The following is a 57,505-nucleotide window of genomic DNA, read 5'->3' on the forward strand; positions in this document are numbered from 1 at the left end:
GTCTAGGTTAAGCTACAAAGAGCACACGGAGGATGCCTAGGCGCCAGGAGCCGACGAAGGACGTGGCGAACAACGATAAGGCCTCGGGGAGCTGTAAGCAAGCTTTGATCCGGGGATGTCCGAATGGGGAAACCCGGCTGTCTTCATCGACAGTCACTTTCTGCTGAATACATAGGCAGAATAGAGGCAGACCAGGGGAACTGAAACATCTAAGTACCCTGAGGAAGAGAAAACAATAGTGATTCCGTCAGTAGCGGCGAGCGAACGCGGATTAGCCCAAACCAAGGAGCTTGCTCCTTGGGGTTGTGGGACGTCTCACATGGAGTTACAAAGGAACCGGTTAGATGAAGAGGTCTGGAAAGGCCCGCCAGAGAAGGTAAAAGCCCTGTAGTTCAAAACTTGTTCCCTCCGAGACGGATCCCGAGTAGTGCGGGGCACGTGAAACCCCGTATGAATCCGGCAGGACCATCTGCCAAGGCTAAATACTCCCTGGCGACCGATAGTGAAGCAGTACCGTGAGGGAAAGGTGAAAAGCACCCCGGAAGGGGAGTGAAATAGATCCTGAAACCGTGTGCTTACAAGAAGTCAGAGCCCGATCTAGGGGTGATGGCGTGCCTTTTGTAGAATGAACCGGCGAGTTACGTTCCCGTGCAAGGTTAAGGTGAAGAGCTGAAGCCGCAGCGAAAGCGAGTCTGAATAGGGCGAATGAGTACGTGGACGTAGACCCGAAACCGGGTGATCTACCCCTGTCCAGGGTGAAGGTGCGGTAACACGCACTGGAGGCCCGAACCCACGCATGTTGAAAAATGCGGGGATGAGGTGGGGGTAGCGGAGAAATTCCAATCGAACCCGGAGATAGCTGGTTCTCCCCGAAATAGCTTTAGGGCTAGCCTCGGAAAGAAGAATCGTGGAGGTAGAGCACTGATTGGGTGCGGGGCCCGCAAGGGTTACCAAGCTCAGTCAAACTCCGAATGCCATAGATTTAGTTCCGGGAGTCAGACAGTGAGTGCTAAGATCCATTGTCGAAAGGGAAACAGCCCAGACCATCAGCTAAGGTCCCCAAGTGTGTGTTAAGTGGGAAAGGATGTGGAGTTGCACAGACAACCAGGATGTTGGCTTAGAAGCAGCCACCATTGAAAGAGTGCGTAATAGCTCACTGGTCGAGTGACTCTGCGCCGAAAATGTAACGGGGCTAAACACACCACCGAAGCTATGGCTTGATGCATTGCATCAGGGGTAGGGGAGCGTTGAATGCGGGTTGAAGGTGTACCGTAAGGAGCGCTGGACTGCATTCAAGTGAGAATGCCGGTATGAGTAACGAAAAGATCTGTGAGAATCAGATCCGCCGAAAGCCTAAGGGTTCCTGAGGAAGGTTCGTCCGCTCAGGGTAAGTCGGGACCTAAGGCGAGGCCGATAGGCGTAGTCGAAGGACAACAGGTCGAAATTCCTGTACCACCGTAATCCGTTATGAGCGATGGGGTGACGCAGTAGGGTAGTGACGCGGACGGATGGATGTCCGTCTAAGCAGTGAGGCTGATGTGTAGGCAAATCCGCACATCGTTAAGGCTGGGCTGTGATGGGGAGCGAAAATTATAGTAGCGAAGGTCATGATCTCAGACTGCCAAGAAAAGCCTCTAGCCAGGAGAAGGTGCCCGTACCGCAAACCGACACAGGTAGGCGAGAAGAGAATTCTAAGGCGCGCGGAAGAACTCTCGTTAAGGAACTCGGCAAAATGACCCCGTAACTTCGGGAGAAGGGGTGCCTCGGTAGGGTGAATAGCCCGAGGGGGCCGCAGTGAAAAGGCCCAAGCGACTGTTTAGCAAAAACACAGGTCTGTGCGAAGCCGCAAGGCGAAGTATACGGGCTGACGCCTGCCCGGTGCTGGAAGGTTAAGGGGAGTGGTAAGCCTTCGGGCGAAGCTATGAACCGAAGCCCCAGTAAACGGCGGCCGTAACTATAACGGTCCTAAGGTAGCGAAATTCCTTGTCAGGTAAATTCTGACCCGCACGAATGGCGTAACGACTTGGGCGCTGTCTCAACGAGAGATCCGGTGAAATTTTAATACCTGTGAAGATGCAGGTTACCCGCGACAAGACGGAAAGACCCCATGGAGCTTTACTGCAGCTTGATATTGAATTTGGGTACGATCTGTACAGGATAGGTGGGAGCCGTAGAACTTTGAGCGCCAGCTTGAAGGGAGGCATCCTTGGGATACCACCCTGATCGTATCTAGGTTCTAACTTGGTACCGTAATCCGGTGCGAGGACAGTGTCAGGTGGGCAGTTTGACTGGGGCGGTCGCCTCCTAAAGAGTAACGGAGGCGCCCCAAGGTTCCCTCAGAATGGTTGGAAATCATTCGAAGAGTGCAAAGGCAGAAGGGAGCTTGACTGCGAGACCTACAAGTCGAGCAGGGACGAAAGTCGGGCTTAGTGATCCGGTGGTACCGCATGGAAGGGCCATCGCTCAACGGATAAAAGCTACCCTGGGGATAACAGGCTTATCTCCCCCAAGAGTCCACATCGACGGGGAGGTTTGGCACCTCGATGTCGGCTCATCGCATCCTGGGGCTGAAGTAGGTCCCAAGGGTTGGGCTGTTCGCCCATTAAAGCGGTACGCGAGCTGGGTTCAGAACGTCGTGAGACAGTTCGGTCCCTATCTGTCGTGGGCGTAGGAAATTTGAGAGGAGCTGTCCTTAGTACGAGAGGACCGGGATGGACGTACCGCTGGTGTACCAGTTGTTCCGCCAGGAGCACCGCTGGGTAGCTATGTACGGAAGGGATAAGCGCTGAAAGCATCTAAGCGTGAAGCCCCCCTCAAGATGAGATTTCCCAATTAGTAAGACCCCTTGAAGACGACGAGGTAGATAGGTTGGGGGTGGAAGTGCAGTAATGCATGGAGCTGACCAATACTAATCGGTCGAGGGCTTATCCTAAAAATAAAACGCAATTGAGTTTCGGATCCAGTTTTCAGGGTGTAACACCTTGAAGGTATGTACAAGTGACATACAACAAGCGCGTGGCTATTCATTCACACGATAAGTGATGAACCGAATAACCTTACGATAGAATTTGCATAGCAAATTCATGTTTGGTGGCGATAGCGGAGGGGTTCCACACGTACCCATCCCGAACACGACCGTTAAGCCCTCCAGCGCCGATGGTACTTGGACCGCAGGGTCCTGGGAGAGTAGGACGTCGCCAAGCAAAAGAGACTATGATCTTCATAAGATCATAGTCTCTTTTTTGCGTTATAAGGCAGAGAGATTTTATTTAAAGTGAGTTTGTTATAAGTTTAACTGGATAAGTGGATATTAACTAGTAATAAGAAGACGGTTTTAAAATTATTTAGTACCAGGTATTAGTATCTGGTGTTATAATGTGAATAAGGATTACAAAGGAGAGTGATCAGATTGTTGAATTCAAAAGCTAAGCTTACGGCCTTTGGCACTTATGTACCTGAACGGATTTTGACGAACGCTGACTTGGAGAAGCTTGTGGATACTAGTGACGAGTGGATTGTACAAAGAACGGGCATGCGTGAAAGACGCATTGCGGCTGAAGATCAATATGTATCTGATTTATGCATACAAGCTATTACACGTATGATTAACCTGTATAACGTAAATATAAACGATGTTGAGATGATCATTGTAGCGACGAGTACACCTGATTACTACTTCCCGAGCACGGCTTCACGTATTCAGGCTCATTTTGATATCCCGAATACAGGGTCAATGGATATTAGTGCAGCATGTGCAGGTTTTTCCTATGGACTTCATTTGGCAAATGCTCTTATTACGGGTGGTCTGCATCGTAAGGTGCTAGTAGTGGGAGCCGAAACGTTGTCCAAAATTACAGATTATACGGATCGTACGACGTGTATACTTTTTGGAGATGGTGCAGGGGTTGCGCTTGTTGAATATGACGAGGATGAAGGATCATTTTTAACTTCAGATATAGGCACTTATGGACATGGGGGAGCACATCTTTACCGAGTGGGATTATCGGATCATTTGGATGGAGAGAAGCTGCAAGACCATGGTTTTATTGCGCAGAATGGACGTGAGGTTTATAAATGGGCTGTTCGCTCTGTTCCAACGGGAATCGAACGATTATTGGATAAAGCAAAAATGAAGAAGGAGGATCTTGACTGGTTTGTACCTCATAGTGCTAATTTGCGAATGATCGAGTCCATATGTGAAAGAAGTACAGTACCTTTGGAAAAAACGCTGACAAGCGTAGAATTGTATGGTAATACATCGGCGGCATCCATCCCGTTGGCTTTGCAGTGTGGTTTGGATGATGGACGTTTACGGTATGGACAACATGTGTTGTTATATGGATTTGGGGGAGGCCTCACCTATGCGGGTCTGCTATTAAAATGGAGTGTGCCTGATTTGTAAGTTATCTTAACCCATGTAAAAGTAATAGCAATAGTATGTACGATCATGTTCATAAGAGCCGTTGGCATTAGAATTTATCGTAAGATGGCAGGATGGTATAATTAACACTATGAGAGAAAGGAGCGTAACATGAAGGTATTGGTATTGGCAGAAAAACCGTCCGTGGCCAGAGAGATTGCACGTGTGATGGGTAGCCGCGAGAAGCATAAAAGTTATATAGAAGGACCCCAGTACGTGGTGACGTGGGCGCTGGGACATTTGGTCGGCTTAGCAGAGCCGGAGGATTACGATTCTAAGTTTGCGACCTGGAATTTAGAGGACCTGCCTATTCTTCCGAAGAGTTCAAAGTTAAAGGTGCTGCGCGAAAGTAATCATCAGTTCAAAGCTGTGCAGCAGCTCATGAAGCGGCAGGACATTGGAGAGCTTATCGTGGCAACAGATGCTGCTCGTGAAGGAGAATTGTTGGCACGCTGGATCATCCAAATGGCAAACTGGAAAAAGCCCTTCCGGCGGTTATGGATCTCCTCGCAGACGGACAAGGCGATTAAGGCAGGTTTCGCAAAGCTATTGCCTGGTCAGCAGTTTGATCGTTTATATGAATCGGCTCGCTGTAGGGCTGAAGCAGACTGGATGATTGGTCTCAATGTAACTCGCGCCTTGACTTGTCGTTATAACGCCCAACTTTCGGCTGGAAGAGTGCAGACACCAACGCTGGGGATGATTATGGAGCGTGAGAAAGAAATTACCGAATTCCGTTCTCAGGAATATGATACTTTGACGGCGGATTTCGGGGATTTTCAGGCAACTTGGCGGGCAGAAAACGGGGATTCACGCATGTTTGACCGTACTCAAGCAGAGGCTTTGCGCCGTAGGCTTGAGGGGGTCAAAGGCACAGTTGCGAGTGTTAAAAAGAGCGAAAAGAACGAGCCTCACCCGCTAGCGTATGATTTAACGGAGCTGCAAAGAGATGCTAACCAACGTTACGGCTTTTCGGCCAAACAGACGTCCAATCTGCTTCAGCGTCTGTATGAGCAGCATAAGCTGGTGACCTATCCACGTACGGACAGCCGTTATCTGACATCCGATATGGTGGATACCCTTAAGGAAAGGCTCAGTAGTGTAGCAGTAGGTCCGTATGCTTCCTTGGCACGTCCGCTATTGCGTAATAACCTTCCCATCACAAAGCGAATTGTGGATGACAGTAAAGTCACGGATCATCATGCGATTATTCCTACTGAGCAGACATTATTGCTTAATCAGTTGAGCACGGAGGAACGTAAGCTGTATGATCTGATTGCACGACGTTTTATTAGTCTATTCTATCCACCTGCACGTTATGATGCTGTAGCTGTATCAGTAACGGTGGAGCAGGAGACGTTTCAGGTAAAAGGCACAACGGTAAAAGATAGCGGATGGCGTGCTGTATATGACGCAAACCATTATGATATGGATGATGAGGAAGCAGAGGATCTGGAAAACAATGGACGAGGCGTTATTTTACCGGAGCTGAAAAAAGGAGACTCTGTCCGATTGCAGCGTTGTCTTGTACGAGCTGGGCGAACGATGCCGCCGAAGCGGTATACGGAAGCAGCCCTGCTCGCTCAGATGGAAAAGCATGGACTGGGTACTCCTGCTACTCGTGCCGATCTGATTGAAAAGCTTGTCAGTTCGGATACGATTGAGCGTCAGGGGAACGTGATGCATCCAACCGGGAAAGGTAAGCAACTGATTGAACTGGCAGCTCCACAGCTTCGAACGCCTGAGCTGACGGCACGTTGGGAAGCGGAGTTGGAACGGATTGCTCGTGGTCAAGGACAACCGGAACCGTTTTTGAATTCTATTCGTGCTATGGCTAAAGAACTGGTTTCCACTGTGAAAAATAGCAGTGCGGAGTACAAGCCTCATAATGTGACGAATAGTCATTGTCCAGATTGTGGTACAAAGCTATTGGAGAAGAAGGGCAAGAAAGGTAAGTTCCTTGTATGTCCAAGTGCAGATTGCGGTTACCGTCGTTCAGGGGAAAAACGTTTGTCCAATCGACGTTGTCCGCAGTGTCATAAGAAAATGGAAATGAAAGAAGGCAAAGCAGGATTGTATGTAAGATGCCTGCCCTGCGGCATTACCGAGACGTTGGATAACGACAGGCAACGGGTAAACAAACGAGAACAGCAAAAGCTAGTAAGACAATTTGAAAAGCAGGAATCTTTTGGCTCCAGTTTGGGTGATTTGCTAAAAGCAGCGATGGAACAAAAGCAGGGCAAATAACGGATGACCAAAAGTGCTGCAGTCAACATAATCAGCAGGTATACGTCGGTATAAAAACGATCACTCCTTGGCATGGTAAGCCGAGGAGGTGAGTATTTATGCCCAAACATAAACCGCTTAAAATCAATAATCAGCAAAATAAATCGAGCATACTGGAGGAGGAAATTGCTGCTCATCCAGAGAAGCAAGCGAAATATCCCCCAAGCTTGAATGGGATTCCCAAACAGCAGTCTTGATGCTGTGTGGGAGGGACGACGAATTACTGTATAGAACCAAGACGATTGGATATTAGATGAAGTAGTTATTAATGCTAGACTTGTCTTGCAAAAAAAGAAGCAGCAGTTACGGTGGTCAACCGTAATCGCTGTTTCTTTTTCATAATAAGGATGTTGTATTTATTTGATTTGGGATAAATGTTCTTAGTATTCATTAAAGAAGGATTGAATTTGGTTAACATCCTGTGTTTGGGTCAAAGCAAGCATGAGCAAAATCCGTGCTTTTTGCGGATTGAGTGAATCGGTCGATACAAAGTTCGATGCCGCGTCTTTTGTTGACGGTGATACCACTCCACTTCCCACGCGGCTGGAGCGGGCAATGATTATTCCTTTTTTACCTGCGGCCTCTGCGCCTTCTGAGGAGGTCTTGGACAAGGAACCATTACCGGAACCAGCTACGACAATACCCTTGGCACCAGCTGCTATGGCTGCATCATACAGATAGCGACCATTGTTTTGATACTCGTATAAAATATCTACTTGCGGCAGTTGAGTCAGGTTAGTGATGTCGAATACAGAAGAAGTCGTATGCTTGTGTATGGATTTGTTGTAGTAGTACACTTGATCACCCACAACAGCTCCAAGGTATCCCTGCTCTACAGACTTGAATGTATCGACTGCTGTTGTGTTTGTTTTGGTAATGTATCTTGCTGCACCGATACGGTCGTTCAACAGGACGAGTACACCCTGACCTTTAGAAGCCGAAGTCCCGGCGACTTTCACTGCATTATAGAGGTTGAAGGGACCATCGGCACTGATCGCAGTAGCTGGACGCATGGAGCCAACGACAACTACTGGCTTATCGCTTTTGATAACAAGATTGAGGAAATAAGCTGTTTCTTCTAATGTATCTGTACCATGTGTAATGACAATCCCGTCTACATCGTCTCTGGCAAGCAGTTCATTGGTGCGTTTGGCAAGTTTTAAGAGGATCTCATTATTAACATCAGGGCTACCTACATTAACAACTTGCTCACCACTGACATTTGCAATACTTTTCATTTCAGGAACGGCATTGATCAAGGTTTCCACACCCAACGCGCCTGCTTTGTAGCCGGTTGTATCCGTATTGACGGCAGATGATCCTGCAATGGTCCCTCCCGTGGCAAGTATTTTAATATTGGGCAAATGATTGGTTTGTGGATTTTCGGATTTGCCCGAAGTTGTAGTGGTAGAAGTAGATGTAGATGTAGTTGTGCTGGTTGTAGCTGCTGCCGCAGCGTTGGCGGTAAATCCACCACTCCATAAGGTACCTCCGAGAATAAAGCTGGCCAACAGGGGAATCATCGTCATTTTTTTCATGTTAGTCATATAAAGCTCCTCTCCAATCTTAAACCTCAAATATGATGATAGATTAACTGACAAATATTTTGTCGGATTAAGTTAATATCACGAATTATAGAGTGTAAAAATGTTTTTAGTCAATATCTATGTTAGAAAATATAACTTTAAAACCAATCCATTATCAATGTAACCGCCTTATTATTGTATGGTGGGTGTATGTAGTAAGATGAACAGTCGGTTGTTTAAGGTAAAGACCACGGCTGAATAAAAAATGTTTGCAAAAACAAAACAACAAGCAGAAATCTCATAAGGAGTCTGCTTGTTGTTTTTGTTGAAAGGTGAACAACTGAGTTTACCTTTAACTTCATTCAATGAGAACGACAAGGTAAAGTTGATATTTTACGTTAATAACATGGTTCTACAGCTGAATACAGATCCCATGATCAGGGGTTTTTGCTATGCTGTTTTGTCGGCAAGCTGGCGCTGGGAGTTCCTTTTCCTCGTTTGCGGTTGCGTTCTGCCTTTTTAGCATTTTCTCGCAGCTTTTCAACGTATTCATGGGTGCTTTCCATTGCAGTTCCTCCTTTAAGACGAAATAGATGCACTCGGGGATCGCCCTTATGCTACCTTACTATTTCCGCAAAAACGCTATCCAAGTCAAGGGAGGCGTTGTTTCTGTAAAAGGGGTGGGGTTATAATGAGGGGAGAACGATATATAAGGCCTAATACCTGAACTTGGTACGGTGTGCAAAAGGGGGAGAGACATTGCAGACAGGCTTGTTGGTATGGCTGCTGTTTATCAATGCAGTAGGCTATCTGGTAATGTCGGAAGATAAAAAGAGAGCACGTAAACATCGTGATCGTGTACCTGAACGGACGTTGTTTTTCCTGGCCCTGATCGGGGGAGCCTTAGGCGTGCTAATAGCCATGTACCGTAAACGCCATAAAACACGGCATATGAGTTTCAGATTAGGTATTCCTGCGTTGCTATTCATGAACGCATTGTTGTATGGTTATTTTTTAAGGTAAGGCGAGGAGTTTAGCTTCTCATAGGGAAGTTTAATGATGAGTGAGAAGACTATTCCAGCCATCCAGTGATGTCATGGAATGAACAACAACAGGAGTACATATTTCAGGCTTTGAATCAACAAACCGAATGAGGAAGAGGTGCGTATTATGCTATTTTCAAAAGTATTGCTTGCTTATGACGGTTCGGATGCATCCAACAAGGCTTTGCTGAAGGCAGCTGAATTAGTCAAGACATCATCGTCCTCGCAGCTTGAGGTGGTAACCGCATTTGATTTTCCACGGATTTTTATGGGCGAAGGTTTGGCACCAATTCCGGCTTCGATAAATAAAGAATATTACGATTTGGCCGAACAAACTACCGATGAAGTTAAAAAGCGGCTTGCTGAACAAGGTGTAGATGCCAAGGTGGAGCTCATTCAAGGTTCACCAGCCGAAGTCATTTTGGATTATGCCAATGAGAATGGCTTCGATGTGATTGTGATCGGTAGCCGCGGTTTAGGTGGTATCCGTGAATTTGTATTGGGTAGCGTAAGCCACAATGTGGTGCAGCATGCGCGTATTCCTGTGCTGGTCGTAAAATAACTGAATAAGAAAGTAAAAGTCGGTTTACTGCCTGTATAGGGAGTGCCGACTTTTATTTTTGTCAGTGGAATGCGGTATGCTCGCTGTTATCAGGATAGGTAATAGATAGCTAAACGTAATATAATAGTTCAGACCTGTGGGTATATAAGGGTGTTGATTTTGTTAAACACGAACATTCTATTGCATGATTATTGTAATGTTCGTTTTCAAGTTGACATAAGGTGTAGGGAATTGTTAAACTAGGAAGTGTATTGTCGATAAAAAATGAACTTTAGGTACAATTTAATAAGGTACACATGTTTGAGCCGAAACAGACCGCGATCATACTTGTAAAGAATATCGTCGGGTATGGAATAGGCACAATGCTAACTCGTATAATGCCGGGGATATGGCCCGGAAGTTTCTACCTGGAAACCTTAAATTTCCGGACTACGGGAGACATACGGCTGAAGCCGCATTGGATGCGGTGGAAGAGGCTTGCTTTTGGCTTGCCTTTAAGAGGCTCTGTCGTTTGTTTTTTCGTAGTCCGGTGTCTTGAAAATAACGTTATTTTCGAGTGCCGGATTTTTGGCGCTTATTGATAAACAGGGAGTGAAGGACATGTCAGTGCAGGTCGCTGTCATTATGGGCAGCACATCAGACTGGGACACCATGCAGCATGCATGTGCTGTGCTGGACGAGCTTGAAATCGGATATGAGAAAAAGGTAGTTTCAGCCCATCGTACACCGGATTTAATGTTTCGTTTTGCAGAAGAGGCCGTCGGGCGTGGATTAAAGGTCATTATTGCTGGAGCGGGTGGGGCAGCGCATTTGCCAGGGATGGTGGCTGCGAAGACATCCTTGCCAGTCATTGGTGTGCCTGTCCAGTCGAAGGCTCTGAATGGTCTAGACTCCTTGCTCTCCATTGTGCAGATGCCGGGTGGTATTCCGGTTGCCACTGTGGCAATCGGTAAGGCAGGCGCTACGAATGCAGGGCTGCTGGCCGCGCAAATATTAGGCGCTTTTGACGAAAAGATAAGTCAGCGGGTTGTGGCAAGACGCGACCGTATCCGTGATGAGGTGCTGGAAGGCAGTGACTCACTATGAATGAGGCATGTGAATCTGCAGGTCGCATCCGTCCTCCAGGTACAACGATTGGACTTCTAGGAGGCGGACAGCTGGGCAGAATGCTTGTGCTAGCAGGGACAAACCTAGGATATCGTTTTGTGACGCTGGACCCTGCACCTGATAGTCCGTGTGGACAGGTGTCAGAACAAATCCGTGCTGCCTATGATGATGAGCTTGCGGCCAGAGAGTTGGCTGGTCGGTGCGATGTGATCACGTATGAGTTTGAAAATGTGGACGCAGGTGTGGCTGCGCTTTTAGAACAGGAATCCTGTGTGCCGCAAGGCAGCAGTCTTTTGTACACAACACAGCATCGTCTTCGTGAAAAGCGTTCTATTGAAGCTGCTGGTGTCCCTGTCGCTCCGTATCGTGAAATTAGTAGTCCTGCGGATATGGCCCAAGCGGTAGCTGAACTGGGTGTACCGTGTGTGCTCAAGACAGCAGTCGGTGGTTATGATGGCAAGGGACAAGTGGTCATTCGCCAACCGGAGGAAGCCTTAGCTGCCTACGAACAATTGGCAGGAGACGGTGCGGAACTGGTATTGGAACAGTTCATTCGTTTTCGCTGCGAAATCTCGGTGATTGTAGCTCGCAGCACGAACGGTGAAGCTAAAGCCTTTCCACCTGCGGAAAACATTCACGTGAACAACATTTTGCACACGTCGATTGTACCTGCGCGCGTGCCAGAACCTGTTCAGGAGGAAGCGCGAAAGTTAGCGCTGGCTGTGGCAGAGTCGCTGGGTGCGGTGGGACTGCTCGCTGTGGAGATGTTTGTCACCGAAGACGGACAATTGTACGTTAATGAGTTGGCACCACGACCGCATAACTCCGGTCATTACACGATGGAGGCATGCGTCACGTCGCAATTCGAGCAGCACATACGTGCGATTTGCGGTTTACCCTTGGGCAGCACGAAGCTGCTGACTTCCGTCGTGATGGTCAATGTGCTAGGTGAGCATTTGGAGGATGTGGTTCGGCGGTTTGTGCAATCGGATGTTGAAGCTGAAAGGTTGGATGTTGTACCCAAGCTGCATTTGTATGGAAAAAGTGAAGCCAAGCCAGGCCGAAAGATGGGACATATTAATCTACTGTGCCAGGATGCGGAACAAGCGCTGGAATGGATTGAACAAACCAATATTTGGGGGGATAAATAGTCATGATCGAACGCTATAGCAGACCGGAAATGAGAGCGATTTGGACGGAAGAAAATAAATTTAAAGCGTGGCTGGAAGTAGAGCTGTGTGCCTGTGAAGCTTGGGCGGAATTAGGGGTTATTCCAAAAGAGGATACTGTGGCTCTGCGTAAGAATGCAAGTTTTGATATTGAACGGATCTATGAAATTGAGCAGGAGACAAGACATGATGTCATTGCTTTTACTCGCACGGTGTCTGAAAGTCTTGGAGATGAGCGCAAATGGGTACATTACGGTCTAACCTCTACAGACGTAGTTGATACGGCACTGGGCTACCTGTTAAAGCAGGCGAATGAAATCCTGGAACGCGATATCTTGAATTTTATTGAAATTTTGAAGGAAAAGGCATTGGCTTACAAGCATACACCAATGATGGGACGTACACATGGAGTGCATGCCGAGCCGACCACATTCGGACTGAAGATGGGATTGTGGTACGAGGAAATGAAGCGCAATCTGGAACGCTTTCGTTTTGCCGCTGACCAAGTACAATACGGTAAAATGTCCGGTGCAGTTGGGACATACGCCAACATTGACCCGGCTGTAGAAGAATTTGTATGCCGCAAGCTGGGCACCAAGCCTGCACCGATTTCTACACAGACGCTACAGCGCGACCGTCATGCCGAATACATGGCAACGTTAGCGTTGATCGCCACATCGTTGGACAAATTCGCTACAGAAGTCCGTGCTCTGCAAAAGAGTGAATTCCGTGAGGTGGAGGAAGCCTTTGCCAAGGGTCAAAAAGGATCTTCCGCGATGCCGCATAAACGCAATCCGATCGGAAGTGAGAACATCTCCGGTCTGGCACGTGTGATTCGCGGGCATATGGTATCGGCGTATGAGAACGTAACCCTATGGCATGAACGCGACATTTCGCATTCTTCCGTAGAACGCATTATTCTGCCGGATGCCACGATGCTGTTGAACTACATGCTGAACCGCTTTGGCAATATCGTAAAAAATCTGACGGTCTTCCCTGAAAATATGAAGCGCAATATGGCGCGTACGTACGGCGTACCGTTCTCCGGTCGTATTATGACGAAGCTGATCGATAAAGGCTTTAGTCGTGAAAAAGCCTACGATACCGTGCAGCCGCGTGCTATGCAGGCGTGGGAAGAGCAACGCCAGTTCCGCGATATCGTCGAGGCGACCCCGGAAATTACTGCCGTGCTCAGCGCAGACGAAATCGAGGATGCTTTTAACCCAGCCTGGCATCTGAAGAACGTGGATACGATCTTCAAAAAGCTGGGATTAGGGGAGTAGGAGGGAAGGTTGCTGCGTGGTGAGGCCGCTCCGCGAACGGATCATTCTTCCGATTGCTGTTGCCCCTGGATTCCTGAATTGGAAAACCTGCAAAGGTTGGAATCCAGAGGCAAAGGCAAGCGCTAACGCTTCTCCAGAACGATTCCGTCCGCTCCGCTGCTTCCAGCACCAACCTTCGTGAGGGAGCAGAACTTGGGAAGGTGCGGCACATAAGATGCCGCACCTCCCCAAGGACGATGGAAAAGCGTGTTCCACTGCTTTTCTATCGCAGGCCACGTTCTCGTGAGGGCTGCCCTCCCGAGAACGCGCAGGCTCAAGAAGTGAAGCCTTGAGCCACCGTATCCGTGCGCAGCGTAACACATGCGCACAACTGGGCGAAGCCCAATGCTCGCTGCACGGCATGCCGTGCTACGGCCACGGGCCGAATGGTATTGCGGCGGCATACGCGTAAAAACGTTATTTTGTACCGATGTAAAAGCGTTGCTGGATGAAAGCTTGTGCCAACAAGCCTTCATCCGGCGAAACGCGCTCATACCACTCGAGTCACATAATAAACGCCCTCACCCGGCTCACCAGCCAACCTTGCGGGAGTCCCGAGGGCAGCAGCCCTGGGGGTTCTCCCTGAGGGGAGGATTTAGGAGGGGCAACTTCTATGAAAGAGGTGTAATGAAATGTCATTGTCTACTGCCGAAGGTCTGATCCATGCGCCGCTCTTGTACAAAGGCAAGGTGCGTGAACTGTATGATCTCGGAGAGCATTTTCTGATTGTGGTGACAGACCGAATTTCGGCTTTTGATTATGTGTTAGAGCCACCCGTGCCCGAAAAGGGGAATGTGCTGAATAAGCTCAGCGCTTTCTGGTTTGAGCAGACGAAAGACTTATTGGAAAACCATGTCGTGCATACCGATGTGAACAAGCTCGGGCATGTGATCGACGAACAGAATAAAGCGTTGCTGAAAGACCGGATCATGGTCACGCTGAAGGCTGAACGCATCGACATTGAGTGTGTGGTGCGCGGATATATTACCGGAGGCGGCTGGCGTCAGTATGAGCAGAACGGTGAGGTGAACGGCATTCCATTGCCAGAGGGGCTGCGTAAAAATGAGCGCTTTCCCAAGCCTTTATTTACACCGGCTGCAAAAAATGATGTTGGACACGACGAGGACATTTCCCTTCACCAAATGAAAGAACTGGTCGGGGTTGAACTAACAGGTGAGCTTGAGGAAAAGAGCTTGGCGTTGTACGAATTTGCACGTGCTTTCTGCGAGAAGCGGGGGATTATTTTAGCCGATTGCAAGTTTGAGTTTGGTCTTGTTAACGGGAAGGTTATTTTGATTGACGAAATTTTCACTCCGGACTCATCCCGATTCTGGGCACAGGAAAAGTATGAGCTGGATGTGGAAATTGACAGCATGGACAAGGAGCCGGTACGAAGTTATTTGGCATCATCCGGTTGGGACAAGAACAGCAAGCCCGATCCGTTGCCGGCTGAGGTCGTAAAAGAAACAACTGCAAGATATACGGATATTTGGCGGCGTCTGACGGCACAGTAAATAGTAATCATAATTCAACCAATAGGATTCACTCATTCGGAGGAGGAACTGAAGGAACATGATGAAAGCAACAGTTTATGTCACGATTAAGCAAAGCGTTTTGGACCCGCAGGGGGTTGCGGTGCAAGGCGCACTGCATTCTATGGGTTTCGGAGAAGTGGACAGCGTCAGAATTGGCAAGTATATGGAACTGAATCTGGATACAACAGACCGCGAGAGTGCTGAAAAGCGCGTCATCGAGATGTGTGAAAAGCTGTTGGCCAACACGGTCATTGAAGACTACCGCTACGAACTGGAGGGCTAATTCCATGAAATTTGCAGTTCTGGTTTTTCCGGGCTCCAACTGTGATATTGACTGCTATAAGGCGATAGAGGACACGGTCGGTGAACCTGTCGATTATGTATGGCATACTGCGACGGATCTGTCGTCTTATGATTGTATTCTTGTTCCTGGCGGCTTCTCCTACGGGGATTATCTGCGTTGCGGTGCGATTTCCCGGTTTGCACCAGTGATGAAGGAAGTAGCCAAAGCGGCTGCCGAGGGCAAATATATTTTGGGTATTTGCAACGGTTTTCAAATTCTGACCGAAGCCGGTCTGTTGCCAGGGGCTTTACGCCGTAATCTGTCGATGAAATTCCTATGCCGGGATACGGTGTTGCAGGTTGCGAATAACCAAACACCTTTTACTAAAGATTACGCCGCTGGTGAAAAGATCGTCATTCCGATCGCACACGGCGAAGGCAACTATTACTGTGATGATGAGACGCTGGCTCGCTTGCAGGCGAATAACCAGATCGTATTTACGTATAAAGATAATCCAAACGGTTCCATGACGGATATCGCAGGGATTTGTAATGAACAGGGAAACGTGCTGGGCATGATGCCTCACCCTGAACGCGCGGTGGACGCATTGCTTGGCACGGATGACGGCAAACGTATGTTTACATCTATTTTGAACGCATGGAGGGATCGACATGGCGCAGCAAGTGTCCGCTAAGGAACCAACGGCAGAGCAGGTTGCCGAGCATAAACTGTACCAGCAGATGGGTGTGTCGGATAGCGAATATGCGTTGATCTGTGAATTCATGGGACGTCAGCCGAATTATACGGAGATTGGTGTATTCAGTGTCATGTGGTCAGAGCATTGTGCTTACAAAAACTCCAAGCCGTTATTGCGTCGTTTTCCAACGAGCGGTCCACGAGTGCTGATGGGACCCGGTGAGGGCGCAGGCATTGTAGATATCGGTGATAACCAAGCGGTTGTATTTAAAATCGAAAGCCATAACCATCCGTCGGCTGTGGAGCCTTTTCAAGGGGCAGCGACTGGGGTAGGCGGTATCATCCGTGATATTTTCTCCATGGGTGCAAGACCCGTTGCGGTGTTGAACTCTCTGCGTTTTGGCAAGCTGGAGAGCGACCGTGTGAAATATTTGTTCGAGCATGTGGTATCTGGTATTGCGGGCTACGGGAACTGTATCGGTATTCCGACTGTAGGTGGCGAGGTTGTATTTGATGAAAGCTACGAAGGCAACCCGCTCGTTAATGCAATGTGTGTCGGACTGATTGACCATGATAAAATCCAGCGTGGTGTTGCTAAAGGGGTCGGTAACCCGGTGTTCTATGTGGGCCCACCGACAGGTCGTGATGGGATTCACGGAGCGACATTCGCATCGGTTGAGCTGACAGAAGAATCTGAAGCGAACCGGACTGCGGTTCAAGTAGGCGATCCTTTTATGGAGAAGCTGGTTATGGAATCATGTCTGGAACTGATCGACAGTGGCATTGTGCTGGGTATTCAGGATATGGGTGCCGCAGGACTCACCTGCTCCAGCGCGGAGATGGCGAGTAAGGCTGGCAACGGCCTGGAGCTGTATCTGGATCAGGTACCGCAGCGTGAAGAGGGTATGACACCTTATGAAATGATGCTGTCCGAATCACAAGAACGGATGCTGTTCGTAGTAGAGCCTAAGGATGAAGCACAGGCACTGGAAATTTTCGAGCGCTGGGGCGTTATTTGTGCCAAGGTCGGTAAAGTGACGGATGACGGTCGTTTGCGTTTGTTCCATCACAATGAAGTGGTCGGAGATATGCCAGTGACGGCACTGGTTGATGAATGCCCGATTTATGACAAGCCTTCCGAAATCCCCGCTTATTATGAGCAAAATGCTACGATTGACACACTTCGTTATGCAGAAGTGACGGATTTGAACGGTGCGCTGAAAAAGGTGCTGTCTTCACCAAGTGTAGCTAGTAAGAAATGGGTATACGAGCAGTATGACTACATGGTTCGCACGAGTACAGCCGTTCGTCCGGGATCGGATGCAGCTGTAGTAACCGTGCGTGGAACTCGTAAGGGGCTCGCCATGACGACAGATTGTAACGGACGTTATGTATACCTGGATCCAGAGGTAGGCGGACGGATTGCAGTCAGCGAAGCAGCACGTAACATTGTATGTTCTGGCGGCGAGCCTTTGGCGATTACAGATAACCTGAACTTCGGTAACCCTGAAAAGCCGGATATTTTCTGGCAAATGGAAAAAGCCGTAGATGGTATGGCTGAAGCTTGCCGTGTACTGGATACACCTGTTATCGGGGGTAATGTCAGCTTGTACAACGAAAATACCAAAGGCTCCATCTATCCGACGCCTGTTGTTGGTATGGTAGGTCTGGTACATGATACAGATCATATTACGACACAAGGCTTCAAAGCCGAGGGTGATGTGATTTTCTTGGTGGGGGAAACGAAAGCCGAGCTGGGTGGCAGTGAGTTCCAAGCTGTCGTACACGGTGTATCCGAGGGACGCCCTCCTGAGCTGGATTTGAACGTAGAGAAAAAACTGCTGACTGCGGTACTGGGAGCGATTCAGGGCGGATTGGTACAATCTGCGCATGATCTGGCAGAGGGCGGATTGGCTGTAGCGCTTGCGGAATCCGGGATTAGCGGCGGATTGGGAGCACAGGTCAACGTAGAAACGACTTTGCGTCCTGACCATGCTTTGTTTAGCGAAAGCCAATCCCGTATTTTGTTATCTGCATCGCCGGATAAAGCGTCTGCGCTGGAAGCACATCTACGTGGTTTGGAAGTGCCAGTTACCGTATTAGGAAAAGTTGAAGGATCACAATTGACAGTTGAGGTGAACGGACAACCCGCTTTGAACGAGGCAGTCGCCAGTTTGAAGCAAATCTGGGAGGATGTCATTCCATGTCTGATGAAATAACAGCACGGACGTTGTGGACTGGAGATTATTATAATGAAGGCTCTGGTAAAGAGGGGCTGTTTGATAAATTAAAAGAGGAATGCGGCGTATTCGGTGTGTATAGACACTCCGATGCCGCTTCCCTAGCATATTACGGATTGCATGCGCTCCAGCATCGTGGGGAGGAAAGTGCAGGCATCTGTGTGAGCAGTGGTGACGAGTTCCATTATCATCGTGGTATGGGTCTTGTAAAAGAAGTATTCAATAAAGATTTGATGGCTTCGCTGACAGGCGATATTGCCATAGGACATGTGCGCTACTCGACAAGTGGAGACAGTAAGCTGACGAATGCACAGCCTTTGGTGTTCAAGTATCGTGATGGCGATTTGGCAGTAGCGACGAACGGGAATATCGTGAATGCTTTGCAAATCCGGCATGAGCTGGAGCAGGGCGGGTCTATTTTTCAAACGACCAGCGATACAGAAGTAGTAGCACATTTGATCGCACGATCGTCCAAGGATTTGGTGGAGGCCGCTAAGGATGCATTGAAGCGTATTGTCGGCGGGTTTGCTTTCCTTATTATGACCAACGACAAGCTGCTCGTGGCTTCCGACCCCAATGGTCTGCGTCCAATCACGATGGGCAGACTGGGAGATGCTTATCTGTTCGCATCCGAGTCCTGTGCTTTGGAAACGATTGGGGCAGAGTTGCTGCGCGATATCGAACCGGGTGAGCTGTTGGTGTTGGACAAAAATGGACTGCATGAAGATCGTTACACGGAAGAAAAGCACCGTAAAGCGCTATGTGCGATGGAATATATTTATTTTGCCCGGCCTGACAGTGACTTGAATGGTTCTAATCTTCATGCTGCACGCAAAAGAATGGGCAGCCAGATGGCGCTGGAAGCTTTTGTTGATGCAGATTTGGTGACAGGGGTACCAGATTCCAGTATTTCGGCTGCGATTGGTTATGCAGAGCAGACAGGTATTCCTTATGAGCTGGGCATGATTAAAAATAAATACACTGGACGTACTTTCATTCAGCCGAGTCAGGAGCTACGCGAGCAGGGTGTGAAAATGAAGCTGAGCGCTGTACGCCGTGTTGTTGAAGGTAAACGAGTCATTATGATCGACGATTCTATCGTCCGGGGCACTACATCCCGTCGAATTGTGAATATGCTGCGGGATGCGGGAGCGTTGGAAGTACATGTACGTATTACCTCGCCGCCTTTCAAAAACCCGTGCTTCTACGGTATTGACACGCCGGATCGCCGGGAACTGATTGCTTCATCTAAAACCGTCGAGGAAATTCGTGAGGAAATTAACGCCGATTCGCTTTACTTTATGAGCGCCGAGGGTTTGATTGCCGCTGTAGGTGGATATAACGAACAGGATTACAAAGGCGGCTTGTGCCTAGCTTGTTTCGATAATGACTACCCGACTCAGGTAGATTTCAAAGGCGAAGAGAAGTTCGGATGTAGTTGTTAGTATAGGGAACAAAAGAGGTACTAGCGCCATATAATGCGGTTCTGAGGGGGCCACTCCGCGTGTGGAAGGTTCTTACGATCGCTGTTGCCACTGGATTCCTGGATTGAAATAACCCCTTACAGGGTTAGAATCCAGCGGCAAAGGCGAACGCTTTCGCTTCTCCAGAATCCTTCCACCCGCTGCGTTTCTCAGGTATGCAGCATTATTGAAGCAGTGCCTGTACCTCTTTGGTTCCCACCAAGAAGAGGATAGGTAAGGACGTTAAAAACTCATGGCATAACTATTTCATGCCATGAGTTTTTAGCGGAGCGGTGACTCGCAAAAAGTCACCCTGCTCTTGTAAGGCTGAGCCGCGAAGCGAAGCTCAATAGCAGGCAGAGCGAAGCTGCCTGCCTCAAAGAGCAAAGAAGTAAGCCGCCCGTTGGCGCTGCTCACTTCTTTGCCCGGCACGTCCCCGCCTTTGCGAAGCAAACAGCCCGGGACGCGCCAGCCGCCGTGAAGGCGGCAACGCACTAAAGCGTGTCCTTGTGAATTGCGGGAATGACCCGCAATTCACAAAGGATAGCACGCGACTCACAGCACGAACCATACACCAAGCAGCACCCAACCCTACGCATCTGACCGACTCTTGAGGGGTCCAGGGGGAGCAGCCCCATGGAATCCTCCCTGTTAGGGAGGACTTAGGAGGGTCAATCATTTGAAGGAGTGTTCATGAATGTCCGAAGCATACAAAAACGCAGGGGTAGATATCGCTGCCGGTAATGAAGCAGTAGAACGGATGAAAAAGCACGTTAAACGTACCTTCCGTCCCGAAGTGCTGACGGACTTGGGCGGATTCGGTGCGTTGTTCGGCCTGAATAAGGATAAGTACGAGGAGCCTGTACTCGTTTCCGGTACCGATGGTGTCGGCACGAAGCTGAAGCTTGCTTTCGCAATGGATCGTCATGACACCATTGGTATTGACGCGGTTGCGATGTGTGTAAACGACATTGTCGTCGGGGGCGCGGAGCCACTCTTTTTTCTGGATTACCTCGCTTGTGACAAGGTTGTGCCCGAGAAAATTGAAGCTATAGTCGCTGGAATCGCAGAGGGATGCCATCAATCGGGCTGTGCGCTGGTCGGCGGTGAAACCGCAGAAATGCCAGGGATGTATAGCGAGGGTGAATATGATATTGCCGGATTCACGGTAGGGATTGTAGATAAAAGTAAAATCATCAACGGCAGCTCCATTGCCCCTGGAGATACCGTTATTGGGCTTGCCTCCAGTGGAGTTCACAGTAATGGCTTCTCACTGGTTCGCAAGCTGTTATTGGAACAGCAGGGCTATGATTTGCATGATGAAATCGAAGGCTTAAACGGCAAACTGGGCGATGTACTGCTGGAGCCGACGAAAATTTACGTGAAATCCGTTTTGGCATTGCTGGACAAGGTAAAAGTAAAAGGTATGGCGCATATCACAGGTGGTGGTTTTATTGAAAATATCCCAAGAGTGTTACCGGATCACGTCAATGTGGATATTGAATACGGCACTTGGCCGATTTTGCCAATCTTCCAGCTCATGCAGGAAAAAGGTGCAATCTCCAACAGAGACATGTTCACAACCTTTAATATGGGGATTGGCATGGTAATCGTTGTAGGCGAAGAGCATGCACAGACTGCACTGGAAGTTCTGAAGGAACAGGGCGAAGCTGCCTATGTGATCGGAAAAGTAACGGAAGGCAGTTCTATCGTGACCTTTACGGGAGCCGAGGTGTAATGAACGAGTACCGGATTGCTGTTTTTGCATCAGGCGAAGGGACGAATTTTCAGTCATTGGTGGATGCCGCTGCGCGAGGAGAACTGGGCGGCGCCTCGGTAGAATTGCTCATCTGTGACAAGCCTGCGGCTCCTGCCGTAGCTAGAGCACAGAAAGCTGGAATTGCGTGCCATACCTTTCGACCCAAGGAATATCCTTCTCGAGAAGACTATGAGCGTGAACTGGTGGCTTTACTGGAGCAGAAATCAATTGATCTCATCGTGTTAGCTGGCTACATGCGTTTGCTATCCAGCGTCATAGTCGATGCCTACGCAGGAAAAATCATTAATATTCATCCGTCACTACTTCCGGCATTTCCAGGGAAAGATGCTGTTGGACAGGCATTGACCTATGGTGTCAAGGTAAGTGGCGTCACCGTTCATTTTGTGGACGGGGGCATGGATACGGGAGCTATTATTGCCCAGCGTGTCGTGGAGGTTAGCGACCATGATACTGCGGAATCCTTATCCGCAGCCATTCAATCCGTAGAACGTCAGCTATATCCAGAAGTAGTTGGCAAATTAGCCCAAGGCAAAATCCAATTAAATGGTCGCAAAGTGATTTCACTTCTCTAAGAATGATTGTAATTTGTCATATCATTGTTATATCAAGGATGCTGTACAGGCATTTTCCGATATTTCTCGGGAAATAAAATGATAAAAGAGAATTTTGCAAAATTCTGAAAGAGCTAAAGGAGGAGACAGGGTGAGTATTAAAAGAGCGCTCGTCAGCGTATCGGATAAGCGGGGGATCGTGGAATTTTGCCGCGAGTTGTCCAAATTGGGTGTGGAGATCGTTTCGACAGGGGGAACGAGCAGCTTGTTGTCGAAGGAGGGCATTCCCGTCATCGGCATTTCAGAGGTAACGGGTTTTCCTGAAATTATGGATGGACGTGTTAAAACACTCCACCCTGCGGTACACAGCGGCTTGCTGGCTGTTCGGGATAATGAAGAGCATCAGCGTCAGATGAAAGAACTTGGATTGGGTTATATTGATCTGGTTGTTGTGAATCTGTATCCTTTTGCGGAAACGATTGCCAAACCCGGTGTAACTTATGAGGACGCGATTGAAAATATTGATATCGGCGGTCCAACGATGCTTCGTTCTGCGGCGAAAAATCATGCTTTTGTCAGTGTGGTAGTCGATGCTGATGATTATAACACAGTGCTGGAGGAAATCCGTAAGGATGGCGATACGGAGCTGAATACCCGTAAGCGTTTGGCTGCAAAAGTGTTCCGCCATACGGCGTCATACGACGCTTTGATATCCGATTATTTGTCGAATGTGACAGGTGAGCCGTTGCCTGAACGTTACACTGTAACCTATGAAAAAATTCAGGATTTGCGTTATGGCGAAAATCCGCATCAGCAGGCGGCATTTTACCGTGAGCCATTGGCGGCAAAGGGTACACTGACAACAGCGAAACAACTTCACGGCAAAGAGCTGTCTTACAATAACATCAATGATGCTAATGCCGCTTTGCAAATTGTCAAAGAATTCAGCGAACCTACCGTAGTAGCAGTTAAGCATATGAATCCTTGTGGTGTGGGAATTGGCGGCAGTATTTATGAAGCGTACAGCAAGGCGTATGCAGCTGATCCAACCTCGATTTTTGGCGGCATCGTAGCGGCTAACCGGATTATTGACGGTGATACAGCAAATAAGCTCAGTGAAATCTTTTTGGAAATTGTACTGGCACCGGGCTTTACGAAAGAAGCTTTGGAGATTTTAACGAAAAAGAAAAATATTCGTTTGCTTGATTTGGGTGAGCTTTCCCGGTCTGAACAGGCAGAAAGCCGTTTCGTCGTGACTTCCATTGAAGGTGGCATGGTCGTTCAGCAAAATGACATTCACGCTGTAGACTCGGATGCACTTACAGTTGTAACGGAGCGGGCACCATCCGAGGAAGAACTGAAACAGCTTTTGTTTAGCTGGAAAGTGGTTAAGCATGTAAAATCCAACGCCATCGTACTGGCGGCAGATAATATGACCATTGGCGTAGGCGCTGGACAAATGAACCGTGTCGGTGCGGCCAAGATTGCTATCGAGCAGGCCGGTGACAAAGCAAAAGGTGCCGTACTGGCATCCGATGCATTTTTCCCGATGGGCGATACGTTGGAGTTGGCAGCTAAAGCAGGCATCACAGCAGTTATTCAGCCCGGCGGCTCCATCAAAGACGAAGAGTCCATCAAGGTTGCTAACGAATACGGCATTGCCATGGTCTTTACAGGCGTACGCCATTTCAAGCACTAACTTGTATGAGTTGAGGATGCAGCAGCATTTTCACCTGAACAATCTTAATGGGAGCGGGAGGAATCACCTGAATGGATATTTTGGTTATCGGAGGGGGCGGCCGCGAACATGCAATTGTGTGGGCGCTAAAAAAAAGCCCCAAGGCCGGACAAATCTATTGCGCACCAGGCAATGCTGGTATCGGGCAGTTAGCGGAGTGTGTGCCGATTCCGGTGAGTGACTTTGACGCGCTGACAGAACTGGCGGAATCCAAAAAAGTCGGACTGGTCGTGGTAGGCCCCGATGATCCGCTGGCAGATGGCATTGTGGATGCTTTTGAAGCGAAAGGCATTCCAGTATTCGGACCGCGTAAAAATGCAGCGGAAATTGAAGGTAGCAAAATCTTCATGAAGGATTTGCTTCATAAATATCATATTCCGACAGCAACCTATCGCAAGTTTTATACTTATGAGGAAGCACATGCATACTTGAAGGAACAACCGATTCCGGTTGTCATTAAGGCAGACGGACTCGCGGCAGGCAAAGGGGTAACGGTCGCTTACTCGATGGAGGAAGCGGAAAAGGCTCTCTCTGACATTATGGTGGCCAAGGTGTTTGGCGAAGCCGGGGCACAAGTCGTGATTGAGGAGTTTCTGGCTGGTCAGGAAATGTCGATTCTCTCCTTTGTCGATGGTGAAACGGTTCGTCCGATGGCCGCGGCGCAAGACCACAAGCCTATTTTTGATGGTGACAAAGGGCCAAATACAGGTGGCATGGGTACGTATTCTCCATTGCCTCACATAGCCAATTCCATTATTGAGGAAGCTATTGAGACGATTATTAAGCCGACGGCCAAGGCCATGGTTGCTGAAGGGCGTCCGTTCCGAGGTGTATTATTTGCCGGATTGATGATTTCGCCGGACGGCAAGCCGAAGACCATTGAGTTTAATGCACGTTTCGGTGATCCGGAAACTCAAGTGGTTCTGCCTCGTTTGAAATCCGATCTGCTCGATATTTTTCTTGCTGCTGTAAATGGTACGCTGGATCAGGTGGAGATCGAGTGGAAGGATGAAGCGGCGGTATGTGTGGTGCTGGCATCTGGAGGTTACCCTGGAGCTTACGCCAAAGGTGTACCTATCCACGGATTAGAACAGGTAGACGAAGCTATCGTGTTCCATGCTGGAACGGGCATCAACGAACAGGGCGAGTGGGTAACGAACGGCGGACGTGTATTAGGTGTGGTCGGCTTGGGACGTGATATTGCCGGGGCACGGGATAAAGCTTACGAACAGGCGGCTCGTATTACCTTTGAAGGTAAACAAAACCGTACGGACATTGCGGCAAAAGCATTGCTGTAGCAGCAACGTATAGGAAAAAGAGGACCTCTGGGGAGGTTCTTTTTTTTCGTTTGACAAAAGTATACTTATCCTATAGGATTAAAAATACAAAACTGACTGACTGATCAATCGGGAGGAGGGAATCCATGCAGCCACGGAAGGCGAAGCAGTCCGAGACCGACTCAAATGACCAACCTGCTGAGCATGCGGGAGAAGAAACAGACCGCAGAACACAGCTTCTTCACATTGCATTAAAGCGGTTCGCCGAGCAGGGTTACCACCAAACGAAGATTTCAGATATCGTGGTAGAGGCGGGAGTAGCCCAAGGCACGTTTTATTGGCATTTTAAAAGCAAAGAGGCACTGGCGCTGGAGATTATCGCCACCGGTCGTGAACAACTACTGTCAGCGATTGGACAGGGATATCGCCGTGATGCGGGAACGCTGGCTGATATGGTTAAGGCTTCGGAAGCGCTGTTTGTTCGATTATTTGATTTTGCATTGGAGAACCGCTATCTGATGGGTTTGCTACTGATCGGCAGCGGTGTCGATGAACCGGTGCGCCAGAGTATCCGAGAGACAAGGGCCGCGATGGAGCTGGCATTCCGGCGCAATATGGAAAGAGCGATCGAGCTGAACATGTTGCCTGCTGAATTGGATGTCGAATTAAGGGCGGCACTACTCATGAGCATGATCGAAGGTGTCATTACACGCTGGCTGTTCGGTTCAGAGGGAACACATGACCACATCACGCAGATAACTGCTAAAAGATTGGCAGAAGAAGCGGCTAATTTTGAATTTTACGGATTATTAGGTCAAAGCTAGAGGGTCAACATCGCATGAATGGGTAGTTGGCAACAAATATATATAGCCAAATCACATATATGAACTCAATCATTTACATCCAGACAGGAGAGAAGGATACATGAAAACACGTAAAAAAGGGTTCTTGGTAACTATACTTATGGCTCTGGCATTGTTCAGCCTTGTGCTGAGCGCTTGCGGTACTAAGCCAGAAGCTTCTAATACTAGCAATGGAGCGGGTAGCAGTAATGTGGCAGCGAGTAACCAGCTCGAAGCAATCAAGAAGGCTGGTGTAATTAAGGTAGGCATGATGGGTACCTATCCGCCGTACAATTTCTTGAACGATAACAAGGAATTGGACGGATTTGATGTGGATATCGCCAAAGAATTGGCGAAGCGGATTGGGGTGAAACCGGAGTTCACGGCACAAGAATTCTCGGGACTGGTTCCAAGTTTGCAAAAGAAAAAATTCGATGCCGTGATTAGTCAGGTGACGATTACAGAGGATCGTAAGAAGGCCATTGACTTCACAGAGCCTTATATCACAAACAATGTAAACATTATCGTAAACAGCAAAACAAATGATATTACCAAGCTCGAGGACTTTAAAGGTAAAACTATTGGTGTCGGCTTGGGAACGAATGATGAGTCTTATCTGCGGAATGAAGTGCTGCCGAAGGTAGGTGATTTTGAGATTAAAACATATGATGATGTCATTACTTCCTTAAAGGATCTAAACTCTGGTCGTATTGACGCAACCATTAACAATCTGTATGCTCTCAAGCCCATTATCGATAAAAACGGGTTCCAGATTAAAGCGGTAGGCGAGCCGATTAAATCGGATCAAGCGGGTGTAGCCATTAACCAGAAAACTCCTGAGCTCAAAGAAGCCTTGAACAAGGCTTTGAAGGAAATGAAGGAAGACGGCACTTACAAAACAATTTTCAAAAAATGGTTTGGCGAGGAGCCAAAAGAATAACGTAAGCCTGTTAGAGGCGTCTGGCTCCAGTCTTGGCTTTTAGCTGACATGGGGCCACTCGTCTGAAAGAAGGGAATATAACCGATGCTTGAATTAATGTGGGAGAACGTCCCTTTTTTATTAAAGGGTGCTTATTATACGCTATATATTACGATTGTCTCTATGTTTTTTGGCCTAATCATTGGTTTGATTGTTGCGGTGGCCCGGTTGAAGGGGAATCGTCCCGTTCGATGGCTGGCGCGCATGTATGTATCGATCATCCGGGGGACACCGGTTTTGGTGCAGATTGCGGTCATTTATTATGGACTGGATGATTATGGAATATCATTCGGATCGCTGACGGCTGCTTGTTTAGCACTTAGTATTAATACAGGGGCGTACTTGTCGGAGACGTTCCGTGGAGCTATTTTAGCCGTACCCCAGGGACAGACTGAGGCAGCTTATGCGACGGGAATGTCGCCCGGTCAAACGATGTGGCGTATTATTCTTCCTCAGGCGGTACGCATTGCAATTGCACCGATGGGGAATACATTTGTGGGTATGCTTAAAGAAACATCGCTGGTGTCGGTGATCGGGGTCAGTGAATTGATGCGACAGGCACAGCTTTTACAAGCACAGTATTTGCGCTATATGCCGTTTCTGCTCGAAATTGGCCTGATGTACTGGATTATGAGCATTGGATTCTCCGCTATACTGGAGCGGGTGGAAAAGCGTCTGGCTCGAGCTTATTAAGGTGGAGATGATAGATGATGATAACAACAAACGGATTAAGTAAACGATTCGGACAGGTAGAGGTTCTGAAAAGCATTGATTTTCAGGTTGCCGCTCGTGAAATCGTCGTATTACTCGGCCCGAGCGGTTCAGGTAAAAGTACCTTGCTGCGGTGCCTGAACGGTCTGGAAGAGCTGTCTTCCGGCAAGTTTGAGGTGAATGGGATTGAGGTCGATGCTACAGCTCCCGTTCGTGTCCGCCAAGCAGCCATTCGTGATATTCGCAAACAGACGGGGATGGTGTTCCAGCAATTCAATCTGTATCCGCACAAAACCGCGATCGGCAATGTCATTGAAGGACTGCTGACCGTAAAAAAAATGCCGCGCGACAAGGCTATGTCCATCGGACAACGGTTGTTGGAGCGGGTGGGGTTATCGGACAAGCAGGATGTACATCCTTCACGTCTGTCCGGTGGACAGCAGCAACGGGTAGCCATTGCGCGTGCGCTGGCGATGGACCCGGCGATTATGCTGTTCGACGAGCCGACATCGGCGCTTGATCCCGAGCTGGTAGGGGAAGTGCTGGGTGTTATGCGAGAATTGGCTCAAGACGGGATGACGATGGTCGTGGTTACCCATGAGATGAAATTTGCTCGTGAGGTGGCGGACAAGGTCGTATTTATGGCAGATGGTATCATTTTGGAGGAGGCAGCGCCACAGGCGTTTTTTGATACTCCCCAGCATGAGAGAACACAGAAATTTTTACGTCAAATCAGTGAATTTTAAAATAAGATCGAGGATGAATCATAGATTATTAAAATGGAAAGAAGGCCTTTGAACATGAAAGTATCTACAACTTGGCACGGTAAACGCGCGTTTACTTCGGAGGGACCATCCGGTTATTCGGTAGGGATGGATGCTACGGCGGCTTATGGCGGTGATGGTAAAGGAATGACACCCATGGAACTGCTGTTGGCAGGTCTGGCAGGATGTATGGGTATTGATATCACAATGATTTTGGATCGTTTCTTGTCGGACATTGCTCGTATTGATATTGACGCAGAAGGTACGCGCAAGGAAGAAACGCCGACAGGCTTTACAGCGATTGATCTGACATTCCACGTAGATGGAGATATTCCGGATTACCGCGTATGGAAAGCAATTCAGATGGGTAAGGAAAAATATTGTGCCGTATCCGATTCCTTAAAAGCGGAAATTCGAATGCACCTCATTTTGAATGGAACCGAAGTACCCTATCCAGCATAAGTGTTGAAGAATAGTGAAAGAGAGTCAGCCTGTGTTATGTACAGGAGGCTCTCTTTTTTGTGTTATTTGAAAATATGACACGTAATGAAACTTTTTGTACTGTATTTTCGTTTAAAATAGAAATTGAAATATAAAAATGGGAAAATAAACCTATGTATGAAATGCATACAGGGGGAGGTTATAGTGAAACGAAAGTGCCTTATCATAATAGCAACTATTGTGGCTACAGTGCTCATCGTTATGGGTGTGACAACAGGATTACTATCTTTCATGCAGAATCAAGTGGCTAATCCTCCAAATACTGTCCGACCCACAACTGCGATTGTAGCCGAGGTTCAGGGTGAAACGAAGGAACAGGATGCTGCTCGGTGTTTACTTCATTTTGTGGAGGAGAATGCAGAAAAGGTTTCGATTACGATTCTGAGAGATGGAAAAAAGCTGGCAGGCCAAGAAGAGAACCGGATGATGCCTTTGGCGAGCACCGTCAAAACGATCATTGCGATTGAATATGCCAAGCAAGCGGCGGTGGGTCAGATTAACCCGGATAAGAGAGTGAAGCTGATTTCGCTGGAAAGGTTTTATTTGCCGGGTTTGGATGGTGGTGCTCATGCGGCGTGGCTACAGGATATGGAAGCTAAAGGGCGGATACAGAATGAAACTGTATCTGTACGCGAGGTTGCCAAGGGGATGATTCAATTCAGTTCCAACGCCAATGCGGAGTATTTAATGGACAGACTGGGGTTGGAAGCGATCAATCGGACGAGAGCCAACTTGGGTTTGCGAAATCATGATCCCATTTATCCTTTTGTATCCTCTATTCTGATTCCTTACGAACGTATGAAGGAGAGCCAAGGTGAGAATTGGAATAATACAAAGAATAATATTTCTGCCAAAGAAGCCATCCAGGCGATGTCTGACACGGAGTTTCGCCGATATGCCCGTGTGATTCATAACAAGCTGCGTCGTGATGTGAGTGGTTCTTACAAGAGAAACGCAGATATTAAGACCTGGTATGACCAGGATTATGACCGTATCAATACGGATCGTTTTATAGCTTCAACGACAGCCGATTATGCCTTTTTAATGAGTAAGCTGAACCGCCGTCAAGGGTTCACAAAAGTTGAGCAAAAGTTATTGTCCGAGGTCATGGAGAAACCTCTTATGGTTCTTCCTGAAAACCAGCAATTTCTGAAACATACTGGGCAAAAAGGTGGCTCCACAGCTTACGTTTTGACACTGGCAATGTATGCGACAGATAAGGAAGGGCATTTGACAGAGCTAGCTGTCTTTTTTAACGATTTGGATCCTAACACAAATGCCAGCTTGCCTGAAATGATAAATGATTTTAAAAAGAGATTACTACATGATAAATCGTTTACAAAAGAAATTAATCAGCGTATCGGTGTACAGGTGAGAAGGTAACGCAGCTAAACGCTACGGTATAATGCAGCGTTTAACTGCGATGCGCAACTCCTTATCCTCATCCTATCCGCTGCCTTTCTGTTTGCGTTCCCGCAGTAATAGATACAAAAAATATGGCGCGCCAATGACGGCTGTCACGATGCCAGCGGGAATTTCGAGCGGCGGCTTCAGACCCCGTCCGAGCGCGTCCGAGAGGACGAGAATCAGCGCGCCGATCATCGCCGAGCCGGGCAATAGATAGCGGTGGCGATTGCCAAATAACCGTCGTGCCAGATGCGGTGCCAGCAGTCCGATAAATCCGATGGAGCCGATGGCAGCGACACAGGAGGCAGCCAAGGCGACTGACACGGCTAGCAGTCCTGTACGCACACGCTTCACGCTAAGTCCCAGCCCAGCAGAGCTTTCCTCATCTAGGCTCATAATATCCAGCTTGCGCTGTAGTGCATAGGCGAGAGGTAGTAACACGATTAACCACGGCAGTAGCCCATACACTTCGTCCCAGCCTTTGCCCCACAGACTTCCAGCTAGCCAAGTGAGCGTGTCGCTGGCTTCGAGTGGATACTTGACCAGTATATAGTCGGTCGCAGCCTGAAAAATAGCGCCCACCGCCAGTCCGGTCAAGGCTAGCATGTTGGGACGCATGCCTCCCTTCATCGAAAGCTGTACGAGCAACAGTGCTGCTAGCCCGGCACCGACAAAGGCGGCTACAGGCAACAGCGCCACTGGGGATGAGGGGAGCAGTACGATGACGAGAACCGCCGCAAAGCCGGCCCCCTTGGATACACCTACCACATCTGGTGAGGCTAGCGGGTTGCGGATCATGCCTTGCAGCAGAACACCGGCTACTGCCAGCCCAGCTCCGGCCATGATGGCCAGCAGGCCGCGCGGCAGCCGATAATGGTGAACGATGAACCAGGAAGAGGCATTCCGGTCAGTCAGAGCCGCGATCAGCTCAGAGGGCGTAATGTAGGTGCTGCCCACGCCTATAGCTATAAAAGCAACACTCAGCATGAGCGCGAGTAAAATCCACAGTTTTTTCATCGAGAAGCCCTCCCGTTCTTATGCGCTAGATATAAAAAGAAGGGCGCACCCACCAGCGCGGTTACAATGCCAACGGGCGATTCATAAGGAAATGCAATAAATCGTCCAAGCACGTCTGCATAGGTCAGCAGAAGACCTCCGCAGATTGCAGACAGGGGGATGATCCGTCTGTAGTTGTCGCCTGTAAACATCTTGATGATATTCGGTACCATCAGGCCCACAAAGCCGATGGACCCGGCTACCGCTATGGCAGAGCCTGCCAGCATAATCACTGAGGCCGAGGCCAGTAGGCGGACAAGACGTACGTTTTGTCCCAATCCCTGTGCGACCTCCGTCCCGAGGCTCAGCACAGATAGCGAAGGGGCTAGCGCCAGTGCAAGAATCATACCCACGGCAAACCATGGTAGCACCAGACGCGTGTCGGCCCATGTGGACCCGTCGATGGCTCCGGCGAGCCAATACAGCACATCAGATATTTGCTCGTTGAACACGAGCAGTCCCTGGGTGATGGAGGCCAGCAGTAGATGCACGGCCATCCCGGCTAGCGCCAGCTTGACCGGCGTCATGCCCGCCGTTCCGGCCAGCGCATATACGAAGGAGCCGCCTGCGATGGCCCCGGCGAAAGCAAAATAAATGCTGCCGGACGATCCGATATTCGGCAGCAGCACGACGGACAGCACGACAGCCAGCGAAGCGCCTGAGCTGACCCCGAATACCTGCGGCGAAGCCAGCGGGTTGCGTGTGATGGCCTGCATCAGGGCTCCTGCCACGGCAAGCCCGGCCCCGACGATTAGGCCAATAACGGCACGCGGTAGGCGTACCGTCAAGACAATGAGCTGATCCTTGGACGGATGCTCGGTGAACAGCGCAGTCAGCATGGTGGGGATGTCCATCCTGACCGGGCCAATCGCCACGCTGAGTAGCAATCCAGCCAGCAACGCAGCGATAAGTGCAAAGAAGACCGGCTTATTCAGCCGGTCGCGTGAGGCTTGTCCGATCAATGGGAGCCGTCTCCTTTACTTTGCGCGGGATACAGAAGCGAAATGGCTTGCTCCAGTATTTTCTCGGCTGAGCCGAGTCCACGGTACCGGGTCCACAGTGCCCGGTTTACTTCGTAAACTTCCCCTTTTTTGACGGCCGTAATGTTTTGCCAAAGCGGGTTTTGCTTCCATTCCGCAATCAGCTTTTCGTCGGCTTCCACCAAAAAGATCACATCAGGATCCGCTTGCGAAATCTGTTCCAGTGTCAGCTTGACAGTAGGCTCGGTTGTATTTTGAAGGGCATTGTGGATACCCGCTTGCTCCAGCAGTTGTCCATCAAAGGATGAAGCGCCGTGAGCCGATAGTGAATCAGAACGGAATACCCCTAGCAATACGCTGCGTGGCTCACCAGCTTTGATGCCTTCTTTCAACTTTTCCATTGTAGCTTTATGCGTAGCGAGAATTTGCTCTCCTTTTTCCTTCTCACCCAACGCATCGGCGATGACACCGAAGGATGCCAGGTTTTGTTCATAGGAGGAATTGCGGCTCTTTAGAACAATGGTCGGAGCAATCTCACTTAGTTCTTTGTATATGCTTTTATGACGATTCAGATCGGCAATAATCAAATCCGGCTTCAAGGAGCTGATCGTCTCCAGGTTTGGCTGTTTGCGTGTGCCTACTGGTGTGAAGTCGATTTTCTTGCCCAGCAGCCCATCAATATCATCGTCATTTTCCTGAGCTATACCGACAGGAGTTACGCCCAGCTGGGTTGTGGCATCGACAAAAGAGAATTCCAGGGTTACGATTCTTTTGGGTGTACCTGTAACTTTGGTTTCTCCCATCTCATGTTTAATCATTCGAGTGTCGCCTGTTGCTTGAGGTGCTGCTGCGCTGTTATCTTGTGACTGGCTTCCACATCCCGCCATAATGACCGTCAGTAGTGCCAGGATCGCTGCAAGCAGCATGCCTGTGCGCAGTGGTTGTTTCGGTGTTGCCATATGTTATCCCCCGTTCCAGTATGATTATCAGAGGAACTGATAATCATTATCAATTAACCAACTGATGATCATTCTAGCAATCGGGAAGGAGGACGTAAATAATGTGGTCATTTAAACCGTTTTGATCGATTAAATGTATTAAATTCATTAAAATTACGAATAAGAGGAGGGGGAAGTACCGACATCAGAGATGGATGGTTTATGCATCTCCCCGCTGTCGGCGATAGATACGCTCTGGTCTGCCAACGGTTCCGTACACCTGATCGTGGTGCGCATCGCCACTTTCCACTAAGTACTCCAGATACCTTCTGGCTGTAGAACGGCTCATACCCAGCTCAATTCCCACTGTACCTGTAGTCACCTCACCCCGTCGATTCAGGAGATCTAGCACTTTGTCGCAAGTCACTTTATCGATGCCTTTGGCCCATAGTTCTCCAACTCCGTTCCCTGCCATCCGACCGGTGCCCACGCTTTGAAGCAAACTGTCAATTTCCGATTGCTCCACCGTGGATTGTTCTTCCTGCCATGTTGTGACTTGTCGCCGAAACCGGGCGTATTCCTTCAAGGTAGCACGCAATCTCTCAAATACAAGCGGCTTCACGATAAAATCAAACACACCTGCACGAACGGCTTGTACCACTGTTTCAGCTTCTTTGGCGGCAGTCAGCATAATAACATCTGTACCCGGATAGTGTTGCTTGATGAACGAAAGCAGGGTTAGACCATCCGTATCAGGAAAATAAACATCCAGCACGACTAGAGGAGGACGGAGCACGTCCAGTTGAAGTTTTGCCTCAAATTCGTTTGTCGCGATTGCACATACGGTGAACCCGTCCACCTTTTCAATAAATCGGCGGTTAATCTCCGCAATTCGTGGATCATCTTCAATAATAAGAACCTCAATGTCCGATAAAACCCGCTCATTCATGGGCATAATCTCCTTTTGCATCATTACTCGTATCAGTTCTATGTAAAGGAATATATACCTCAAAAATACTTCCACCACCAGGCCGTTCGTGTACTTCTATAGAGCCTTCCATTCGTTCAGTGTACTCCTGCACGAGAGCAAGGCCATATCCATGTCCTGCTTCTGCTTTGGTCGAAACTCCTCTGACAAACAGCTTTTCTTGGATATCGTCAGAAATTCCCGATCCGTTATCCGCAACTTCGACGATGATGGCTTCAGTCGTTTCTTCAAGCCGGAACCAGACCTGTCCGTCAGAGATGGAGGACATCGCAACAGCTTCCATGGCATTGTCCAGCAGGTTTCCGGCTATGGAAGCGAGAAAGGACCACTCCAACGTAGGAGACTGGGTTGAGAATGCTCCTTTAATATCAGAATGGAGTAAAATCCCTTTTTCTAGCGCCTGTTTCTTCTTGCCGATCAGTAGGCTGGCGATGATTGAATCGGGCAGGAGAGCAGTGGCAATCGGCCTGTGTACACGATATTCCTCTGATTCCTGGGTGATAAAGTCCACCGCTTCGTCATAACACTCCAACTGAATCAGGCCGGATATGAGATACAGCCGATTGGCGTATTCGTGTGTTTGTGATCGCAGTACTTCCGCGTAATCTTTGACCTCTGTCAACTGTTGTGTCATGTGGAGCAGTTCGGTCTTGTCACGCAGACTGGCAACCGTGCCCATGATGCGACCGGAGCGATCCTGGATCGGCACACGGCTGACGACTACAATTCGCTGCTGGACCTCAATTTCCTTATTCCATATGTACTGTCCCTGATCTGGCCCCATCGTTGAATGCTCTACTGTGTAATCGGCAACAAGCATATCAACCAGTACATCCGGAACACCAGTCAAGTGACGAAGGTCGCATCCGTAGATAGAGGTTTCCGGTGGGAGTCCGATCAAACGAGCTGCCTGTGGATTGGCAAGTGTGATTTGTCCGTTACTATTAACCGCGATAATCCCTTCGCCGATGGACTCAATAATGGCTTGCTTTTCCTGGTACAACCGTCCGATCTCCACTGGCTCCAGTCCATGCAGTGCGCGGCGTACCCGTTGCGCTATAATCAGGCTTCCCAATATGCCGATCATCAGAGCACCCACCATTAACCAGAGCCATGCATATGTGTATGTACGAATATTTTGCTGCACATCTGTCATTAAAAAACCTACAGAGACGAGCCCGATGGCCTTACCTTGCTGATCATAAACGGCTGTTTTGGCGCGTATTGACGGTCCGAGAGAGCCCGTCGATTCAGTGATCAAGGACTGCCCTTGCAGTACCTTATCATTCATGGGGTCTATCATAGGCGTGCCGATGCGCTCCGGGTTTACATGCCACTGCCGGATGAGATGACGGTCAGCAATAGTAATAAAATCAGCTCCGCTGCTGGCTTGGACGGGCTTTATGGCCTCGTTGATACGCGAACGCAATTGCGTCGTCTCGGTCCGCTCCAGAGCGTCTCTGACCTGCGCATCTACGGCGAGGGTATTGGCGACGGTTAGCGCCCTTTTTCCGATTTCATCATATAGAGCGGAGGTGATCATATATCGAAAGGATAATCCCAACAGCCCGGTAACTACCAGTACTAAAAGGGATATAAATACTATTAGTTTTGTCTGAAAACGCACATGCCTTCACCGCCGTTAAACAAAATATAGGAGGAACGAATCAGCCGATAATCTCCTCCATACGATCCATTTTACTGCATTACAGAAACGCCCGCACTTTTATTCTATCGAAAGAATGGTCTATAATAGAAATAGTTACATAATACGAGGAGGAACATAATATGATTATTATTCATGCCGATATGAAAGTTTTACCTGAGAAAAGAGAAACTTTTTTGCAAGAAACCCAAGGGCTGATCAGCGCATCCCAAGCTGAAGAAGGCAATGTACGTTACACGTTAATGCAGGATCTGAATGATCCCAACGCATTTACGATGGTTGAAGAGTGGAAAGATGCTGCTGCTGTAGATTTCCATAATAATTCTGCCCATTTCCAGGCATTTGTTGCCGCCGCTAAAGAATTGTTGGCTGCTCCGCTTCAAGTGAATGCTTTTCAGGATGCAACTAAACTGTAACCATCCCGTTGGATAATTCATAATCAGGAACAGGAGGAATAGACATGGGGAACATTGCAGATACAACTGTACTGAATAACGGAGTTCAGATGCCTTGGCTTGGTTTTGGTACCTACAAGGCGGAAGGTAATGAGGTCTACGAAGCGGTCAAAACAGCTATTGAGGTCGGTTACCGTCACATTGATACAGCGGCGATCTACGGCAACGAGGAACTGGTTGGACAAGCCATTCGTGATAGTGGAGCGGCTAGAGAAAATCTGTTTGTAACCACCAAGCTATGGAATCAGGATCAGGGCTACGATTCAACACTGCGTGCCTTTGAGGAAAGTCGTAAGCGGCTGGGTCTGGATATCATTGATCTGTATCTCATTCATTGGCCTGGTAAGGATAAGTACAAGGAAACCTGGAAAGCATTTGAACGCTTGTATGAAGAAGGAAGCGTACGCGCTATCGGCGTTAGTAACTTCCAAGTTCACCATCTCGAAGACCTCCTCCAAGATAGCAACATGGTTCCTGTCATCAATCAAGTGGAGCTTCACCCACGTCTGACACAACAAGAGCTGCATCAATACTGCCGGGAGCACCAGATTCAGCTAGAATCGTGGAGCCCGCTGATGAAGGGGAAATTAACCGAGCAAGCGGACATCGTTGAGATTGCTGCCAAATACGGTAAAACCTCTTCGCAGGTCATTTTGCGTTGGCATCTGGATCGGGGGATTGTGACGATTCCCAAATCTGTAACCGCGCATCGTATTCGCGAAAATGCTGATTTATTCGATTTTGAATTGACAGCTGAGGATATTGAACGAATCAATGGTCTTCATCTTGATGAGCGTGTAGGCACCCATCCCGATAAACTGTTGTTTTAAATAAATATTCACTTGTAAAAAGAACCTCCCATTCTGCGTTTATCGCGGTTTGGGAGGTTCCTTTTTTAGGTTCAGGTGTGGCTTTGTCTATTTACTTGTTTAGCTTACGATACAACAAGTAAGAATAGAGTACAGGAGAGATAACGGATATGATCAGTACGGTTAGGAAAATGACTACTCCCGCCATTCCACCGATCCATGCCGCCACCAACGCTGAAGCACCGCCAAGCATCATCATAGGCCCCCCGAAACGGTGCGTTTTACGCCATACCTCGGGATTAGACAGAGTCCACGGCGTGCGGATACCGAACGTATAGTTCGGCTGTACCTGAGTCATATAATTCCCCATCACCATCAGCATCAGGCCTATTAACCCTAAAATTATAGCATTCATTTGCAGTCGTATATTCAGGTTATACAGCAGCATTCCCCATCCAGCTACAGCGAGAACTACAGAAACACCTGCACGCGTAACTTCATAGGCTTTTGAAAATTTCTCATAATTAGCTCTGTTGGGGTCCATGTGGCGTGCCAATCGAATGACCAGCGGGACTAGGCCCAACAACACGAGCATGATAATAGAACCACTTTTGCTCGTATACCCGTCTGCTGTATTGTTAAAGTTAATATGCGAGGCTAGAACATTGGGAAGCCGGTCGTACAGCAGTATAGCGCCTATGGTGGGTGATAAGGCAATCAAAGTTGTCAAAACATCCGTCAAGCTCCAAGGTGTTCGAAATTTCATTCAGATTCCTCCCCATCCTTAATATGATTCACATTTTTCCTGGCAGGGGTATCGGAGTGGGCTATACTGAACATCCAACCGATGACATCCGCCACAACCGTTGTATGCAGGGTGTATATAATGTTTTGTCCCTGTCGTTCATCCAGCACCAGCCCAGCCTGCTTTAGGATATTGAGATGGTGGGAGATGCTGGGTTTGCTAATTTGAAAATGTTCAGCTACTTCGCCTGCGCTCATGCTTTTTTCCTTTAAAAGCTGCAAGATTGTACGCCGGGTCGGATCAGCCAAAGCTTTGAAGGCATCGTTCAAAATACATTTCCTCCTTTAGATATTTAGATAATATTCTAAATATCTAACACCATAGTAAAATACAGCTATACTACATGTCAATGGAACAAGACATCATTTTAGAAAAAATTAACGAGGTCAATTATGTTTGTATAAAGTAGTGAAATGGGCTATAATCAATTTATACAAAAATAAGATTCTTAATTTAAAGTTAATTAGAGGAGGGAATAGATATGAAACACGTCTTTCGTAAAGGAAATGATCCGCAAGCCCCGGTTATTTTGCTGTTGCATGGTACAGGCGGGAATGAACAAGACCTAATACCTTTGGCTGAGATGGTAGCACCGGGAGCTTCTGTGTTAGGCGTAAGAGGAAATGTGCTGGAAAATGGGATGCCGCGTTTCTTTCGCCGTTTGGCAGAAGGAGTGTTCGACATTGAGGATCTCGTATTTCGTACCAAAGAACTGAGCAAATTTGTGGACACAGCTGCAGAGCAATACGATTTTGACCGTAATAACGTGGTGGCTCTGGGCTATTCCAATGGTGCAAACATAGCCGCCAGCATGCTCTTTCACGATGCAAAAGCGTTACGTGGAGCTATTTTACACCATGCAATGGTGCCGTTGCGTGGGCTGGATTTGCCAGCTTTGAATGGTATCCCTGTATTTTTGTCTTCCGGGGAAAATGATCCCATTGTTCCGATTTCGGAATCTCAGGAGCTGCAAGCATTATTGGAGGGAGCCGGAGCGCAGGTGGAAGCATATTGGGAACGCAATGGTCATCAATTGACTCGGACTGAAGCCGAAGCCGCAGGGAAATGGTTTGGGGAGCATTTTAACCTGAGTGGAGAGCAGATTTAAATACCGGATAAGTTAAAATGTTGAGGATAGGGCGAGTGACCTGGCTAAAATCATCGCCCAAAAGAGTCGACTGCTTGTAGGCTGTCGGCTCTTATCCTAGCAGTATTCCTCCAGTTGCCCCCACAAGAACTACCACCCAGGGCGGCAGCTTCCAAAAAACCAGCATCACAAACAAAATGACCGCCAGAGCAAAGTCTATTGGCTTCAGGATGGCGGTAGTCCAAAGCGGATCATACAGCGCAGCCAGCAAAATACCAACCACAGCCGCATTCACTCCTACCAAAGCCCTTTGGATTTTCGGACTGTTTCTTAATTTATTCCAGAACGGAAGTACGCCGACAACAAGAAGAAATGCTGGCAAAAAAATGGCGAGAGTAGCAATCATCGCTCCTGGTAACCCCCAGGCCATAGCTCCAAGGTAACCTGCAAAGGTGAATAACGGCCCTGGGACGGCTTGCGTAGCTCCGTAACCTGCCAAGAAATTCTCTCGGCTAACCCATCCAGTTGGAACAACTTCCCTCTCCAAAAGCGGCAATACCACGTGTCCCCCACCAAATACCAAAGAGCCTGAACGAAAAAAGCTATCGAACAGCGTTAACCATCCCACTTCCTCTGAGGATCTAAGAAGCGGAAGTGCCACAAGCATTGCAACAAATACAATCAAGGAGCAGACCGCAAAAGTTCGGCTAATCGCAATTTGAAGATTGGACGTAATCTCCGCCTCTTGCTTTCGAAAAAGCCATAACCCGATAACACCAGCAGCAACAATGATTAGAATTTGACTGTAAGCTGTATGCCAGGACAACGTAATCACGGCGGAAATCACGGCAATTGTCGCCCTATCCCGATCAGGCGTCAGCTTCTGTCCCATACCTAGAATAGCATGGGCCACAATCGCAACAGCTACGATCTTTAATCCGTGAATCCACCCCGCACTCGCTATATCGTATCCTTGAAGCAAGAAAGCAAACGCAACTAACACAAGAAACGACGGCAGTGTGAAACCAATCCAGGCAGCAAGTCCTCCAAGTAATCCTGCTCTTACAACCCCAATTCCAATGCCAACCTGACTACTGGAAGGACCAGGGAGAAACTGGCAGAGGGCTACAAGATCGGCGTAACTTGCTTCATCCATCCACTTTCGGCGACGTATGTATTCATCATGGAAGTATCCTATATGTGCAATCGGTCCTCCAAAGGAAGTGAGTCCTAATTTTGCGGACACCATCAGCACTTGAAGAAGAGTGGCTAATTGTCCCCTTAGCGGCTCTTGCTTATTCGTTTCCATAAACGGGGCTCCTTTTCTCATATCTTCTAACTTTAATATAACTGAATAATGTAATCTAAATTACTCCATTTTATTAATTTGGCTCAGGAATGCATAAAATGATCCGATAGCGATCAAGCTACGGATTAGCGCTCTACTGAGCGACCCCATGATTAGGAGGCGACAAAGGAATGGCAAAACCAGATAATCGAGCCGATAATGTTGAACATTTGCAACAAAGTATTCAGAACACACAGCAGAACCTGCATGAAGCTGAAGGATATCTGAACGAATTTTCCTCTGAAATCAGCAACGAGGAACGTCAGCAGATCGAAGAAAAAAATAATCGTCGTAAAGAAAGTATTAGATCATTTCGGGAAGAAGTTAAGGACGAAGCAGCTCATTCCCAAGAATAGTTAAAAGAACGAGGCCCAACTTCGAGTTTCAATTCGAGTGGGGCCTCTTTTTATGCAAAAATCATCATAACCGCATTCATTTCAATTGCCCCCTATAATGCAGTGGAGACGCTAATCGCATTTAAAATAAAAATTTTATAAATAATGTTGTTGTAAACTAATTTGTATTGATGTTAAATAATAAAAGAAAGCGCAATCATTTATGAATTAGGATTTCATCATGCGAAGGGGGAAGGATATGCTGCTGCGAAGAAAAAGCATGGCTTTGATGTTTATGGCGGTGGTTTTGATGGCTGGACTGCTGCAAGGCTGTTCTTTCAAGACCGATGAAAAGGAAGGGCCGGGAACAGAACTTGTATTATGGACGTTCAATGAACTGCATGAGAAGTTTTTTCTGCAAATGGCTGACCAATGGAACCAACAGCACCCTGATGAATTGATTAATTTGAAAGCGAATACATTTCCTTATGACAACCATCACAGCAAGCTGTCGATTGCGCTGCAATCGGGGGTGGGAGCGCCGGATATCGCGGATATCGAGGTGAACAAGATTGGTAATTTCCTCAAAGGGATACCGCAACTGGTCCCGCTCAATCCGGTGATTGACCCCGAGATCAATAACATTGTACCTTCCAGAGTACAGATTTACGGCAAAGACGGTAAATATTACGGCATTGACTTCCACGTTGGGGCCGAAGTGATGTATTACAATAAAGAGATTATGGATCAGGCGGGGGTAAACCCGGATTCCATCGTCACCTGGGCAGACTATGCTGCTGCAGGCAAGCAAGTACTGGCGAAAACAGGCAAGCCAATGGCGACCTTAGAAACGAATGACCTATGGAGCTATTGGCCGATGATCTCCCAGCAAAATTCGGATTTTCTGGATGACAAGGGCGAGTTGACGCTGGATAACGCAACCAATATTAAAACACTCGAGTTTCTCCAACAGATGGTAAAAGACAAAGTCGCTATTCCCTCACCGGGCGGCGGGCATCATATGGAGGAATACTACGGGTTTATGAACAAAGGCGGGGCTGCTTCGGTATGGATGCCGATGTGGTACATGGGGCGTTTTACGGATTACATGCCTGACCTGAAAGGTAAAATTATCATCAGACCCATGCCGGCGTGGGAAAAAGGCGGCTATCGCTCAGCGGGTATGGGCGGAACCGGAACGGTAGTCACGAACCAATCAGAGCACCAGGATCTGGCGATGCGTTTTCTAGCCTTTGCCAAGCTGTCCAAGCAAGGGAATGTGGAGATTTGGAAGCAGCTAGGGTTTGATCCCATCCGCAGTGAAGTGTGGACAATGCCGGAAGCCAAAGCCAAAAACAAATTTACGGAGTATTTCGGAACAAATATTTTTGACACGCTCATCGAAGTCAAAGATGAGATCAATGCGGTGCATATTGGACCGAAAACGCCTGACATCGCCAGTGCTGTACGCAATAAAATACTTTATCGGACACTACAGAGTGGCGAAGATCCAGCCACGGTGCTGCATGAGCTAGCAGATGAACTGAGATAGACCCCAACAGGAAAGGGAGTGAGATTCATGGCAACGCCCGTTCATACGAACGCTAATGTACCGACAGGTCAGCCGCCAAAAACTCAGCGTCCGGCCAGAAGCCAATGGAGCCGATTTATTCATTCCAGTCGTACGGCACCGTATGTGTTTGTCCTTCCATTTTTACTGTCCTTTGCGCTATTTTTTGCCTATCCGGTCATCTCGACGGTCATTATGAGCTTCCAGGAAGTCCTGCCAGGGATAACAACTTATGTTGGACTGGAAAATTATAAGGACTTAATCAATCCTACGTTTGGAAAGGCGATATTGAATAGCGTCCTGTACACGCTGCTTACACTGGTCGTGCTGATTCCTCTGCCGCTGGTATTGGCAGTATTGCTGAATTCGCCTAAAATGCCGGGCAGAGGGTTGTTTCGCTCCGTGATGTTTATACCTGCACTAACCTCGGTGGTGGTAGCAGGAACGATCTTCCGCCTCATGTTCGGGGAATTGGATGGTTCGCTGATGAACTCCCTGTTGGGGGTCTTCGGTCTGGAGCCGTATAAATGGCTAATGAACGCCAACACCGGCTTTTTAGCGTTGATCGTGCTGGCCTTGTGGAGATGGTTGGGCGTAAATATGCTGTACTACATGTCGGGACTCCAGAACATTCCTCCCGAGTTGTATGAAGCTGCGCAGATTGATGGAGCCAGTCGTTTCGATTCATTTTGGCGGATTACGATTCCTATGCTGAAACCAGTGACGATCTACGTATTTACGATTAGCATTTATGCGGGGTTGTCCATGTTCACGGAAAGCTACATGTTGTGGAACGGAAATAACTCCCCGAACGATATTGGTTTAACGATTGTTGGCTATCTCTATCGCCAAGGTCTGGAGCAGAACAGTATGGGCTTCGGAGCTGCGGTGGGCATTGTATTGCTCGTATTTACACTCGTGCTGAACCTGATCCAGCTCAAATTTTTCGGCATGTTCCGGAAGGAGGATTAAGCGATGGCTCAGAAACAAAAAGGCTCATTATCCGCATTGCTCGTTGTCCTGTTCATTCTGTTTGCCGGGTTTGCCCTGTTTCCGCTATTTGCCGTGACGCTTGCCTCGTTCAAGCCATCGACGGAGCTGTTGCGCTACGGTTTGAATCTTAAGCTGGAGTGGGACATCATGTCCTTGAAAAACTATGCGTTCATCTTTCAGGGGACGACGGATTATTTTCAATGGTACTGGAACAGTATTGTTATTACCGTCTTGTTTACGGTGTTATGTCTGATATTGTCCGCGATGGTGGGCTATGGTCTGGAGATGTACCGTTTTAGATTGAAAAATGTGATTTTCACACTGGTGCTGGTTGTAATGATGATTCCGGTAGAAATTATCATGCTGCCGCTCTACAAGCTAATGATCGGCATGAAGCTGATTAATACAGTATGGGGTGTAATTCTACCCTTCGTCGTCGCGCCAATCCCAATCTTTTTCTTCCGTCAATATTTGAGTGGAGTACCCAAGGATTTTATGGATGCTGCGCGGGTTGACGGCTGTTCAGAATATGGCATTTTCGTACGCATTATGATGCCTCTAATGGCGCCTGCATTTGCGGCAATGGCTATTTTGCAGGCGATGAACAGTTGGAATAACTTCCTGTGGCCGATGATTGTATTGCGGACCAACGACATGCTGACACTGCCCATTGGACTGTCCAGTCTGCTGACGCCATATGGCAACAATTATGATGTGCTGATCGCGGGCTCCGTTTTGGCTATTTTACCGATTCTGGTCGTGTTTCTATTCTTCCAGCGTTACTTTATTGAAGGAATGACGGCAGGTGGAGTAAAAGGGTAATCGGAAAGGTATTCAATGGAGCGATTGAATACAAGAAATGTGCAACGTCAGAAGGGGCTGATCGGGCATTGATCCCGGTCTGCCTTTTTTTGATTCGATTGATTTTCATTCTCATTTTCATGCTATCATCTGCACAAGCTATGGGTAAACGTGGTATGATATTTGAAAGATTTCAAATACAGCACTTTGCATCATTCGATTCCTGATTTGAAATTGCTCTTGGGATTTATGCAAAATGCTCAATACAGAAATATTCAGGCGGAGCGTGGAGAACCTATGGAACCAACAGAAACCCAGAAAACTGACCCGGCCATGGCGTCAACCGTTGGCATGGAGGATATTGTACGGGCGCATCATATGCTGCGTGAGGTGATTGTACGTACACCTTTACAGAGGGATGCCGTCCTATCGGCCAAATATAACTGTAATGTGTATCTGAAAAGAGAGGATCTCCAAGTCGTGCGGTCCTTTAAAATCCGTGGTGCTTACAACATGATCCGTAGCTTGACTCCCGGACAAATGGAAAAAGGCATCGTGTGTGCGAGTGCAGGGAATCATGCGCAAGGTGTGGCTTTTTCATGTAATGCACTTGGTATCCACGGTAAAATATTTATGCCGAGTACAACGCCTAATCAGAAAGTGAAGCAGGTTCGTCGCTTTGGGGGAAACAGTGTAGAGGTCATTTTGACCGGAGATACGTTTGACGATGCTTATGATGAGGCCATGAAGGTGTGTAGCGAGCAGGCAATGACCTTCATCCATCCGTTTGATCAGCCGAAAATTATTGCGGGCAATGGTACGATTGCGATGGAAGTGATGGAGAGTCTAGATACACCTATGGATTATGTGTTCGTAACGATTGGCGGCGGCGGTTTGGCGGCAGGCGTAGGTACGTATGTTAAAACCGTGAGTCCATCCACCAAGGTAATTGGTGTGGAACCCCTTGGCGCGGCGTCGATGACGGAAGCGATGCGTTTACACAAGGTGGTTACACTGGATCAAATAGATAAGTTTGTTGACGGAGCTGCGGTGAAGCGTGTGGGTCAGCTGACATACGATATTTGTAAACATACCTTGGACGATATTGTGAAGGTACCGGAAGGTAAAGCATGTACCGCGATTCTGGAGCTGTATAATGAAAATGCGATTGTTGTGGAGCCTGCGGGTTCACTGCCTGTTGCAGCACTTGATCTGTACCGCGAGCAGATTCAAGGCAAAACGGTTGTCTGTATCGTCAGCGGTGGTAACAACGATATAGATCGAATGCAGGAGATCAAGGAACGGTCCCTAATCTACGAAGGACTGAAGCATTATTTTATGGTGAATTTCCCGCAAAGAGCTGGGGCACTGCGTGAGTTTCTACAGGATGTGCTTGGACCGGACGACGATATTACTAGGTTTGAATATACGAAAAAGAATGATAAGGAAAATGGACCAGCTCTGGTCGGCATTGAGCTGTTCCACAAGGAAGACTATTTTCCTTTAATTGAACGAATGAACCGCAAGGGGCTTAAATATACGGAACTGAATAAAAACGAAAATCTATTTAATATGCTAATTTGAAAAGGAGCCTGCGGGCTCCTTTTTTGTATCAGTATTTTGCAAAATCCTCGTATGTAAAGCGTTATGCGTAGTTTATAAATTTCTTTTTATTTGAAATAAAGCGTTTACAAAACAGAATGTGATAGGTTAATATATAGGTAACTTCATAAGTATAAACACTAATGTAATAGGTGTGTCACCTGAATTTCATTATAAGATACTCATTCGGAGGTGCGAAAGAAATGTTGAAAGCATGGAAAAAATCAGTACAGAGTAAATTGACCCGAACGGCGTTTGCTGCTGTAACCTCGGCTGCTTTGTTACTTTCAGTGATGCCATCTGCATCCGCAGAGCACTGGGCGTTAACTGGTGATGTGGCAGTACATGATCCGTCCATTACGAAAGAAGGCAACGCTTGGTATATTTTCTCCACAGGGCAGGGGATACAGGTTCAAAGATCGGACGACGGACGCAATTTTTACAGATTGCCGCAAATATTCCTGTCGCCGCCATCATGGTGGAAATCGTATGTACCTAAACAAACCCCAAATGATGTGTGGGCACCGGACGCTCAGAAGTACAATGGACGTGTCTGGGTTTACTATTCCATTTCAACTTTCGGGTCGCGCACTTCGGCCATTGGATTAACTTCAGCAACAAGCATTGGCGCGGGGAGCTGGAGAGATGATGGACTCGTGCTGCGTACGACGGATGCCAACGATTATAATGCGATTGACCCGAATCTCGTCATTGACGCTTCCGGTAACCCGTGGCTTTCCTTTGGTTCATGGAATTCAGGCTTGAAAGTGACTCGATTGGACAAGAATACGATGAAGCCTACGGGCCAGATCTATTCTATCGCCAAGCGTACGGCTGGTGGTTTGGAAGCGCCACATGTTACATACCGGGACGGCTATTATTATCTGTTTGCTTCCATTGATAACTGCTGCAAAGGCGTAGACAGTAATTATAAGATTATTTACGGTCGCTCTACTAGTATTACCGGACCGTATGTGGACAAGAGCGGCAAAAGCCTGATGGACAGCGGCGGAACGATACTGGATGCGGGGAATGACCGTTGGAAGGGACCTGGCGGCCAATCCGTCTATAACAACAGTGTCATTGCGCGTCATGCCTATGATGCCACTGATAAAGGAAATCCAAAACTTCTGATTAGTGATTTGAAATGGGATTCGGCAGGCTGGCCTACGTACTAAAGAGAGGACCGTTTGGAGTCACCTATGTAGTAAAATCATATAGATATATTCAAAAACTGTTCCTCTTATGGGGAACAGTTTTTGGCTTGCAATGTCATAGAAACATGCTATTATGTATCAAGTTGATAATAATTATCATTATCGTTATCGTTTTGGAAAACGTAATGATTTTTCAGGTACGGAGGGAGTGACCTCACCAAATGCAGTCTAAAGACAGCATGGACAAACATACAGCTCGGACAGAGAGGGCAGTTCCTGAAGTAGTCATAACAGCACGTCCAGTACTTCGAGCGGGTAGGATTCGGCAGGCGTTGTTGTTCACAGCTTCGGCTGTATTGTTGGGTTTGGCCATATTCGCCGCCATTTCTCTCGGAGCCAAGGACTTGACCGTAAGCACCGTGTGGTCGGCAGTATTTCACTATGATCGTTCGCTGATGACACATCAGATCATTCATGAGTTGAGACTGCCGCGTGTACTCGGTGCAGCTGTTATTGGAGCTGCGCTTGCGGTTGCAGGTTCTCTGATTCAGGGCATTACGCGCAACCCGCTGGGAGATACAGGTGTGCTGGGCATTAACGCAGGAGCGATGTTTGTAGTTGCAGTGAGTTTTGCCTTTTTTCCCGATCTTCCTTATGGGACGTTAATAGTATTGTCGTTCCTGGGAGCGCTGATGAGTACCTTACTGGTATTTGGTCTGGGAGCATCTGCGCCTGGTGGATTGACACCTATGAGACTGACGGTGTCTGGAGCTGTGACGGCTGCCCTGTTAGGTTCCATGACTTCGGGGATTGCGATTTATTTTGATTTAAGTCAGGATTTAGCCTTCTGGTATGCGGGTGGTGTAGCCGGGATCAAATGGTCGCAGCTTGAGATTCTTGCACCGATTTTGCTTATTGTGATCGCCTGGTCTATGGGGCTGGCACGTTCTATTTCGCTGATTTCGATGGGCGATGAGGTGGCGTTAAACCTTGGGTTGAATCTCAGGCGCATTCGGCTTTTGGGTCTGCTGACCGTAGTGGTACTGGCCGGACTCTCTGTATCGGCTGCTGGAGCCATCGGCTTTGTAGGTTTGGTTATCCCACATATCGCTCGCAAGCTAATCGGTGTGGATTATCGCCAGATTGTGCCGCTGTCTGCGTTATTGGGAGCCGTGTTACTGGTGCTGGCAGATTTGGGAGCGAGAATGGCAAATCCGCCAGAGGAGCTAGCTATTGGAATTATGGTGTCTTTTATCGGAGTACCCTTTTTCCTCTTTCTCGCCCGTAAGGAAAGGAGGGATTTATAGTGAGTCGCTCTTTAGGGATTGGGGACACAAGAACGAAAAAGGCTTGGCTCGTTTGTTTGGTATTGGCGGGAATCAGCTTTGCCGTCCTTGTTTTGGGTTTGAATACCGGAACGATTCGTATTCCACCACTACGCGTGCTGGATACGTTGTTTGGCGGTGGCAGCGGACGTGATCATATCGTTCTGTTCGAGTATCGTCTGCCTCGTATTGCTGTAACGGTGCTGGCTGGAGCGGGACTAGGCGCAGCCGGGGCGGTCATGCAAGGCTTGTCACGGAACGCACTTGCTGATCCGGGAGTGCTCGGTCTTCATGCAGGGGCTGCGTTGGGACTGGTAATGTTCGTTAGCTTTTTTCGCGACTTGGACGGTTCGGCCGCCGTCCTGATCCCCTTGTTTACCTTTGCAGGAGGTGTCATTGCGGCGGTGCTGATTGTTTTGTTGTCCTATAGCCGTAACAGAGGAATCGTGCCAGTGCGTCTGATTTTGTCCGGTATCGGTGTAGCCTCGGGCCTTAGCGCTATAACGCTGTATTGGTCGTTGCGGCTGGATGAGGATACATACGCATTTACCGCACGTTGGTTGGCTGGCAGCGTTTGGGGCCGGGACTGGATACATGCAGCAGCTTTGCTGCCTTGGTTAGTCATTGTATTACCTTACGTTCTGTCGCAGACGCGCAGTCTGAATAACCTGTCGTTGGGCGACGAGACCGCGGCTGGAATCGGTACAAGTGTGAAGCGCCAGCGCCTATTACTGCTGGGCGCAGCTGTGGCTCTATCCAGTGCCAGTGTATCCATGGCCGGAGGCATCGGCTTTATCGGGCTCATTGCGCCTCATCTGGCTCGCCGCCTGGTTGGGCCGATGTACCAGCATTTGCTGCCAGTAGCCTGTTTGGTTGGGGTCGTCATTCTGGTCACCGCCGACACGATTGGGCGTTCGGTGTTTCAGCCAAATGCGATTCCCGCAGGTGTGGTGGTTGCTGTGGTAGGAGCTCCGTATTTTCTATTCTTGTTGTCCCGAACAAAATGACAGAAGAGCCTTCTATAATGATCATTATAATGTAGAGTTTCTATAGCATAGGAGAGAATAAACATGAGAAAACACAGATTTGAGGGTTCAGGTTTTAAACGTTCATGGGTAGTCACAACTCTTGTTATATGCATGATTATACTATCTGCTTGCGGACAAGCAGCCGACAAACAGACTGCCGATACGAAAGCGGCTGGCAGTGCGCAGACAACCATTAGTGCGGATTCGCGTATTGCTTCGATGTCTATTCATTTGACGAACAATCTGCTGGCATTGGGTATTACTCCGGCTGGTTCGGTCATTGGCGGAGATGTGAAGGATTTTCTGCCGCATGTAAAAGATCGTCTTCAAAGTACCCGCAAGCTAGGTGTTGTCACAGACCCGGATATGGAAGCGGTACTGGAGCTTCAACCTTATCATATTTTCTTGGACAAAAAATATTCGGGAACCGATGTGGCCAAGTTTGAAAAAATTGCGCCGACCGAAGTTTTTGATCTGGATGAAGGCACATGGAAGGATCAATTGAAAAAAATAGCCGTTATGGTCAAACATGAAGCACAGGCAGACGCATTTCTAAAAGACTATGATACACAGAGGGAACGAGTCAAAAAGCTGATTCATTCAAAAATTGGGGACGGAACGGTTATGGCTGTACGTGTGACGGCGAAAGAGGTTCGTGTTATGGGGATGAAGCGTCCGGTAGGACCGCTGTTGTATCAGGACTTGGGTTTGAAGCCAGCCAAGGGTGTGGAAAAGATCAACAAGGCTTATCAGGTGGTTTCGCAAGAGGTTTTACCGGATTATGATGCCGATGCGATTCTTGTTATCATCAGTAAAGGCGCGGATGCCCAAAAGGTATACAAGCAGCTGGAAGGAAACACAGTATGGCAAGGTCTCAAAGCGGTGAAGCAAGGGCATGTCTACATGTTGGACGGACAGCCTTGGCTGGACTATTCCGCAATGGGACACAAAATGGCTCTGGATAATGCAGAACAACTATTTTCCAAATAAGTTCTAAAATATATCAAGCCGTATTCCTCCATGCAGCTTCTTGCAGGCCAGGAATACGGCTTTTTGGCGCACACCCCAGCTGTAAGTCGATTGCCTGATCGAAATGAAAAGGAGCTGCTATGACCCAAAATGGGGCAGCTCCATATAATGAAAATTGCGGGCTATGAACGTTTTTTACGCAGAAAAATCGGTTTGAGTCCAATAAAGCCGATGGAGGCGAGAATTAAATTTACCCAAGGTGAGATCCTGAATACTGGCAGTACACTGCGCAGCGCTAGTCCGGCGATAAGAATCACGACAACTAACACAACATACATCAAGATGGATTTAAGATTCATCTGGGGCTTTACAGGGGCGTGGTCTGGCTGTTGTGTCTCCTCGTCATCTTCGGGACGGTCCATAAAATTCATCAGGGCTTCAACGAGTAGAATGGCTCCTGCGGCGATGATGATAAGGGTGGATAGGCTGATTTCTTCAAAGGGTTTGAGATCTCCACCTGTATAGGTGACAAACCATCCGATAATCGCCTGTGTCAAGAAAAACATGGACAAGGCAACCCATGTAATAAGCGTATAATTTTTTGCTTTATTCATTGCTTCCTCCTGCTTTATGAGCGTATCCCGGGCTGATGGAACCGCCATTTCGTAACAAAGACAGTATACGTGAGGAAGCGTCGGATGGCAAAAGACTTTATCTATAGCATGTATATTACCGTTGCATTCTCCTCAAACTGGATAAAGGGTGAGCACATGGAGCAACCTGAATATAAACGTTGAGAGGATGTGGCATCATGAAACTGGAGAACCAGGCAGATTATTTAGTCCAAAAACGACTGGGAAACGCTTCGAATGGGAATAGCGGGGCGGCCTCGTCTACAAATGTGAGTCACCGGAGCGTTCAAGGAACATCTCCAACGTACCGTATACTGGACGATATCGAAGTGGCTGAGGATACAGAATTTGCAGGTGAGCTAGGTGCACAGAACTACCGCAGCCTGTGGCATGAGGATGAACATAACGGCGACTCTTGTAAACTGCAGTGGGAAGGACGAACGGAGACCCACCAAATGTTCAGGAACAGCTACGAATAACGAATGTCACTTTGAATGTAGTGGATTCACTCACATAAGTGTAGTATAGCGTTCTCCGGAATCGCATCGGGGAGCGCTATTTGTTTACTTTTTTAACGATGTGAACTGACAGGTTGACAAGGAAGCAGGGCGATGATAGACTGACTTTACTATAAAACTTATTAAACTTATCGGAATTAAAGCAAATAAATATCCTGGATGGATATTCCACGTTACTATATGAGTTCGAATTCATAAATGTGTAGTGAAGCTTGAAACAGGGGGAATCCGGATGGAACGGCAAATTGGAATTCGTTTTGAACATGAAGAGCTGGCCGCAACAATTCATTATCCAAACCGTACAAATGAGGGAGAGTTTCAGAGACGAGTTCCCCTCGTTGTTATATGTCACGGTTTTGTAGGCAATCGTATCGGCGTAGATCGATTATTCGTCAAGACTGCGCGTGAACTGGCCGAAGGGGGATATTTTGTCCTGCGCTTTGATTTTGCCGGTTGTGGGGAAAGCACAGGTGAATACGGCAAGCAGGGGCTCGAGTCCATGATTAATCAGACACGTACCGTATTGGATTACGCCGTCAATTGTGCGGACATTGACCCGACCAAGGTGACGCTGATCGGTCACAGTCTGGGGGGCGCGGTTGCCCTTCTCACAGCCGTACGGGACAAGAGAGTACAAAATCTGGTCCTTTGGTCAGCAGTGGGCTATCCGTTCAATGACATCGTCAAAATTACGGAGCGAAGCGTGTACGATGAGTCTGTTAAAACCGGTCATGCCGACTATTTGGGCTATAAGTTTACGCCTGCTTATTTTGAGTCGTTAGCTCAATTTCAGCCGTTCCAGGAGGCCGTTAAATTTAACGGGGATGTGCTCGTCATTCATGGAACCTCGGATGATATTATTCCTGTCGATTATGCATTTCTGTTTCAAAAAATATTCTGGATGCGTCCAGAGGGACGCTGTGATAAAGAGATTATTTTCCAGGGAGATCACACCTTCTCGTCAGGTAAAGAGCGGCAACGGCTCATTGATCGGACGCTTGAATGGCTGGATGAACAGGAAAATATTCAACGTGATTGGCAGCACTGGATGATCTGATTTCCGTGTGTAACGGATTGTATTGGAAATTGCGCCTCCGCCGGAGTAAAATGGAAGAGTAACACTATACTGGCGTGTGGAGGTTGGCAGCGATGACATTACCCTCAATTTTTGTTGCGCATGGTTCACCGACACTGGCTGTAGAAAATAACGCATATACCAGCTTTCTTGCAAAGCTGGGCGCGAGCCTGCCCCGACCCAAAGGAATTGTCATTTTTTCCGCGCATTGGGATAGCCCCGATCAATGTATTGGCGCGGATGATCAGCATGCAGCGTTGCACGATTTCTATGGCTTTCCTGAAGAAATGTACTCAATCGATTACCCTGCACCAGGCGATCCAAAGCTGTATGAGGAGATAGAGCATCTGTTCAGTCAGCATAACTTGTTCCACCAGCCGGTTCGGAACCGGGGACTGGATCATGGAGCATGGGTGGTTTTGCGGCATATATATCCTGATGCGGACATACCGGTCGTACCGTTATCTATTGATTCTCGGCGCGCTCCTCAAGAGCAATACGAGATTGGACGGATGCTGGCGCCGTTGCGAGAACAAGGGATTTTGATTATCGGTAGCGGCGGATTGGTCCACAACTTGCGGACACTCAAGCAGACGAGTGAGCCAGCCGATTGGGCCGTTCAATATGATGACTGGATTGCACAGCAGCTTCAAGACTGGAATTTACGTCACTTATTCCAATATGACAAGAAGGCTCCATATGCCAAACAGGCGGTACCTTCTTATGGAATAGAGCATTTTTCACCTTTGTTTTATGCGATGGGGGCTGCAGATCAGGAGCGCTCCGCGCATAAGCTTTTTCAGTCGTATGTCCTTGGCTCGCTGAGTCTCAATTGTTGGGCTTTTGGTCAAGAAAGTGATACGTAAATGTAAAAAAGAACTTCCGAATCCACATGCTGTGTGGGAATGGAAGTTCTTTTGTGTATTTTGCGTCTTCGATTAATTTGAAGGCACGTTCTTTTTTAGCCAAGTGGATACCTGCGAAGTACGTTGATCTCCATTTTGATCCAACAGTGTCATAAATGCTTTCAGCTTTTGAATATAGGTGCTCTTCGAATCCATATTACGTTGAACGACCCATTGATACCCTTTTTTGGCATTCTGATGAATCTTCCCGGTATCATAATCGAATAATGGCGTATTGTTCGTGCCGTAGAAAGTATAGAAGAAGTACAGATCGTGCAATTTTTTTATAGCTTGTGTACGATTGGAATGTGGATATTGGTGTAAAAACAATTCCTGTGCCAGCACTCGTCCGGCTAACTGTTGATAGCCGATACGGAGCGCGACATCCTTGGTAGCCGCCTGTCCGGATTCCATCGACATGATGTCAATATAGCTGCGGATATCTGCCGTGGTGTGCTTCCCGAATACTTTATATTTTTCATAGTTGATGATTGGGTAATACATGCCTTCTGCGGTTTCAAGTTTGTAGCCGGCATCTCTTGTTTGAGTTAGCAACTTTTTCAGGTTCGCATCGCTTGTACGGCTGATTACATTTGTGAACGAATCACCGGGTTTATAGATTTGATTTATTTTGGTTTGAACAGAGGTCGGGTATAGGTTCTGTGTATAGGAATCCAATTGCTGGTTCTGTGCATTTTCCAGATGAAGCACCATGAGGGTAGCTTGAGAAGCTGGAATGGATTGAATATGCTTTTGCAAATAAGTGAATGCCTGAGATAGCTTGCCGGGTTGGCCTAGTAGCTGCTCGAAGGTCTTGGAGATATGTTGTACACTTTCTGCCTGAGATGTCGTAGTAGACGTCGCCGCTTTGGCTGATGCCGTATATCCCGATCCCATAGTCTGCACTGTGAAAGTTACTGCTGCGAGCATGAGATAGGCTTTGGTGATTTTTTTCATGATATAACCCTCCATTACGTTCTTTGATGTAACTGTAGTGTATAGGGTAAATGTATCGTGAGCATTCCATGTTGTATCCAACTTGTAAACGTTTGGGGAGGATAATGAATCCGATAAAAGAGTCCGAGTTAGGAGGAGCTAATAGCCTCCTTGTGAGCATAACAGCGCAAAAAAATAACCATTATCCCGGAGGATAACGGTTATTTGGGGGATGTTTAAGCTATTTTTCGACTAGGGTCCGATGGAAAGGTATCTTTATTTTTACCAAACAGTCCACGCAGGAAGGGCAGTACCCAACGGTCAAAGCCAATTCTTCCGGCATTTGCACCAGCAACTACGAGGAAGATTTCAAACAGCAGATAGATTGCATTGGTGCTTACTGTACCCGAGAACAGGAACGAGAAGTTCATAACCATGGCCATCAAAGCGGCCAGTGTAGTCAATGTACCGAGAAGCAGGCCAACCCCGACCAAGAACTCACCCAATGGGATCAGGACATTGAACAAACCTACATTCGGCAGGGCAAAGGCTTCGAGGAACGATCCCCACCAGCCTTGTACAGCGGGATGGTCTCCACCTGTTTTAGCAATGGCCCCCGAGATAAATCCGCCTGCATCAAATCCACCTGTCAATTTTTCGAGTCCGTGGGTCATCCATTCATACCCTAGATAAACCCGTACGACAGTCAGCAACCACATTGCGACTTTGTTCTCACGTAACCAGCTATTAAACATTCAAACCACTCCTCTTTCTTAATCTATAATGTTGGTTGTATTTCATTTTGTTGGGGATGATCATCTTTGCTACACCTTTATTGTAGTAGGTTCAGTTACAGTTATTTGTGATAAAAATCACAAAGTCTGAATATTTTTAAAATTTTAATGTCTTCAGATAAGTATTCTATAGAGAGGTCATGCTTCAATCAAGACAAAAACAGGAAATAAAGCTTATAATGAGAAAAATAACGAAGTGGAGGGATGAACTTGTCCGGGCCCATTTCCCAACGAAATCATTGGTTGCGTGTGATGGCCTCAGCTCTGTTATGCATGACGCTGATGTCTTGTTCTGCTATGTCCAATACGGGAGATACTGAACCCGTTGCCCAACCGACCAAGCAAAAAACAGAGAAGGAGGCGCTTGAACCGCCGAAGGAGCAGTCTACTCCGGCATTTACAGCTCCGCTTACCGGTCTTCCGGTGGAGCAGCCAGTTTTGGAGCGACCGCTCGCTGTCATGATTAACAATGCTCCAGCAGCACGTCCGCAGGCAGGACTTAGTCAGGCAGATATGGTATATGAAGTTCTTGCAGAAGGCGGAATTACCCGTCTGGTCGCTTTTTTCCAAAGTCATGGCGGAGATGTAAAGATTGGTCCGGTCCGTAGCATTCGTCCGTATTTGATTGAGCTGGGCGAAACCTATGGTGCGTTGCCGATACACGCAGGGGGAAGCACAGATGCCTATGCGATTTTACAGCAGCAGCGGAAAGAACATTTAGATGAGATTTCAAATGGAGGGGCATACTTCTGGCGAAGCAAAGATCGTCGTCCTCCGCATAATCTATACACGGACGTGAATAGACTGCGCAAAGGAAGCGATAGTAAAGGGTATGCCAAGCAGACGGACGTTCCTGTATATTCTTACCTTAAATCCGGTGAAATTCCAGTTATGGTGAACGAGACTGCAACATCTTTACAAATCCGGTTTTTGCTTAAAAGCTACCGGGTATCTTACACCTATGATCCAGCGGGTCAACAATATAAGCGTTTTGTGAACGAAAAGTCACATGTGGATCAAAATAATAACCAACAGCTCTCAGCAGCCAATGTCATTGTGATGAGCACCAGGCATCGAACGTTGGATGATGTAGGCAGATTAAGTGTTGAACTGGACGGCAGCGGAGAGGCCATGGTGTTTCAACAAGGACAGTTAATACAGGCTGAGTGGCAACATACGCCGGGTGATGCGATTCGTTTTATGAAGAATGGGGTTGAAATTCCGTTAACGCCAGGTACATCCTATATACATGTGGTGCCTGCAGATACACCACTAAAGGAACATGTAACCATAGAAGCGAATTAGAAAACGAATTACACCTTTTTAGGAAAAAATTGTCGGATAATGAGCTTATATGTCGGGCACTGTATACGTATATCATGAAATTTGCTTTTACAAACATTACAAAAACATTGATGAGTGTGATAAGATAGCAAAGGTTGTCTATTGCAGTCGAAACAGGTTGCGGATATTTTCGTAAAGGGGTAATCGTTATGAGATTGAAGAAAAAGGATATATTCTTCGAGACGTTGGAAAATATGGCAGATACGATCGTGCAAGCAGCCGATTATTTTGCCCAACATACTTCAAATCTTCAAGATGTGACTTTGTTTACAAATGAAATGAAGAAGTATGAAAATAAGTGTGATGATTACACACACACGATTATTACTGAACTGAACAAGACCTTCATTACGCCGTTGGAACGCGACGACATCATGGAACTGACAACAACCATGGATGATGTGTTGGACGGTCTTGAAGCGACGGCTTCCCGTTTTTATATGTACAACATTACGGAGCCGGACGAGTATATTGTGCAGTTCGCTGATATTTTGCGTCAATCAGCTTACGAAATTCAGAAAGCTGTACATTTGCTTTCACAGAAAAAATTGCTGGCCATTCGTGAATACACTATTCGTCTGAATGATTTGGAAAATCAGGGGGATGAATTGTTGCGTATTTGCATCAAAAACCTGTTTGCAACTGTAACTGACCCTATTGAACTGATTAAACGCAAAGAATTGTACGAACGCCTTGAAACGACAACGGATTCATGCGAGGATGTTGCAAATATGCTGGAATCCATCATTATGCGTAACTCGTAAGGGAGTCCTTTTACATGGATACAAGTTTACTGGTATTGGGTATTGTTATTTTTCTTGCTCTGGCATTTGATTTTATTAATGGTTTTCATGATACGGCGAACGCGATTGCAACTTCGGTATCGACCCGTGCATTGACCCCGCGACGTGCGATTATTATGGCTGCGGTCATGAACTTTCTCGGGGCAATATTGTTTACAGGCGTTGCGAAGACCATTGGTGGAAGTGTCGCTGATCCAACCAAGCTTACGAATGGAATTGATATCGTCATTGCGACGCTGATCGCTGCGATTATCTGGAACCTCTTAACCTGGTGGTTCGGTATTCCTTCATCCTCTTCTCATGCATTGATTGGTGCATTGGCTGGAGCGGTGTATGTAGGTGCAGGATCGGATAAATTAAACTGGAGCGGCTTCATCGGGATTG

General features: G+C 47.8%; 56 protein-coding genes, 2 rRNA genes and 1 riboswitch (1 of these 59 running past the window's edge). Of the genes, 43 read left to right on the plus strand and 15 right to left on the minus strand.

All coding sequences use genetic code 11. From position 1 onward, the window contains the following. The first annotated feature begins 5 nt into the window (after positions 1-5). The 5 genes from MKY35_RS03950 (at position 6) to MKY35_RS03970 (ending at position 6,903) form a co-directional block, all read left to right on the plus strand. Positions 6-2,932: ribosomal RNA gene (locus MKY35_RS03950) — 23S ribosomal RNA — on the plus strand. A 154-nt stretch (positions 2,933-3,086) separates the two neighbouring features. Then, positions 3,087-3,203: ribosomal RNA gene (gene rrf / locus MKY35_RS03955) — 5S ribosomal RNA — on the plus strand. Positions 3,204-3,409: 206 nt separating this feature from the next. Beyond that, positions 3,410-4,402: a ketoacyl-ACP synthase III gene (locus MKY35_RS03960; protein WP_342445652.1), complete on the plus strand. Its 993-nt coding sequence runs from the start codon at positions 3,410-3,412 to the stop codon at positions 4,400-4,402. Between the two features lie 129 nt (positions 4,403-4,531). Further along, complete coding sequence (locus tag MKY35_RS03965; RefSeq protein WP_342445653.1) at positions 4,532-6,667, plus strand: DNA topoisomerase III; 2,136 nt, start codon at positions 4,532-4,534, stop codon at positions 6,665-6,667. Between the two features lie 98 nt (positions 6,668-6,765). Continuing rightward, positions 6,766-6,903 carry a hypothetical protein gene (locus MKY35_RS03970; protein WP_016819760.1) on the plus strand — a complete coding sequence of 46 codons (138 nt, stop codon included), beginning with the start codon at positions 6,766-6,768 and terminating at the stop codon, positions 6,901-6,903. A 183-nt stretch (positions 6,904-7,086) separates the two neighbouring features. Here MKY35_RS03970 and MKY35_RS03975 read toward each other — a convergent pair whose 3' ends face one another. Continuing rightward, entirely contained in the window at positions 7,087-8,253 is a 1,167-nt protein-coding gene (locus MKY35_RS03975) for a type II asparaginase (RefSeq protein WP_342445654.1), read from the minus strand. A 416-nt stretch (positions 8,254-8,669) separates the two neighbouring features. Continuing rightward, the gene (locus MKY35_RS03980; RefSeq protein ID WP_013308788.1) at positions 8,670-8,798 is read right to left on the minus strand and encodes a DUF4023 family protein; all 129 of its coding nucleotides are present in this window, start codon (positions 8,796-8,798) and stop codon (positions 8,670-8,672) included. Between the two features lie 193 nt (positions 8,799-8,991). Here MKY35_RS03980 and MKY35_RS03985 point away from each other — a divergent pair, with 193 nt between their 5' ends. From MKY35_RS03985 to purB, 5 genes are all read left to right on the plus strand, one after another. Next, complete coding sequence (locus MKY35_RS03985) at positions 8,992-9,255, plus strand: DUF1294 domain-containing protein (RefSeq protein ID WP_025719814.1); 264 nt, start codon at positions 8,992-8,994, stop codon at positions 9,253-9,255. Between the two features lie 147 nt (positions 9,256-9,402). Further along, the gene (locus tag MKY35_RS03990) at positions 9,403-9,837 is read left to right on the plus strand and encodes a universal stress protein (protein WP_039272354.1); all 435 of its coding nucleotides are present in this window, start codon (positions 9,403-9,405) and stop codon (positions 9,835-9,837) included. Between the two features lie 350 nt (positions 9,838-10,187). Further along, positions 10,188-10,289: riboswitch (purine riboswitch) on the plus strand. 148 nt (positions 10,290-10,437) lie between these two features. Continuing rightward, on the plus strand, positions 10,438-10,923 hold the full coding sequence (gene purE, locus MKY35_RS03995; protein ID WP_068505438.1) for a 5-(carboxyamino)imidazole ribonucleotide mutase: 486 nt from the start codon (positions 10,438-10,440) through the stop codon (positions 10,921-10,923). After that, entirely contained in the window at positions 10,920-12,095 is a 1,176-nt protein-coding gene (gene purK, locus MKY35_RS04000; protein ID WP_342445655.1) for a 5-(carboxyamino)imidazole ribonucleotide synthase, read from the plus strand. The genes purE and purK overlap by 4 nt, the downstream gene beginning before the upstream one ends. 2 nt (positions 12,096-12,097) lie before the next feature. Further along, entirely contained in the window at positions 12,098-13,396 is a 1,299-nt protein-coding gene (gene purB, locus MKY35_RS04005; protein ID WP_029516038.1) for an adenylosuccinate lyase, read from the plus strand. Between the two features lie 122 nt (positions 13,397-13,518). On the opposite strand, the gene MKY35_RS04010 is transcribed toward purB, so the two are convergent. Continuing rightward, positions 13,519-13,929, minus strand: a complete 411-nt coding sequence (locus tag MKY35_RS04010) for a hypothetical protein (protein ID WP_342445656.1) — start codon at positions 13,927-13,929, stop codon at positions 13,519-13,521. A 138-nt stretch (positions 13,930-14,067) separates the two neighbouring features. Between MKY35_RS04010 and MKY35_RS04015 the strand changes: the two genes are divergently transcribed. From MKY35_RS04015 to purF, 5 genes are read left to right on the plus strand one after another with little or no spacing between them, the layout of a single operon-like run. Then, positions 14,068-14,949, plus strand: a complete 882-nt coding sequence (locus tag MKY35_RS04015; protein WP_039272357.1) for a phosphoribosylaminoimidazolesuccinocarboxamide synthase — start codon at positions 14,068-14,070, stop codon at positions 14,947-14,949. Between the two features lie 58 nt (positions 14,950-15,007). After that, entirely contained in the window at positions 15,008-15,253 is a 246-nt protein-coding gene (gene purS, locus MKY35_RS04020) for a phosphoribosylformylglycinamidine synthase subunit PurS (protein WP_007428837.1), read from the plus strand. A gap of 4 nt (positions 15,254-15,257) precedes the next feature. Beyond that, a complete protein-coding gene (gene purQ, locus MKY35_RS04025) occupies positions 15,258-15,947 on the plus strand; it encodes a phosphoribosylformylglycinamidine synthase subunit PurQ (protein ID WP_039272358.1) in 690 nt (229 codons plus the stop codon). Further along, positions 15,925-18,168 carry a phosphoribosylformylglycinamidine synthase subunit PurL gene (purL, locus tag MKY35_RS04030; protein ID WP_342445657.1) on the plus strand — a complete coding sequence of 748 codons (2,244 nt, stop codon included), beginning with the start codon at positions 15,925-15,927 and terminating at the stop codon, positions 18,166-18,168. The genes purQ and purL overlap by 23 nt, the downstream gene beginning before the upstream one ends. After that, complete coding sequence (gene purF / locus MKY35_RS04035) at positions 18,153-19,634, plus strand: amidophosphoribosyltransferase (RefSeq protein ID WP_029516033.1); 1,482 nt, start codon at positions 18,153-18,155, stop codon at positions 19,632-19,634. The genes purL and purF overlap by 16 nt, the downstream gene beginning before the upstream one ends. A 300-nt stretch (positions 19,635-19,934) precedes the next feature. Here purF and MKY35_RS04040 read toward each other — a convergent pair whose 3' ends face one another. Beyond that, entirely contained in the window at positions 19,935-20,147 is a 213-nt protein-coding gene (locus MKY35_RS04040) for a hypothetical protein (RefSeq protein WP_342445658.1), read from the minus strand. Positions 20,148-20,349: 202 nt separating this feature from the next. On the opposite strand from MKY35_RS04040, the gene purM reads away from it, so the two are divergent. From purM to MKY35_RS04090, 10 genes are all read left to right on the plus strand, one after another. Continuing rightward, a complete protein-coding gene (gene purM / locus MKY35_RS04045; protein ID WP_039272361.1) occupies positions 20,350-21,390 on the plus strand; it encodes a phosphoribosylformylglycinamidine cyclo-ligase in 1,041 nt (346 codons plus the stop codon). Further along, positions 21,390-22,004 (plus strand): phosphoribosylglycinamide formyltransferase, encoded by a 615-nt coding sequence (gene purN / locus MKY35_RS04050; protein ID WP_342445659.1) that lies wholly within the window; start codon positions 21,390-21,392, stop codon positions 22,002-22,004. Before purM ends, purN begins: the two co-directional genes overlap by 1 nt. Positions 22,005-22,134: 130 nt before the next feature. Beyond that, positions 22,135-23,682, plus strand: coding sequence for a bifunctional phosphoribosylaminoimidazolecarboxamide formyltransferase/IMP cyclohydrolase (gene purH, locus MKY35_RS04055; RefSeq protein ID WP_342445660.1), 1,548 nt, complete (start codon positions 22,135-22,137; stop codon positions 23,680-23,682). A gap of 71 nt (positions 23,683-23,753) precedes the next feature. After that, a complete protein-coding gene (gene purD / locus MKY35_RS04060) occupies positions 23,754-25,019 on the plus strand; it encodes a phosphoribosylamine--glycine ligase (RefSeq protein WP_342445661.1) in 1,266 nt (421 codons plus the stop codon). Between the two features lie 125 nt (positions 25,020-25,144). Beyond that, a complete protein-coding gene (locus MKY35_RS04065) occupies positions 25,145-25,822 on the plus strand; it encodes a TetR family transcriptional regulator (protein WP_342445662.1) in 678 nt (225 codons plus the stop codon). A gap of 100 nt (positions 25,823-25,922) precedes the next feature. After that, positions 25,923-26,780: a transporter substrate-binding domain-containing protein gene (locus MKY35_RS04070; RefSeq protein WP_341063419.1), complete on the plus strand. Its 858-nt coding sequence runs from the start codon at positions 25,923-25,925 to the stop codon at positions 26,778-26,780. A gap of 84 nt (positions 26,781-26,864) precedes the next feature. Further along, positions 26,865-27,512: an amino acid ABC transporter permease gene (locus MKY35_RS04075; RefSeq protein WP_235307280.1), complete on the plus strand. Its 648-nt coding sequence runs from the start codon at positions 26,865-26,867 to the stop codon at positions 27,510-27,512. Between the two features lie 14 nt (positions 27,513-27,526). After that, positions 27,527-28,276: an amino acid ABC transporter ATP-binding protein gene (locus tag MKY35_RS04080; protein ID WP_342445663.1), complete on the plus strand. Its 750-nt coding sequence runs from the start codon at positions 27,527-27,529 to the stop codon at positions 28,274-28,276. Positions 28,277-28,330: 54 nt separating this feature from the next. Next, positions 28,331-28,756: an OsmC family protein gene (locus MKY35_RS04085; protein ID WP_039272373.1), complete on the plus strand. Its 426-nt coding sequence runs from the start codon at positions 28,331-28,333 to the stop codon at positions 28,754-28,756. A gap of 183 nt (positions 28,757-28,939) precedes the next feature. Further along, on the plus strand, positions 28,940-30,178 hold the full coding sequence (locus MKY35_RS04090; protein ID WP_342445664.1) for a serine hydrolase: 1,239 nt from the start codon (positions 28,940-28,942) through the stop codon (positions 30,176-30,178). A gap of 63 nt (positions 30,179-30,241) precedes the next feature. On the opposite strand, the gene MKY35_RS04095 is transcribed toward MKY35_RS04090, so the two are convergent. The 5 genes from MKY35_RS04095 to MKY35_RS04115 form a co-directional block, all read right to left on the minus strand. Continuing rightward, complete coding sequence (locus MKY35_RS04095) at positions 30,242-31,219, minus strand: iron chelate uptake ABC transporter family permease subunit (protein ID WP_039272375.1); 978 nt, start codon at positions 31,217-31,219, stop codon at positions 30,242-30,244. Then, positions 31,216-32,220 carry an iron ABC transporter permease gene (locus MKY35_RS04100; protein WP_322252443.1) on the minus strand — a complete coding sequence of 335 codons (1,005 nt, stop codon included), beginning with the start codon at positions 32,218-32,220 and terminating at the stop codon, positions 31,216-31,218. The genes MKY35_RS04095 and MKY35_RS04100 overlap by 4 nt, the downstream gene beginning before the upstream one ends. Further along, entirely contained in the window at positions 32,217-33,197 is a 981-nt protein-coding gene (locus MKY35_RS04105; protein WP_342445665.1) for a helical backbone metal receptor, read from the minus strand. Before MKY35_RS04105 ends, MKY35_RS04100 begins: the two co-directional genes overlap by 4 nt. Positions 33,198-33,396: 199 nt before the next feature. After that, the gene (locus MKY35_RS04110) at positions 33,397-34,125 is read right to left on the minus strand and encodes a response regulator (protein WP_322252445.1); all 729 of its coding nucleotides are present in this window, start codon (positions 34,123-34,125) and stop codon (positions 33,397-33,399) included. Then, on the minus strand, positions 34,118-35,791 hold the full coding sequence (locus MKY35_RS04115; protein ID WP_342445666.1) for a sensor histidine kinase: 1,674 nt from the start codon (positions 35,789-35,791) through the stop codon (positions 34,118-34,120). The genes MKY35_RS04110 and MKY35_RS04115 overlap by 8 nt, the downstream gene beginning before the upstream one ends. A gap of 161 nt (positions 35,792-35,952) precedes the next feature. Here MKY35_RS04115 and MKY35_RS04120 point away from each other — a divergent pair, with 161 nt between their 5' ends. Both MKY35_RS04120 and MKY35_RS04125 read left to right on the plus strand, forming a co-directional pair. Then, positions 35,953-36,246 (plus strand): putative quinol monooxygenase, encoded by a 294-nt coding sequence (locus tag MKY35_RS04120; RefSeq protein ID WP_342445667.1) that lies wholly within the window; start codon positions 35,953-35,955, stop codon positions 36,244-36,246. A 44-nt stretch (positions 36,247-36,290) separates the two neighbouring features. Continuing rightward, the gene (locus tag MKY35_RS04125; protein ID WP_342445668.1) at positions 36,291-37,115 is read left to right on the plus strand and encodes an aldo/keto reductase; all 825 of its coding nucleotides are present in this window, start codon (positions 36,291-36,293) and stop codon (positions 37,113-37,115) included. Between the two features lie 91 nt (positions 37,116-37,206). Here MKY35_RS04125 and MKY35_RS04130 read toward each other — a convergent pair whose 3' ends face one another. Next, on the minus strand, positions 37,207-37,860 hold the full coding sequence (locus MKY35_RS04130; protein WP_342445669.1) for an SdpI family protein: 654 nt from the start codon (positions 37,858-37,860) through the stop codon (positions 37,207-37,209). Continuing rightward, positions 37,857-38,168 carry an autorepressor SdpR family transcription factor gene (locus MKY35_RS04135; RefSeq protein WP_029517140.1) on the minus strand — a complete coding sequence of 104 codons (312 nt, stop codon included), beginning with the start codon at positions 38,166-38,168 and terminating at the stop codon, positions 37,857-37,859. The genes MKY35_RS04130 and MKY35_RS04135 overlap by 4 nt, the downstream gene beginning before the upstream one ends. A 212-nt stretch (positions 38,169-38,380) precedes the next feature. Here MKY35_RS04135 and MKY35_RS04140 point away from each other — a divergent pair, with 212 nt between their 5' ends. Next, positions 38,381-39,007: an alpha/beta hydrolase gene (locus MKY35_RS04140; RefSeq protein ID WP_342445670.1), complete on the plus strand. Its 627-nt coding sequence runs from the start codon at positions 38,381-38,383 to the stop codon at positions 39,005-39,007. A gap of 91 nt (positions 39,008-39,098) precedes the next feature. Here the strand turns inward: MKY35_RS04140 and MKY35_RS04145 are convergent, their stop codons facing one another. Then, complete coding sequence (locus MKY35_RS04145) at positions 39,099-40,295, minus strand: chromate transporter (RefSeq protein ID WP_342445671.1); 1,197 nt, start codon at positions 40,293-40,295, stop codon at positions 39,099-39,101. A 170-nt stretch (positions 40,296-40,465) separates the two neighbouring features. On the opposite strand from MKY35_RS04145, the gene tlp reads away from it, so the two are divergent. The 9 genes from tlp to MKY35_RS04190 all read left to right on the plus strand — a co-directional run bounded on the left by tlp (position 40,466) and on the right by MKY35_RS04190 (position 50,135). Further along, positions 40,466-40,690: a small acid-soluble spore protein Tlp gene (gene tlp / locus MKY35_RS04150; protein WP_250243226.1), complete on the plus strand. Its 225-nt coding sequence runs from the start codon at positions 40,466-40,468 to the stop codon at positions 40,688-40,690. Positions 40,691-40,928: 238 nt separating this feature from the next. Next, complete coding sequence (locus tag MKY35_RS04155) at positions 40,929-42,221, plus strand: ABC transporter substrate-binding protein (RefSeq protein WP_342445672.1); 1,293 nt, start codon at positions 40,929-40,931, stop codon at positions 42,219-42,221. A 27-nt stretch (positions 42,222-42,248) separates the two neighbouring features. Beyond that, positions 42,249-43,211: a sugar ABC transporter permease gene (locus tag MKY35_RS04160; RefSeq protein ID WP_029517137.1), complete on the plus strand. Its 963-nt coding sequence runs from the start codon at positions 42,249-42,251 to the stop codon at positions 43,209-43,211. Between the two features lie 3 nt (positions 43,212-43,214). Further along, complete coding sequence (locus MKY35_RS04165) at positions 43,215-44,054, plus strand: carbohydrate ABC transporter permease (protein WP_029517136.1); 840 nt, start codon at positions 43,215-43,217, stop codon at positions 44,052-44,054. 276 nt (positions 44,055-44,330) lie between these two features. Further along, a complete protein-coding gene (ilvA, locus tag MKY35_RS04170; RefSeq protein ID WP_039272546.1) occupies positions 44,331-45,617 on the plus strand; it encodes a threonine ammonia-lyase IlvA in 1,287 nt (428 codons plus the stop codon). A 221-nt stretch (positions 45,618-45,838) separates the two neighbouring features. Continuing rightward, positions 45,839-46,813, plus strand: coding sequence for a glycoside hydrolase family 43 protein (locus MKY35_RS04175; RefSeq protein WP_342445673.1), 975 nt, complete (start codon positions 45,839-45,841; stop codon positions 46,811-46,813). Positions 46,814-47,013: 200 nt separating this feature from the next. After that, positions 47,014-48,099, plus strand: a complete 1,086-nt coding sequence (locus tag MKY35_RS04180) for an iron ABC transporter permease (protein ID WP_318628218.1) — start codon at positions 47,014-47,016, stop codon at positions 48,097-48,099. Further along, the gene (locus MKY35_RS04185) at positions 48,099-49,124 is read left to right on the plus strand and encodes an iron ABC transporter permease (protein WP_069012875.1); all 1,026 of its coding nucleotides are present in this window, start codon (positions 48,099-48,101) and stop codon (positions 49,122-49,124) included. The genes MKY35_RS04180 and MKY35_RS04185 overlap by 1 nt, the downstream gene beginning before the upstream one ends. 63 nt (positions 49,125-49,187) lie before the next feature. Continuing rightward, positions 49,188-50,135 (plus strand): ABC transporter substrate-binding protein, encoded by a 948-nt coding sequence (locus MKY35_RS04190; protein ID WP_342445674.1) that lies wholly within the window; start codon positions 49,188-49,190, stop codon positions 50,133-50,135. A 161-nt stretch (positions 50,136-50,296) separates the two neighbouring features. Here the strand turns inward: MKY35_RS04190 and MKY35_RS04195 are convergent, their stop codons facing one another. Further along, complete coding sequence (locus MKY35_RS04195; RefSeq protein ID WP_342445675.1) at positions 50,297-50,728, minus strand: hypothetical protein; 432 nt, start codon at positions 50,726-50,728, stop codon at positions 50,297-50,299. 197 nt (positions 50,729-50,925) lie between these two features. On the opposite strand from MKY35_RS04195, the gene MKY35_RS04200 reads away from it, so the two are divergent. From MKY35_RS04200 to MKY35_RS04210, 3 genes are all read left to right on the plus strand, one after another. After that, positions 50,926-51,225, plus strand: a complete 300-nt coding sequence (locus MKY35_RS04200; protein ID WP_322252453.1) for a hypothetical protein — start codon at positions 50,926-50,928, stop codon at positions 51,223-51,225. A 271-nt stretch (positions 51,226-51,496) separates the two neighbouring features. Continuing rightward, positions 51,497-52,321: an alpha/beta fold hydrolase gene (locus tag MKY35_RS04205; protein WP_322252454.1), complete on the plus strand. Its 825-nt coding sequence runs from the start codon at positions 51,497-51,499 to the stop codon at positions 52,319-52,321. Between the two features lie 92 nt (positions 52,322-52,413). Beyond that, complete coding sequence (locus MKY35_RS04210; RefSeq protein ID WP_029517127.1) at positions 52,414-53,205, plus strand: class III extradiol ring-cleavage dioxygenase; 792 nt, start codon at positions 52,414-52,416, stop codon at positions 53,203-53,205. A gap of 72 nt (positions 53,206-53,277) precedes the next feature. On the opposite strand, the gene MKY35_RS04215 is transcribed toward MKY35_RS04210, so the two are convergent. Together MKY35_RS04215 and MKY35_RS04220 are read right to left on the minus strand one after the other, a co-directional pair. Next, entirely contained in the window at positions 53,278-54,201 is a 924-nt protein-coding gene (locus MKY35_RS04215; RefSeq protein ID WP_342445676.1) for a hypothetical protein, read from the minus strand. Between the two features lie 215 nt (positions 54,202-54,416). Beyond that, positions 54,417-54,935, minus strand: coding sequence for a DoxX family membrane protein (locus tag MKY35_RS04220; protein WP_342445677.1), 519 nt, complete (start codon positions 54,933-54,935; stop codon positions 54,417-54,419). A gap of 249 nt (positions 54,936-55,184) precedes the next feature. Here MKY35_RS04220 and MKY35_RS04225 point away from each other — a divergent pair, with 249 nt between their 5' ends. The 3 genes from MKY35_RS04225 to MKY35_RS04235 all read left to right on the plus strand — a co-directional run. Next, positions 55,185-56,279: a DUF3048 domain-containing protein gene (locus MKY35_RS04225; protein ID WP_342445678.1), complete on the plus strand. Its 1,095-nt coding sequence runs from the start codon at positions 55,185-55,187 to the stop codon at positions 56,277-56,279. A gap of 188 nt (positions 56,280-56,467) precedes the next feature. Continuing rightward, entirely contained in the window at positions 56,468-57,082 is a 615-nt protein-coding gene (locus MKY35_RS04230; RefSeq protein WP_007428879.1) for a DUF47 family protein, read from the plus strand. A gap of 14 nt (positions 57,083-57,096) precedes the next feature. Next, a protein-coding gene (locus MKY35_RS04235) for an inorganic phosphate transporter (protein WP_039272398.1) crosses the window boundary here: on the plus strand, positions 57,097-57,505 show its start. Its footprint extends 581 nt past the window's final position; the window shows 409 of its 990 coding nt (coding positions 1-409); it begins with the start codon at positions 57,097-57,099; the stop codon falls past the right edge of the window.

The sequence above is a fragment of the Paenibacillus sp. FSL L8-0638 genome, assembly GCF_038593075.1.
GTDB lineage: Bacteria > Bacillota > Bacilli > Paenibacillales > Paenibacillaceae > Paenibacillus > Paenibacillus polymyxa_D.

What these genes read in the sequence shown, in the direction of transcription:
- MKY35_RS04110 (WP_322252445.1), bottom strand. Translation starts at nt 34,125, where the DNA reads ATGAATGAGCGGGTTTTATCGGACATTGAGGTTCTTATTATTGAAGAT.
- MKY35_RS04220 (WP_342445677.1), bottom strand. Translation starts at nt 54,935, where the DNA reads ATGTTTAATAGCTGGTTACGTGAGAACAAAGTCGCAATGTGGTTGCTG.
- MKY35_RS04190 (WP_342445674.1), top strand. Translation starts at nt 49,188, where the DNA reads ATGAGAAAACACAGATTTGAGGGTTCAGGTTTTAAACGTTCATGGGTA.
- MKY35_RS04065 (WP_342445662.1), top strand. Translation starts at nt 25,145, where the DNA reads ATGCAGCCACGGAAGGCGAAGCAGTCCGAGACCGACTCAAATGACCAA.
- MKY35_RS04080 (WP_342445663.1), top strand. Translation starts at nt 27,527, where the DNA reads ATGATGATAACAACAAACGGATTAAGTAAACGATTCGGACAGGTAGAG.
- MKY35_RS04130 (WP_342445669.1), bottom strand. Translation starts at nt 37,860, where the DNA reads ATGAAATTTCGAACACCTTGGAGCTTGACGGATGTTTTGACAACTTTG.
- MKY35_RS04230 (WP_007428879.1), top strand. Translation starts at nt 56,468, where the DNA reads ATGAGATTGAAGAAAAAGGATATATTCTTCGAGACGTTGGAAAATATG.
- MKY35_RS04105 (WP_342445665.1), bottom strand. Translation starts at nt 33,197, where the DNA reads ATGGCAACACCGAAACAACCACTGCGCACAGGCATGCTGCTTGCAGCG.
- MKY35_RS03980 (WP_013308788.1), bottom strand. Translation starts at nt 8,798, where the DNA reads ATGGAAAGCACCCATGAATACGTTGAAAAGCTGCGAGAAAATGCTAAA.
- MKY35_RS04175 (WP_342445673.1), top strand. Translation starts at nt 45,839, where the DNA reads ATGTTGAAAGCATGGAAAAAATCAGTACAGAGTAAATTGACCCGAACG.
- MKY35_RS04125 (WP_342445668.1), top strand. Translation starts at nt 36,291, where the DNA reads ATGGGGAACATTGCAGATACAACTGTACTGAATAACGGAGTTCAGATG.
- MKY35_RS04195 (WP_342445675.1), bottom strand. Translation starts at nt 50,728, where the DNA reads ATGAATAAAGCAAAAAATTATACGCTTATTACATGGGTTGCCTTGTCC.
- MKY35_RS03975 (WP_342445654.1), bottom strand. Translation starts at nt 8,253, where the DNA reads ATGACTAACATGAAAAAAATGACGATGATTCCCCTGTTGGCCAGCTTT.
- MKY35_RS04180 (WP_318628218.1), top strand. Translation starts at nt 47,014, where the DNA reads ATGCAGTCTAAAGACAGCATGGACAAACATACAGCTCGGACAGAGAGG.
- MKY35_RS04070 (WP_341063419.1), top strand. Translation starts at nt 25,923, where the DNA reads ATGAAAACACGTAAAAAAGGGTTCTTGGTAACTATACTTATGGCTCTG.
- MKY35_RS04095 (WP_039272375.1), bottom strand. Translation starts at nt 31,219, where the DNA reads ATGAAAAAACTGTGGATTTTACTCGCGCTCATGCTGAGTGTTGCTTTT.
- MKY35_RS04165 (WP_029517136.1), top strand. Translation starts at nt 43,215, where the DNA reads ATGGCTCAGAAACAAAAAGGCTCATTATCCGCATTGCTCGTTGTCCTG.
- purK (WP_342445655.1), top strand. Translation starts at nt 10,920, where the DNA reads ATGAATGAGGCATGTGAATCTGCAGGTCGCATCCGTCCTCCAGGTACA.
- purL (WP_342445657.1), top strand. Translation starts at nt 15,925, where the DNA reads ATGGCGCAGCAAGTGTCCGCTAAGGAACCAACGGCAGAGCAGGTTGCC.
- MKY35_RS04015 (WP_039272357.1), top strand. Translation starts at nt 14,068, where the DNA reads ATGTCATTGTCTACTGCCGAAGGTCTGATCCATGCGCCGCTCTTGTAC.
- MKY35_RS04010 (WP_342445656.1), bottom strand. Translation starts at nt 13,929, where the DNA reads ATGAGCGCGTTTCGCCGGATGAAGGCTTGTTGGCACAAGCTTTCATCC.
- MKY35_RS04210 (WP_029517127.1), top strand. Translation starts at nt 52,414, where the DNA reads ATGACATTACCCTCAATTTTTGTTGCGCATGGTTCACCGACACTGGCT.
- purM (WP_039272361.1), top strand. Translation starts at nt 20,350, where the DNA reads ATGTCCGAAGCATACAAAAACGCAGGGGTAGATATCGCTGCCGGTAAT.
- purF (WP_029516033.1), top strand. Translation starts at nt 18,153, where the DNA reads ATGTCTGATGAAATAACAGCACGGACGTTGTGGACTGGAGATTATTAT.
- purQ (WP_039272358.1), top strand. Translation starts at nt 15,258, where the DNA reads ATGAAATTTGCAGTTCTGGTTTTTCCGGGCTCCAACTGTGATATTGAC.
- MKY35_RS03990 (WP_039272354.1), top strand. Translation starts at nt 9,403, where the DNA reads ATGCTATTTTCAAAAGTATTGCTTGCTTATGACGGTTCGGATGCATCC.
- MKY35_RS04160 (WP_029517137.1), top strand. Translation starts at nt 42,249, where the DNA reads ATGGCAACGCCCGTTCATACGAACGCTAATGTACCGACAGGTCAGCCG.
- MKY35_RS04155 (WP_342445672.1), top strand. Translation starts at nt 40,929, where the DNA reads ATGCTGCTGCGAAGAAAAAGCATGGCTTTGATGTTTATGGCGGTGGTT.
- purD (WP_342445661.1), top strand. Translation starts at nt 23,754, where the DNA reads ATGGATATTTTGGTTATCGGAGGGGGCGGCCGCGAACATGCAATTGTG.
- purN (WP_342445659.1), top strand. Translation starts at nt 21,390, where the DNA reads ATGAACGAGTACCGGATTGCTGTTTTTGCATCAGGCGAAGGGACGAAT.
- MKY35_RS04205 (WP_322252454.1), top strand. Translation starts at nt 51,497, where the DNA reads ATGGAACGGCAAATTGGAATTCGTTTTGAACATGAAGAGCTGGCCGCA.
- purS (WP_007428837.1), top strand. Translation starts at nt 15,008, where the DNA reads ATGATGAAAGCAACAGTTTATGTCACGATTAAGCAAAGCGTTTTGGAC.
- MKY35_RS04200 (WP_322252453.1), top strand. Translation starts at nt 50,926, where the DNA reads ATGAAACTGGAGAACCAGGCAGATTATTTAGTCCAAAAACGACTGGGA.
- MKY35_RS03965 (WP_342445653.1), top strand. Translation starts at nt 4,532, where the DNA reads ATGAAGGTATTGGTATTGGCAGAAAAACCGTCCGTGGCCAGAGAGATT.
- purB (WP_029516038.1), top strand. Translation starts at nt 12,098, where the DNA reads ATGATCGAACGCTATAGCAGACCGGAAATGAGAGCGATTTGGACGGAA.
- MKY35_RS04075 (WP_235307280.1), top strand. Translation starts at nt 26,865, where the DNA reads ATGCTTGAATTAATGTGGGAGAACGTCCCTTTTTTATTAAAGGGTGCT.
- MKY35_RS04215 (WP_342445676.1), bottom strand. Translation starts at nt 54,201, where the DNA reads ATGAAAAAAATCACCAAAGCCTATCTCATGCTCGCAGCAGTAACTTTC.
- tlp (WP_250243226.1), top strand. Translation starts at nt 40,466, where the DNA reads ATGGCAAAACCAGATAATCGAGCCGATAATGTTGAACATTTGCAACAA.
- MKY35_RS04140 (WP_342445670.1), top strand. Translation starts at nt 38,381, where the DNA reads ATGAAACACGTCTTTCGTAAAGGAAATGATCCGCAAGCCCCGGTTATT.
- MKY35_RS04145 (WP_342445671.1), bottom strand. Translation starts at nt 40,295, where the DNA reads ATGGAAACGAATAAGCAAGAGCCGCTAAGGGGACAATTAGCCACTCTT.
- MKY35_RS04120 (WP_342445667.1), top strand. Translation starts at nt 35,953, where the DNA reads ATGATTATTATTCATGCCGATATGAAAGTTTTACCTGAGAAAAGAGAA.
- MKY35_RS04085 (WP_039272373.1), top strand. Translation starts at nt 28,331, where the DNA reads ATGAAAGTATCTACAACTTGGCACGGTAAACGCGCGTTTACTTCGGAG.
- purE (WP_068505438.1), top strand. Translation starts at nt 10,438, where the DNA reads ATGTCAGTGCAGGTCGCTGTCATTATGGGCAGCACATCAGACTGGGAC.
- MKY35_RS03970 (WP_016819760.1), top strand. Translation starts at nt 6,766, where the DNA reads ATGCCCAAACATAAACCGCTTAAAATCAATAATCAGCAAAATAAATCG.
- ilvA (WP_039272546.1), top strand. Translation starts at nt 44,331, where the DNA reads ATGGAACCAACAGAAACCCAGAAAACTGACCCGGCCATGGCGTCAACC.